At 74.4% G+C, this 54,178-nt stretch carries 58 protein-coding genes and 2 pseudogenes (1 of these 60 cut by a window edge); 28 read left to right on the top strand and 32 right to left on the bottom strand.

Features of this window, described 5'->3' with window-relative positions; genetic code table 11:
* Positions 1-358: the end of a 4-aminobutyrate--2-oxoglutarate transaminase gene (gene gabT, locus ACYVM4_RS15535; protein WP_368820904.1), read on the top strand. 998 nt of this gene lie to the left of the window's left edge; only the last 358 of its 1,356 coding nucleotides appear in the window; its start codon lies beyond the left edge, outside the window; it ends in the stop codon at positions 356-358.
* A gap of 112 nt (positions 359-470) precedes the next feature.
* On the opposite strand, the gene ACYVM4_RS15530 is transcribed toward gabT, so the two are convergent.
* Positions 471-893: a hypothetical protein gene (locus ACYVM4_RS15530; RefSeq protein WP_460669111.1), complete on the bottom strand. Its 423-nt coding sequence runs from the start codon at positions 891-893 to the stop codon at positions 471-473.
* Between the two features lie 131 nt (positions 894-1,024).
* On the opposite strand from ACYVM4_RS15530, the gene ACYVM4_RS15525 reads away from it, so the two are divergent.
* Positions 1,025-2,533: an amidase gene (locus ACYVM4_RS15525; RefSeq protein WP_460669110.1), complete on the top strand. Its 1,509-nt coding sequence runs from the start codon at positions 1,025-1,027 to the stop codon at positions 2,531-2,533.
* Here the strand turns inward: ACYVM4_RS15525 and ACYVM4_RS15520 are convergent.
* Complete coding sequence (locus ACYVM4_RS15520) at positions 2,530-2,718, bottom strand: hypothetical protein (protein ID WP_368820907.1); 189 nt, start codon at positions 2,716-2,718, stop codon at positions 2,530-2,532. The two genes, ACYVM4_RS15525 and ACYVM4_RS15520, sit on opposite strands and share 4 nt — an antisense overlap.
* A 192-nt stretch (positions 2,719-2,910) precedes the next feature.
* On the opposite strand from ACYVM4_RS15520, the gene pgm reads away from it, so the two are divergent.
* On the top strand, positions 2,911-4,545 hold the full coding sequence (gene pgm / locus ACYVM4_RS15515) for a phosphoglucomutase (alpha-D-glucose-1,6-bisphosphate-dependent) (protein WP_368820908.1): 1,635 nt from the start codon (positions 2,911-2,913) through the stop codon (positions 4,543-4,545).
* Here pgm and ACYVM4_RS15510 read toward each other — a convergent pair.
* Entirely contained in the window at positions 4,535-5,233 is a 699-nt protein-coding gene (locus tag ACYVM4_RS15510; protein ID WP_368820909.1) for a metal-dependent transcriptional regulator, read from the bottom strand. The two genes, pgm and ACYVM4_RS15510, sit on opposite strands and share 11 nt — an antisense overlap.
* A gap of 219 nt (positions 5,234-5,452) precedes the next feature.
* Here ACYVM4_RS15510 and ACYVM4_RS15505 point away from each other — a divergent pair, with 219 nt between their 5' ends.
* From ACYVM4_RS15505 to ACYVM4_RS15485, 5 genes are all read left to right on the top strand, one after another.
* Positions 5,453-5,986 (top strand): nickel-binding protein, encoded by a 534-nt coding sequence (locus ACYVM4_RS15505; RefSeq protein WP_368820910.1) that lies wholly within the window; start codon positions 5,453-5,455, stop codon positions 5,984-5,986.
* A gap of 127 nt (positions 5,987-6,113) precedes the next feature.
* Positions 6,114-7,205: an acyl-CoA dehydrogenase family protein gene (locus ACYVM4_RS15500; RefSeq protein WP_460669109.1), complete on the top strand. Its 1,092-nt coding sequence runs from the start codon at positions 6,114-6,116 to the stop codon at positions 7,203-7,205.
* Positions 7,181-7,933 (top strand): ABC transporter ATP-binding protein, encoded by a 753-nt coding sequence (locus tag ACYVM4_RS15495; RefSeq protein WP_460669108.1) that lies wholly within the window; start codon positions 7,181-7,183, stop codon positions 7,931-7,933. The genes ACYVM4_RS15500 and ACYVM4_RS15495 overlap by 25 nt, the downstream gene beginning before the upstream one ends.
* Positions 7,930-9,111: an ABC transporter substrate-binding protein gene (locus ACYVM4_RS15490; protein WP_368820913.1), complete on the top strand. Its 1,182-nt coding sequence runs from the start codon at positions 7,930-7,932 to the stop codon at positions 9,109-9,111. Before ACYVM4_RS15495 ends, ACYVM4_RS15490 begins: the two co-directional genes overlap by 4 nt.
* Entirely contained in the window at positions 9,108-9,992 is an 885-nt protein-coding gene (locus ACYVM4_RS15485; protein ID WP_460669107.1) for an ABC transporter permease, read from the top strand. Before ACYVM4_RS15490 ends, ACYVM4_RS15485 begins: the two co-directional genes overlap by 4 nt.
* 3 nt (positions 9,993-9,995) lie before the next feature.
* On the opposite strand, the gene ACYVM4_RS15480 is transcribed toward ACYVM4_RS15485, so the two are convergent.
* On the bottom strand, positions 9,996-10,313 hold the full coding sequence (locus ACYVM4_RS15480) for a CDGSH iron-sulfur domain-containing protein (protein WP_368820915.1): 318 nt from the start codon (positions 10,311-10,313) through the stop codon (positions 9,996-9,998).
* A complete protein-coding gene (locus ACYVM4_RS15475) occupies positions 10,310-11,371 on the bottom strand; it encodes an iron-containing redox enzyme family protein (protein ID WP_368820916.1) in 1,062 nt (353 codons plus the stop codon). The genes ACYVM4_RS15480 and ACYVM4_RS15475 overlap by 4 nt, the downstream gene beginning before the upstream one ends.
* Positions 11,372-11,562: 191 nt before the next feature.
* Between ACYVM4_RS15475 and ACYVM4_RS15470 the strand changes: the two genes are divergently transcribed.
* The 5 genes and pseudogenes from ACYVM4_RS15470 to ACYVM4_RS15450 all read left to right on the top strand — a co-directional run bounded on the left by ACYVM4_RS15470 (position 11,563) and on the right by ACYVM4_RS15450 (position 18,238).
* Entirely contained in the window at positions 11,563-12,921 is a 1,359-nt protein-coding gene (locus ACYVM4_RS15470; RefSeq protein ID WP_368820917.1) for a uracil-xanthine permease family protein, read from the top strand.
* A 148-nt stretch (positions 12,922-13,069) separates the two neighbouring features.
* On the top strand, positions 13,070-13,471 hold the full coding sequence (locus tag ACYVM4_RS15465) for a hypothetical protein (protein WP_460669106.1): 402 nt from the start codon (positions 13,070-13,072) through the stop codon (positions 13,469-13,471).
* Positions 13,472-13,509: 38 nt separating this feature from the next.
* The gene (locus ACYVM4_RS15460; protein ID WP_368820919.1) at positions 13,510-13,935 is read left to right on the top strand and encodes a four-helix bundle copper-binding protein; all 426 of its coding nucleotides are present in this window, start codon (positions 13,510-13,512) and stop codon (positions 13,933-13,935) included.
* A 1-nt stretch (position 13,936) separates the two neighbouring features.
* Positions 13,937-16,354, top strand: coding sequence for a phosphoenolpyruvate synthase (ppsA, locus tag ACYVM4_RS15455; RefSeq protein WP_460669105.1), 2,418 nt, complete (start codon positions 13,937-13,939; stop codon positions 16,352-16,354).
* Positions 16,351-18,238, top strand: a pseudogene (locus ACYVM4_RS15450) (heavy metal translocating P-type ATPase). The gene ppsA and the pseudogene ACYVM4_RS15450 overlap by 4 nt, the downstream one beginning before the upstream one ends.
* Before the next feature lie 58 nt (positions 18,239-18,296).
* Here the strand turns inward: ACYVM4_RS15450 and ACYVM4_RS15445 are convergent.
* The 4 genes from ACYVM4_RS15445 to ACYVM4_RS15430 all read right to left on the bottom strand — a co-directional run bounded on the left by ACYVM4_RS15445 (position 18,297) and on the right by ACYVM4_RS15430 (position 20,325).
* Positions 18,297-18,725: a universal stress protein gene (locus ACYVM4_RS15445; RefSeq protein WP_368820922.1), complete on the bottom strand. Its 429-nt coding sequence runs from the start codon at positions 18,723-18,725 to the stop codon at positions 18,297-18,299.
* 85 nt (positions 18,726-18,810) lie between these two features.
* A complete protein-coding gene (locus ACYVM4_RS15440) occupies positions 18,811-19,239 on the bottom strand; it encodes a universal stress protein (RefSeq protein WP_460669104.1) in 429 nt (142 codons plus the stop codon).
* Positions 19,240-19,315: 76 nt separating this feature from the next.
* Positions 19,316-19,747, bottom strand: coding sequence for a universal stress protein (locus ACYVM4_RS15435; RefSeq protein WP_460669103.1), 432 nt, complete (start codon positions 19,745-19,747; stop codon positions 19,316-19,318).
* A gap of 161 nt (positions 19,748-19,908) precedes the next feature.
* The gene (locus ACYVM4_RS15430; protein ID WP_460669102.1) at positions 19,909-20,325 is read right to left on the bottom strand and encodes an Hsp20/alpha crystallin family protein; all 417 of its coding nucleotides are present in this window, start codon (positions 20,323-20,325) and stop codon (positions 19,909-19,911) included.
* Between the two features lie 288 nt (positions 20,326-20,613).
* On the opposite strand from ACYVM4_RS15430, the gene ACYVM4_RS15425 reads away from it, so the two are divergent.
* A complete protein-coding gene (locus tag ACYVM4_RS15425) occupies positions 20,614-21,132 on the top strand; it encodes a hypothetical protein (RefSeq protein WP_460669101.1) in 519 nt (172 codons plus the stop codon).
* Positions 21,133-21,151: 19 nt separating this feature from the next.
* Here ACYVM4_RS15425 and ACYVM4_RS15420 read toward each other — a convergent pair whose 3' ends face one another.
* Complete coding sequence (locus ACYVM4_RS15420; protein ID WP_460669100.1) at positions 21,152-22,477, bottom strand: erythromycin esterase family protein; 1,326 nt, start codon at positions 22,475-22,477, stop codon at positions 21,152-21,154.
* A complete protein-coding gene (locus tag ACYVM4_RS15415) occupies positions 22,474-23,829 on the bottom strand; it encodes a phosphoribosyltransferase family protein (protein WP_368820928.1) in 1,356 nt (451 codons plus the stop codon). The genes ACYVM4_RS15420 and ACYVM4_RS15415 overlap by 4 nt, the downstream gene beginning before the upstream one ends.
* 267 nt (positions 23,830-24,096) lie before the next feature.
* Here ACYVM4_RS15415 and ACYVM4_RS15410 point away from each other — a divergent pair, with 267 nt between their 5' ends.
* A complete protein-coding gene (locus ACYVM4_RS15410; RefSeq protein WP_460669099.1) occupies positions 24,097-24,675 on the top strand; it encodes a hypothetical protein in 579 nt (192 codons plus the stop codon).
* A gap of 24 nt (positions 24,676-24,699) precedes the next feature.
* On the opposite strand, the gene ACYVM4_RS15405 is transcribed toward ACYVM4_RS15410, so the two are convergent.
* From ACYVM4_RS15405 to ACYVM4_RS15385, 5 genes are read right to left on the bottom strand one after another with little or no spacing between them, the layout of a single operon-like run.
* The gene (locus ACYVM4_RS15405) at positions 24,700-25,746 is read right to left on the bottom strand and encodes an enoyl-CoA hydratase/isomerase family protein (RefSeq protein WP_368820930.1); all 1,047 of its coding nucleotides are present in this window, start codon (positions 25,744-25,746) and stop codon (positions 24,700-24,702) included.
* Positions 25,747-25,786: 40 nt separating this feature from the next.
* Positions 25,787-26,611, bottom strand: coding sequence for a glycerophosphodiester phosphodiesterase family protein (locus ACYVM4_RS15400; RefSeq protein ID WP_368820931.1), 825 nt, complete (start codon positions 26,609-26,611; stop codon positions 25,787-25,789).
* 10 nt (positions 26,612-26,621) lie between these two features.
* Positions 26,622-27,500, bottom strand: coding sequence for an HAD family hydrolase (locus ACYVM4_RS15395; protein ID WP_460669098.1), 879 nt, complete (start codon positions 27,498-27,500; stop codon positions 26,622-26,624).
* 14 nt (positions 27,501-27,514) lie between these two features.
* The gene (locus tag ACYVM4_RS15390) at positions 27,515-28,033 is read right to left on the bottom strand and encodes a YbhB/YbcL family Raf kinase inhibitor-like protein (RefSeq protein WP_460669097.1); all 519 of its coding nucleotides are present in this window, start codon (positions 28,031-28,033) and stop codon (positions 27,515-27,517) included.
* A gap of 48 nt (positions 28,034-28,081) precedes the next feature.
* The gene (locus ACYVM4_RS15385) at positions 28,082-29,011 is read right to left on the bottom strand and encodes a carbohydrate kinase family protein (RefSeq protein WP_368820934.1); all 930 of its coding nucleotides are present in this window, start codon (positions 29,009-29,011) and stop codon (positions 28,082-28,084) included.
* A gap of 246 nt (positions 29,012-29,257) precedes the next feature.
* Between ACYVM4_RS15385 and ACYVM4_RS15380 the strand changes: the two genes are divergently transcribed.
* On the top strand, positions 29,258-30,709 hold the full coding sequence (locus tag ACYVM4_RS15380; RefSeq protein ID WP_368820935.1) for a glyceraldehyde-3-phosphate dehydrogenase: 1,452 nt from the start codon (positions 29,258-29,260) through the stop codon (positions 30,707-30,709).
* Positions 30,710-30,838: 129 nt separating this feature from the next.
* Here ACYVM4_RS15380 and ACYVM4_RS15375 read toward each other — a convergent pair whose 3' ends face one another.
* The 4 genes from ACYVM4_RS15375 to fdhD all read right to left on the bottom strand — a co-directional run bounded on the left by ACYVM4_RS15375 (position 30,839) and on the right by fdhD (position 34,974).
* The gene (locus tag ACYVM4_RS15375; protein WP_460669096.1) at positions 30,839-32,158 is read right to left on the bottom strand and encodes a M18 family aminopeptidase; all 1,320 of its coding nucleotides are present in this window, start codon (positions 32,156-32,158) and stop codon (positions 30,839-30,841) included.
* A gap of 9 nt (positions 32,159-32,167) precedes the next feature.
* Positions 32,168-33,265 carry a lysostaphin resistance A-like protein gene (locus ACYVM4_RS15370; RefSeq protein WP_460669095.1) on the bottom strand — a complete coding sequence of 366 codons (1,098 nt, stop codon included), beginning with the start codon at positions 33,263-33,265 and terminating at the stop codon, positions 32,168-32,170.
* 76 nt (positions 33,266-33,341) lie between these two features.
* Positions 33,342-34,076, bottom strand: coding sequence for a glutamine amidotransferase (locus ACYVM4_RS15365; RefSeq protein ID WP_368820938.1), 735 nt, complete (start codon positions 34,074-34,076; stop codon positions 33,342-33,344).
* Between the two features lie 40 nt (positions 34,077-34,116).
* Positions 34,117-34,974, bottom strand: coding sequence for a formate dehydrogenase accessory sulfurtransferase FdhD (gene fdhD / locus ACYVM4_RS15360; protein WP_460669094.1), 858 nt, complete (start codon positions 34,972-34,974; stop codon positions 34,117-34,119).
* A gap of 396 nt (positions 34,975-35,370) precedes the next feature.
* Here fdhD and ACYVM4_RS15355 point away from each other — a divergent pair, with 396 nt between their 5' ends.
* The 5 genes from ACYVM4_RS15355 (at position 35,371) to ACYVM4_RS15335 (ending at position 39,170) form a co-directional block, all read left to right on the top strand.
* A complete protein-coding gene (locus ACYVM4_RS15355; protein WP_460669093.1) occupies positions 35,371-35,961 on the top strand; it encodes an alternate-type signal peptide domain-containing protein in 591 nt (196 codons plus the stop codon).
* A gap of 100 nt (positions 35,962-36,061) precedes the next feature.
* Positions 36,062-36,646, top strand: coding sequence for a hypothetical protein (locus ACYVM4_RS15350; protein WP_368820941.1), 585 nt, complete (start codon positions 36,062-36,064; stop codon positions 36,644-36,646).
* A gap of 17 nt (positions 36,647-36,663) precedes the next feature.
* Positions 36,664-37,644, top strand: a complete 981-nt coding sequence (locus ACYVM4_RS15345; protein WP_368820942.1) for a hypothetical protein — start codon at positions 36,664-36,666, stop codon at positions 37,642-37,644.
* A complete protein-coding gene (locus ACYVM4_RS15340; protein WP_460669092.1) occupies positions 37,641-38,294 on the top strand; it encodes a signal peptidase I in 654 nt (217 codons plus the stop codon). Before ACYVM4_RS15345 ends, ACYVM4_RS15340 begins: the two co-directional genes overlap by 4 nt.
* 123 nt (positions 38,295-38,417) lie before the next feature.
* Positions 38,418-39,170: a PIG-L deacetylase family protein gene (locus tag ACYVM4_RS15335; RefSeq protein WP_460669091.1), complete on the top strand. Its 753-nt coding sequence runs from the start codon at positions 38,418-38,420 to the stop codon at positions 39,168-39,170.
* Positions 39,171-39,195: 25 nt separating this feature from the next.
* On the opposite strand, the gene ACYVM4_RS15330 is transcribed toward ACYVM4_RS15335, so the two are convergent.
* The 4 genes from ACYVM4_RS15330 to ACYVM4_RS15315 all read right to left on the bottom strand — a co-directional run bounded on the left by ACYVM4_RS15330 (position 39,196) and on the right by ACYVM4_RS15315 (position 43,157).
* A complete protein-coding gene (locus ACYVM4_RS15330; protein WP_460669090.1) occupies positions 39,196-40,410 on the bottom strand; it encodes an MFS transporter in 1,215 nt (404 codons plus the stop codon).
* Positions 40,403-41,686 (bottom strand): glycosyltransferase 87 family protein, encoded by a 1,284-nt coding sequence (locus tag ACYVM4_RS15325; protein ID WP_460669089.1) that lies wholly within the window; start codon positions 41,684-41,686, stop codon positions 40,403-40,405. Before ACYVM4_RS15325 ends, ACYVM4_RS15330 begins: the two co-directional genes overlap by 8 nt.
* A 143-nt stretch (positions 41,687-41,829) precedes the next feature.
* A complete protein-coding gene (locus ACYVM4_RS15320; RefSeq protein WP_460669088.1) occupies positions 41,830-42,171 on the bottom strand; it encodes a hypothetical protein in 342 nt (113 codons plus the stop codon).
* A gap of 176 nt (positions 42,172-42,347) precedes the next feature.
* Complete coding sequence (locus ACYVM4_RS15315; protein ID WP_460669087.1) at positions 42,348-43,157, bottom strand: SDR family oxidoreductase; 810 nt, start codon at positions 43,155-43,157, stop codon at positions 42,348-42,350.
* A gap of 181 nt (positions 43,158-43,338) precedes the next feature.
* Here ACYVM4_RS15315 and ACYVM4_RS15310 point away from each other — a divergent pair, with 181 nt between their 5' ends.
* The gene (locus ACYVM4_RS15310; RefSeq protein WP_460669086.1) at positions 43,339-44,010 is read left to right on the top strand and encodes a hypothetical protein; all 672 of its coding nucleotides are present in this window, start codon (positions 43,339-43,341) and stop codon (positions 44,008-44,010) included.
* A gap of 12 nt (positions 44,011-44,022) precedes the next feature.
* On the opposite strand, the gene ACYVM4_RS15305 is transcribed toward ACYVM4_RS15310, so the two are convergent.
* Positions 44,023-44,952 carry an NADP-dependent oxidoreductase gene (locus ACYVM4_RS15305; protein ID WP_368820950.1) on the bottom strand — a complete coding sequence of 310 codons (930 nt, stop codon included), beginning with the start codon at positions 44,950-44,952 and terminating at the stop codon, positions 44,023-44,025.
* A gap of 173 nt (positions 44,953-45,125) precedes the next feature.
* On the opposite strand from ACYVM4_RS15305, the gene ACYVM4_RS15300 reads away from it, so the two are divergent.
* Positions 45,126-45,548: a VOC family protein gene (locus ACYVM4_RS15300; protein WP_368820951.1), complete on the top strand. Its 423-nt coding sequence runs from the start codon at positions 45,126-45,128 to the stop codon at positions 45,546-45,548.
* Between the two features lie 68 nt (positions 45,549-45,616).
* On the opposite strand, the gene ACYVM4_RS15295 is transcribed toward ACYVM4_RS15300, so the two are convergent.
* The 5 genes from ACYVM4_RS15295 to moaC form a co-directional block, all read right to left on the bottom strand.
* Positions 45,617-46,075: an SRPBCC family protein gene (locus ACYVM4_RS15295; RefSeq protein ID WP_460669085.1), complete on the bottom strand. Its 459-nt coding sequence runs from the start codon at positions 46,073-46,075 to the stop codon at positions 45,617-45,619.
* Between the two features lie 121 nt (positions 46,076-46,196).
* The gene (gene moeB, locus ACYVM4_RS15290) at positions 46,197-47,375 is read right to left on the bottom strand and encodes a molybdopterin-synthase adenylyltransferase MoeB (protein ID WP_460669084.1); all 1,179 of its coding nucleotides are present in this window, start codon (positions 47,373-47,375) and stop codon (positions 46,197-46,199) included.
* A 5-nt stretch (positions 47,376-47,380) separates the two neighbouring features.
* Entirely contained in the window at positions 47,381-47,833 is a 453-nt protein-coding gene (locus tag ACYVM4_RS15285) for a molybdenum cofactor biosynthesis protein MoaE (RefSeq protein WP_368820954.1), read from the bottom strand.
* Complete coding sequence (locus ACYVM4_RS15280; RefSeq protein WP_368820955.1) at positions 47,830-48,369, bottom strand: MogA/MoaB family molybdenum cofactor biosynthesis protein; 540 nt, start codon at positions 48,367-48,369, stop codon at positions 47,830-47,832. Before ACYVM4_RS15280 ends, ACYVM4_RS15285 begins: the two co-directional genes overlap by 4 nt.
* Positions 48,366-48,863, bottom strand: a complete 498-nt coding sequence (gene moaC, locus ACYVM4_RS15275) for a cyclic pyranopterin monophosphate synthase MoaC (protein ID WP_368820956.1) — start codon at positions 48,861-48,863, stop codon at positions 48,366-48,368. The genes ACYVM4_RS15280 and moaC overlap by 4 nt, the downstream gene beginning before the upstream one ends.
* Before the next feature lie 168 nt (positions 48,864-49,031).
* On the opposite strand from moaC, the gene ACYVM4_RS15270 reads away from it, so the two are divergent.
* The 3 genes from ACYVM4_RS15270 to ACYVM4_RS15260 all read left to right on the top strand — a co-directional run bounded on the left by ACYVM4_RS15270 (position 49,032) and on the right by ACYVM4_RS15260 (position 51,717).
* A complete protein-coding gene (locus ACYVM4_RS15270; RefSeq protein ID WP_460669083.1) occupies positions 49,032-50,240 on the top strand; it encodes a globin domain-containing protein in 1,209 nt (402 codons plus the stop codon).
* A 62-nt stretch (positions 50,241-50,302) separates the two neighbouring features.
* Positions 50,303-50,785, top strand: coding sequence for a pyridoxamine 5'-phosphate oxidase family protein (locus ACYVM4_RS15265; RefSeq protein WP_460669082.1), 483 nt, complete (start codon positions 50,303-50,305; stop codon positions 50,783-50,785).
* Positions 50,786-50,859: 74 nt separating this feature from the next.
* Positions 50,860-51,717, top strand: coding sequence for an alpha/beta fold hydrolase (locus ACYVM4_RS15260; RefSeq protein WP_460669081.1), 858 nt, complete (start codon positions 50,860-50,862; stop codon positions 51,715-51,717).
* Positions 51,718-51,721: 4 nt separating this feature from the next.
* On the opposite strand, the gene ACYVM4_RS15255 is transcribed toward ACYVM4_RS15260, so the two are convergent.
* Together ACYVM4_RS15255 and ACYVM4_RS15250 are read right to left on the bottom strand one after the other, a co-directional pair.
* Positions 51,722-52,108: a hypothetical protein gene (locus ACYVM4_RS15255; RefSeq protein ID WP_460669080.1), complete on the bottom strand. Its 387-nt coding sequence runs from the start codon at positions 52,106-52,108 to the stop codon at positions 51,722-51,724.
* 194 nt (positions 52,109-52,302) lie between these two features.
* Positions 52,303-53,535, bottom strand: a complete 1,233-nt coding sequence (locus tag ACYVM4_RS15250; protein WP_460669079.1) for a molybdopterin molybdotransferase MoeA — start codon at positions 53,533-53,535, stop codon at positions 52,303-52,305.
* Positions 53,536-53,584: 49 nt separating this feature from the next.
* Here ACYVM4_RS15250 and ACYVM4_RS15245 point away from each other — a divergent pair, with 49 nt between their 5' ends.
* Positions 53,585-53,914, top strand: a complete 330-nt coding sequence (locus tag ACYVM4_RS15245; protein WP_368820962.1) for a biopolymer transporter Tol — start codon at positions 53,585-53,587, stop codon at positions 53,912-53,914.
* 112 nt (positions 53,915-54,026) lie between these two features.
* A pseudogene (locus tag ACYVM4_RS15240) lies at positions 54,027-54,178 on the top strand (GTP 3',8-cyclase MoaA); the annotation flags it as partial.

Genomic DNA, 54,178 nt, shown 5'->3' with positions numbered 1-54,178 from the left:
CGCCCTCGGCGCGCTGCAGACCATCGAGGAGTGGGACCTCGTCGCCCGTGCCCGCCGGGTCGAGGAGATCATCCGCGAGGAACTGGCCCCGGTGGCCGAGGAGACCGGCATCGTGGGCGAGATCCGTGGCCGCGGCGCCATGATGGCGCTCGAGTTCGTCCGGCCCGGCGGCACGGAGCCCGACGCCGACGCCGCCAAGGCGATCGCCGCGGAGTGCCTCGCGCAGGGCGTCATCATCCTCACCTGCGGAACCTTCGGCAACATCGTGCGCCTGCTGCCCCCGCTCGTCATCGGCGAGGAACTGCTGCGCGACGGCCTGCGGGTGCTCGCACAGGCCGTCCGCAACGCGGCGCGGTAGCACCGCCCGGCACACCTCCCCGAGGGGCTCCTCCGCACGGCAGACGCACCTCCCGCCGTGCGGAGGAGCCCCTCGGTCGTGCCCGGCGCCGGAGGCCCCGGCACGGTGGACGTCAGCCGGAGCAGCGCTCCTGCAGGCCTCTGACCTCCTGGACCACGCTGATGAAGGAGCGTTCGCCCTGCCGGAAGCCGGCGACGGCCTCCCGGACGGAGGTGAGCTGCCCGGACAGCTCGTCCGGGGCGGTGGCGGCGAGCTCGTCGACCTCGGTGAACAGTCCGGCGGGGTCCTCCCGCAGCTGCTGCGGGGCGGTGCGCACGGTCTCGAGCACGCGGGCGCACGCCTCCTGGACGGTGGCGGCCGAGGCGCCGCCGGAGGCCGCGGCGCCGCTCGGGGCGGTGGACGCCGGCGCGTCCTGCCCGGCACCGGTCGCGGAGTCCCGGTCGGCGGAGGAGCAGCCGGTGAACGCCAGGAGCAGGACGACGGCCGCCGTCGCCGCGCGGATCACCGCGGGACGGGGCGCATGGGCTGTGGGCACGGGGATCTCCTGCGGGGTCGAGGTACCTGGGGGCGCCCGGAGGCGCCCGGACAGCCGTCAGCCTACTAGCCTGGGCTCCGAGCCCTGCGGCCCCCGGACGGGAGCCGCCACGACCCCGGACAGGAGCCGCCGTGACCCCGATCGGAGACCTCAGCGCCGTGCAGCTGCGGGACGCGCTGGCACACGGCGACCTGGGCGCGGTCGAGACCGCCGAGCACTTCCTGGCCCGGATCGAGGAGCGCAACCCGGCGCTGGGGGCGTTCGTCCACGTGGCGGCGGACCTCGCCCTCGACCGGGCACGCGCGCTCGACGCCCTGCCCGCCGGGGCCGCGCGCGGACCGCTGCACGGCGTGCCGCTCGCGGTGAAGGACCTGCACGACGTCGCCGGGATGCCCACCACCTACGGCTCCGCCGCCGTGACCGGGAGGCGCGGCGGCGCGCCCGTGGCGGAGGCCGACGACGACCTCGCGGCCGTGCTGAGCGCGTCCGGCGCGGTGTGCCTGGGCAAGACCCAGGTGCCCGAGTTCGGTCTCAACTGCTACTCCGAGAACCTCGTGGCCCCGCCCGCCCGGAACCCGCACGACCTGTCGACGGGGGCCGGCGGCTCCTCGGGCGGCCAGGCGGCGGCCGTGGCGGCCGGCCTGCTCCCGGTGGCGCCGGGCTCCGACGGCGGAGGATCGGTGCGCATCCCGGCGGCGGTGTGCGGGCTCGTCGGGCTCAAGCCCAACCGCGGCCGGGTGCCCACCGCGGACGCGCAGTCGGACGCCGCCCAGCTCGTGGTGAACGGGCCCCTCGCCCGCACGGCCGAGGACGCGGCGCTGCTGCTCGACGTCCTGTGCTCCCCCGCGCCCGGCCCGGCGCACGGCAACGTGGTGCAGCGGGCGGTCCGCGCCGCCCCGCAGGGGTCCTTCCTCGACGCCGTGCGCGCGGCCCGGCGGGGCGACCTCCCGTGGGGGGATCGGCCGCTGCGGATCGGGGTGAGCACCGCCTCCCCGTTCGACGCGGTCCAGGACATCGAGGTCTCCCGGGAGGCGCGCGCCGCCCTCGACGCGGGCGTCGCCCGGTTGCGGGCCGCCGGTCACGAGGTCGGGGAGGCCGGGCTGTCCTACGACCCCGAGTACCCCGGGGCCTTCTTCGACGTGTGGACCACCTCGATGGGCACGGCCCCGCTGGACGACGACCAGGCGGAGAGGCTGACCGGCCTCGCGGGAGCCTTCCGGGCCCGCGCCCTGCGCCGGTCGGCGGTCGAGCTGGCGCGGGCCGCGAGCGTCCTGCGCCGCGTCGAGCAGGACGTGGTGCGCGCGTACGGCGTCTGGGACCTGGTCCTGACGCCCGCGCTGGCCATGACACCGCGCCCGCTGGGCTGGTACTGGGAGGGCTACGACCTCGCGGACCCGGCGGGCGCGGATCAGGACTACCGGCGCCAGTGCGGCTACACGCCGTGGACCTCGGTGGTGAACGTCGTGGGCCTGCCCGCGGTGACCGTCCCGACGCTGTGGACCCGCGCGGCGGGCGACGACGGGCCGGTCGTGCCGATGGGCGTCCAGCTCGTCGGCCGCCCGAGCGCGGAGGCGCAGCTGCTCGCCGTCGTCGCCCAGCTCGAGGACCAGGGCCTCCCCGGCCCCCGCCCCGCGGCCTAGGAGTGGCCCAGGGCCTCTTCCTCGGGGTCGGCGTCCGGGTCGGTGGCCGCCTCGGGGTCCTCCTCCGGCTCGAAGCCGGTCGCGTTCTCGTCGGTGGTCAGCCCGATGCCCTTCTCGTTGTCCGGGACGGTGCCCTCCGGGCCCTTGCCCGGGCCGTCGGTCGTCTCGTCGGGTGCGTCGCTCATGGTGCCGGCCTCCTCGTTCGGTCCTGCCCTGTCTGGTGCCCTCAATCCTGTCCCACCGGCCACGATTCCTCCAGCCCCTCGCGCGGGCCTCCCGCGCGGAGCGTTCCACGAACGGGCGCGAAGCACGAAACCTGGCGACCCGATCGCGTGCCAGACCCCGCGTACCCACCGCCCGGCGGTAGGTTGGGCGCCATGACCAACCGTGCGGGCACCGTCGCCCAACCCAGTGACCTCGTCGACCTCGGCAAGCTCCTCGACGCCTACACCGACGTCGTGCCCGATCCGTCGGACCCGGACCAGCGCGTGGCGTTCGGCACGTCCGGGCACCGGGGCTCGTCCCTCAAGGCCTCGTTCAACGAGCAGCACATCGCGGCGATCACGCAGGCCATCGTGGAGTACCGCGCCGGCCAGCGGATCACGGGCCCGCTGTTCATGGGCAAGGACACCCACGCCCTGTCGGGGCCCGCGCAGGACACCGCGCTCGAGGTGCTGGCCGCCAACGACGTCACCGTCCTGCTGGACTCCCGGGACGGCTACGTGCCCACCCCGGCGCTGTCCCACGCGATCCTGACCCACAACACGGGCCGTGCGGAGGGGATGGCCGACGGCATCGTCATCACTCCCTCGCACAACCCGCCCGGCGACGGCGGCTTCAAATACAACCCGCCCAACGGCGGTCCCGCGGACTCCGACGCCACCGAGTGGATCGCCCAGCGCGCCAACGAGTTCCTCGAGAACGGCATGTCCGGGGTCCGCCGGGTCTCCCTGGCCCAGGCGCGGGCGGCGGAGACCACCGGCGGCTACGACTTCCTCGAGGAGTACGTGCGGACGCTGCCGGAGGTCGTCGACCTCGACGTGATCCGCGACTCCGGCCTGCACATCGGCGCGGACCCCATGGGCTCGGCCTCCGTGGCGTACTGGGGCGAGATCGCCCAGCGCTTCGGGCTGAACATGACCGTGGTGAACCCGGCCGTGGACCCCCAGTGGGCGTTCATGACGCTCGACTGGGACGAGAAGATCCGGATGGACTGCTCCTCCCCGTCCGCCATGGCCTCGCTCATCGGCAACCGGGACAAGTACGACATCGCCACGGGCAACGACGCCGACACCGACCGCCACGGCATCGTGACCCCGGACGCGGGCCTGATGAACCCCAACCACTACCTGGCGGTGGCGATCGACTACCTCTTCCGCGAGCGCACGGGCTGGTCCCCGGACGCCGGGGTCGGCAAGACGCTGGTGTCCTCCTCGATCATCGACCGGGTGGCGGCCTCCCTGGGCCGTGAGCTCGTGGAGGTGCCGGTGGGCTTCAAGTGGTTCGTGCCCGGGCTGATGGACGGCTCGATCGGCTTCGGCGGCGAGGAGTCCGCGGGCGCGTCGTTCCTGCGCCGGGACGGCTCCGTGTGGTCCACCGACAAGGACGGGATCATCCTGGCCCTGCTGGCCTCGGAGATCACGGCCCGCACCGGGAAGACCCCGTCCCAGCGCTACGCGGAGCTCACCCAGGAGTTCGGCGCCCCGGTCTACCAGCGCATCGACGCCCCGGCGAGCCGGGAGCAGAAGGCGGCCCTGAAGAAGCTCTCCCCGGCCCAGGTGGAGGCGGACACCCTGGCCGGCGAGCAGATCACGGCGAAGCTGACCAACGCCCCCGGCAACGGCGCGGCGATCGGCGGGCTGAAGGTCACCACGAAGAACGCGTGGTTCGCGGCCCGGCCGTCCGGCACGGAGGACGTCTACAAGATCTACGCGGAGTCGTTCCTCGGCGAGGAGCACCTGCAGCAGGTCCAGCGGGAGGCCAAGGCGCTGGTGGACGGCGTCATCTCCTGACGGGCCCCGGAGGCGGTCCGGGACGGCCCCGGGGCCGGACCCAGACCGCCTCCGCGGCGAGGACGTCGACCTCGACGACGCCCCCGTCCACCACCACGGGCACCGCGCGGGACCGGTGCTCGCCGAGCACCAGCTCCGTCCCGGGCCGGATGCCGGCGGTCCCGAGCCGTCGCAGCACGCCCGGGTCCGCGTCCGAGACCCGGGCCACCACCACGGGGCTGCCCGGCGGGACGTCGGCCAGGAGCACGGCCGGGGCGGACGGCACGGTGCCGTCCCGCCGCGGGATCGGGTCGCCGTGCGGGTCCTGCTCCGGGTGGCCCAGGAGGGCGTCCAGCCGGGCGACGAACTTCTCGCTCACGGCGTGCTCGAGGACCTCGGCCTCCTCGTGCACCTCGTCCCAGGCGTAGCCGAGGTGACCGGTGAGGAACGCCTCGAGGATCCGGTGGCGCCGCACCATCTGGACGGCGACGTCCCGGCCGCGGTCGGTGAGGGCGATGCCGCCGTGGGCGGGCCGGCTCAGGAGCCCCTGGGCGGTGAGCTTCTTGACGGCCTCCGACACGGTGGACGGGGACAGGCCCAGCCGCTGGGCGAGCCCCGTGGTGGTCACGGCGTCCGAGGACCACTCCTGGGCCAGCCAGACGGTCTTCAGGCAGTCCTGGACGGACCGGTTCAGTTCTTCCGCGCGCACTCCCCCAGGCTAGCGACCGGAGGGCGGTGGTGCGTGCCGGCGGGCGGACGGGGGCACATTGTCCACCGGACGGACCCGTGGAGCGAGGAGGACCCGCACAGGACCCCCGTGTTGCGAAGTGTGACGGATTCCGGGACCTTCCGGGAGCGGGAGCCTAGCCTGGCAGGAGTGCCCGAGCGGCTCCGACGTCGCAGCCCCGCCCCTTCCGGAAGGAACCACATGTCTCTCCACCTGCTCGAGATCGTTCCCGCCTCCGCGTCCAAGGACGCCGTGACCCAGCTCATCGCCACGGTCTCCGAGGCCGTTTCCGCGGCGGGCGCCGAGTTCATCGAGTCCCAGGTCACGGCCGACCACGGACGGGTGTTCGTGATCGTCGAGGCCGACAGCGCCGAGGACCTCGCCCAGACGGTGCGCGCCGCCGCCGGGGACGCCGCCGCGGAGGTCACGGGCCCCGACGCCGTCCGCCTCGTGGGCGCCGAGCTCGACGACATCAAGAAGCTCAAGGGCGACGCCCAGTTCCTGGTGGAGTGGGACATTCCCGCCGAGATCACCATGGAGCAGTACCTGGCGCGCAAGAAGGCCAACTCCCCGAAGTACGCCGAGGTCCCCGAGGTCTCCTTCCTGCGCACCTACGTGCGCGAGGACACCGCCAAGTGCCTGTGCTTCTACAACGCCCCCGACGAGGCGTCCGTGGAGCGCGCCCGCCAGGCCGTGGGCACCCCGTTCGACCGGCTGTTCAAGCTCAACGTCTGAGGGGCCGCAGCACCCGACGGCACGGCGCGGTCCCCACGAGCCGGGGACCGCCGTGTCGTGCCTCCCGCCCGGGCCCGCCCGCCGTGCGGACCGGCCGCGCCCCGCACCCCCGGCAGAACGGACCACCATGACCCAGTCCACGCGATCCCCGTCCGCGGCCGGTGTGCCGGTCCCCGAGGGCAGGCCGCTGCTCGCGCCGCTCGTCGACTACCCGGACCACGACCTCGTCCGCCGCACCGCCGCGGCCCGGGCCCGCGACGTCGACACGGCCGCCGCCTCCCCGCTGGAGACCCTGCGCGAGCTGGGCGCCCGGGGACTGCTGGACCTCGGCCTGACCGGGTCGCTGGCCCCGCAGGCCGCCGTCGTGTTCGACCTCGCCACCGAGTGCACCGCCACGGCGTTCTCCCTGTGGGCCCACCGGGCGACCGTCGAGTACCTCGCCGTCACCGGGACGGAGATCCCCGCGGACGTGCGGTCCGGGGCCGTGCCCGGCTGCTCGGCGATGGCGCCGGCCTTCAAGGACGCGGCCGGCATCGGGGAGATCCCCGTGACGCTGACCGCCGGCGCGTCGGGACCGGTCCTCGACGGCACCGTCCCGTGGGCCTCCAACCTGTACCCCGAGGGCGTCGTGGTGCTGCCCGCCGTCCGGGAGGACGGCACGCGCGTGGTGGTCCGGACCCGGGTCTCGGCGCCCGGCGTGACGGTGCGGCTGCTCGAGAACCTGATGGCGCTCAACGCGACGGCCTCGGGCGTGCTCGTGCTCGAGGCCGTGGCCGTGGACCCCGCCGAGGACCTGCTGAGCGAGGACGTCCCGTCCTTCCTCGCCGCCGTCCGCGGCCCGTTCCTGCTGCTGCAGACCGCGTTCTGCCTCGGCCTCTCGGCCGCCGCGCTGACCGCCGCGCACGAGTCCCTGCAGGGCGTCGCCGAGGTGTTCTGGGAGGAGCTGGAGGAGGCCACCGCCGAGTACCGGCGCCTGCGCGCCGACCTGCTGCGCCTGGCGGAGACGCCCCGGGAGACGGACCCCCGGGAGCTGTTCTCCCTCCGGCTGGACGCCGGGCTGCTCACGGGCCGGGCCACCCGGATCGAGGCGAAGGTCGTGGGAGGGCGCGGCTACGCCATGTCCTCCCCCACGGCGCGCCGGGCCCGCGAGGCCGCGTTCCTGCCCGTCCAGTCCCCCACGGAAGGACACCTGCGGTGGGTGTTGCAGAACCTGGCCTGAGCCGCGACGCGCCCGCGCTCACCGTCCGCGGGCTGCGCAAGAGCTACCCGGGATCCTCCGCCCCCGCCCTCGACGGGGTGGACCTGACCCTGCGCAACGGCGAGACCTTCGCGGTGCTGGGCCCCAGCGGGTCCGGGAAGTCCACGCTGCTGCGGGCGATCGCCGGGCTCGAGCCCCTGGACGGGGGCAGCATCGAGTTCGGCAGTGTCGACGAGCGCTTCGCCGTGGTCTTCCAGGACCCCGGGCTGTTCCCCTGGCTGTCGGTGCGCGAGAACATCGCCCTCGGCGGCCGGTACCGGCGCAACCGCGACCGCTTCGAGGACTCCCGCGTGGACGACCTGCTCGGGATCCTCGGCCTGGCACCGCTGGCGCACACCCCCGTTCAGGAGCTCTCCGGCGGGCAGGCCCAGCGCGTCTCGGTGGGCCGTGCGCTCGCGGTGCGCCCCGACGTGCTCCTGCTCGACGAGCCGTTCAGCGCCCTGGACCCGGCGACCCGCAAGGACCTCCAGCTGTGGCTGCGCGGGCTAGCGACCGAGCTCGACCTGACGGTCTTCCTCGTCACCCACGACGTCGACGAGGCCATCACCCTCGGTGACCGGATCGGCTTCTTCGCCGGTCCGCGCGGGTTCCGGCAGCAGTGGGTGCCGGCGCAGGACGGCACGACGGCCGAGCAGATCCTCGCCCACTACCGCGGGGCCGACGACGGTCTCGGGAACTGGGTCATATGAGCGCCGTGGGGCCCAGTCGGCGGGTCCTGCTGCGGGCCGGGGCCGGGGCCGCGGCCCTCACCGGGCTCGGCTGGGGCGCAGGGGCCCTCTACGCGGACGGCCAGCGGGACGCCCGGGGCGCGGCCGGCCCGGAGCGCCCCGTGCGGATCGGCTACCTCCCCATCACGGACTCCTCCCCGCTGCTGGTCGCCCACGCCAACGGGTACTACGACGACGCCGCCGTCCCGGTCGCGGAGCCGGTGCTCTTCCGCAGCTGGGCGTCCCTGTCCGAGGCGTTCGTGGCCGGCAAGGTGGACGCGATCCACATGCTCATGCCCATGGCGCTGTACATGCGCTACGGGCTGCGGGCCGACGTCCGGATCACGGCCTGGAACCACATCAACGGTTCCGCGCTCACGGTCCGCCCGGACGTGGCCCGGCTCGAGGACCTGTCCGGGGAGTCGGTGGCGATCCCGGCGTGGTGGTCCGTCCACAACGTGATCGTGCAGAAGATGCTGCGCGAGGCCGGGCTCACGCCGGTGATGAGGGAGGCCCCGTCCCGGCAGCGCCGCACCGTCGCCCTGCTGCCCATGGCCCCCTCCGACATGCTCCCGGCGCTGAACAACGGGGTGATCGGCGGCTACGTGGTCGCCGACCCGTTCAACGCGGCGGCCGAGGCGAAGGAGGTGGGGAACATCCACCGGTTCCTCGGCGACGTGTGGCACGACCACGCGTGCTGCGTGACGATGATGCGCGGCGAGCTCCTCCGCAACCGCCCGGCGCAGGCCCAGGGGTTCATGGACGCCCTCGTCCGGGCGCAGGCCTGGGCCCGGCAGAACCGCCCCGAGACCGCGGCGCTGCTCTCCGCCGACTACCTCCCCCAGCCCCGGCCCGTGATCCAGAAGGCCCTGACCTACTCCGCCGCCGAGCACCAGGACGCCCTGCACCACCCCGGGTGGAACGGTGAGCGCCTGGACTTCCGCCCGTACCCGTACGCCAGCTTCACCGAGGAGCTGGTGCGCGCCATGCAGGACACGGTCGTCGACGCGCCGGCCGGTTTCCTCGACGGCCTGGATCCGGCCGCCGCCCATCGCGAGCTCGTCGACGACACGCTCGTGACCCGCAGCATCGAGAAGGCCGGCGGGCTGGGCGTCTTCGGCCTGACCGGCACGACCCGCACCGAGGAGATCGCCCCATGAGCGCCCCGCACCGGACCCCGCAGGACGCCTCGGGGACCCCCACCGACCTCGACGACGTCGCCCGCGCCGACCCGTCCCGCTCCGGCCCGTCCGGTTCCGCCCCGGCACGGACGACCCGGCGCACCGGGTCCCGCTGGGCCGGCCCGGCCTGGGGGGTCTTCGGGGTGCTGGTCACGATCGCCGTGTGGTGGGCGTTCACCCACGCCGCGGCGGGCGCCAGCACGATGATCGCCGCGTTCCAGCCCGAGCGCATGCCCGGTGCCGTGGCCTCGCTGGTCGAGCGGGGGGTGGTGGTCCAGGACGGTCTGACGAGCCTGTGGCGCCTGCTGTGCGGGTTGGCCGTCGCCACGGGCCTGGGCGTGCCGCTGGGCCTGCTCATCGGCTCCTACCGCCGCTTCCGGTGGACCAGCGCCCCGGTGGTGCAGTTCCTGCGCATGGTCTCCCCGCTGTCCTGGGCGCCGGTGGCCGTGGCGCTGCTGGGGGTGGGCAACGCCCCCGTGATCTTCCTCGTGGCCGCCGCCGCGATCTGGCCGATCACCATGAACACGGCAGCGGGCGTCAAGGCCCTGGACCCGTTGCACCTGCGGGTCGCCGAGACGCTGGGGGCCACCCCGGCCGAGCGGCTGCGCAGCGTGGTGCTGCCCAGCATCCGGCCGTACGTCATGACCGGGGTGCGGCTCGCCCTGGGGATCGCGTGGGTGGTGATCGTCCCGGCCGAGATGCTCGGGGTCAGCAGCGGTCTGGGCTACGAGATCCTCAACGCCCGCGACCGGCTGGCCTACGACGAGATGCTCGTGGTGATCCTCGTCATCGGCCTGCTGGGCATGGCGCTGGACCAGCTCGCGCAGTGGCTGCTGCGGGAACCGGGCCCGCGCCGCTGAGCCTCAGCGGGCCCGGAAGCGGGCCCGCTTGTGCGAGCCGTCGCAGAACGGCTTGATGGACGACGCCCCGCAGCGGCACAGCGCCACGGTGGCGCGCCCGGGGTCGATGGGCCGGTCCTCGCCGTCCAGCAGCTCGTAGCCTCCCCGCACCAGCAACGGGCCGTCGGGGCACACGGTGATCGTCACCGGCTCACCGGCCCCGGCAGCCGCGGCCGGCCCGGGATCGGGGACCGGGGCGGGGCCGGGGAGCGGCGCGGGACCGGGGGCCGAGCCGGGGTCCGGGGCCGCCCCGGGGTCCTCGGGGCGGTGCTCCGCGCTCACCGGACGAGCTCCGCGGCGCCGCGCCGGGACGGCTCCGCCGCGGCCGGGCGCAGCGCGGACTCCCCCGCCTCCCACCGCGCGAGCGCCTGGCGGGCGGCGAGCGCGTCCAGGTGCAGGACGCACCGCGCGCCGAAGAAGACGTCCGCCGCGACGGCGGGGTCCTCGACCACGAGGCCCCCGGCCATGTCCCGGGCCGCGATCTGCTCGTGGGCGGCGTCGGCCTCGACGTGCTCGTCGTAGAAGGCGGCCGCGGCGGGCAGCCCCAGGCGGTGGAAGCCGCGCGCCAGGAACTTGGAGGGCACGGAGGACGTCATCTCGTACATCGCCAGGTGCCCCACCACCGCGCCGCGCAGCCGGCGGTGCAGACCGAACATCGTGACGGTGTTGAACCCGGCGAGCCACTCGGCGGGCACGCGGTCGACGGCGCTGCCGTAGGAGTCGTCGAGGCCGGCCTCGCGCATCCCGGCCGCGAACAGGGCCGAGTGCATGCGCAGGGCGTTGCCGCCGCCGTACTCGTCGACCTGGATCTCGATGAGGCCGGCCTTCGCCCGGCCGCTCAGCCGCGGGATGCCCCAGGTGTGCGGATCGCCCTCCATGAGCTGGTAGACGGACTTCAGTTGCAGGAACTCCCGTGCCTGCCCGGCGTCCGCCCGGCCGGAGAGGTAGCGCGCGAGGCTCGGGCCGTCGTCGTCGGCGGCCATGGCGAACAGGGCGTCGGCGACCGACTGCGGCGTGCCGGGAACGGTGTCGGCGGGTAGCTCGGCGCGCAGCTGCGCCTCGAGCGCGCCGGAGAGGACCTCCCGCGCGCGCAGCAGCTCGGGGTCGCTCTCCCAGCGGTCGTCGACCCCGTCGACGCCCTGGTAGTGCAGGGCGTGCAGGACGAACAGGCTGAGCTGGACGTCGTCGTCGGCGAGCACGCCGTCCGCACGGGACACGGCGGCACGGGCGGCCGCCGGCAGCGCCCCGGCCCGGGCCTCGGCCCCCGGGGTGCCGGGCTCCTCCCGGAGCACCGCGAGGAGGTCCTCGCCGAGCGGCCCTCGTGGCTGTGGCTGACGCATGTGTCGACTCCTGTCCGGACGGTGCGGCTGATCGCCCTCCATCATAGTGACCATCACCGTGCTGATGATATGGGCGGCGTCCGACACCGCCCGGACACCGGCCCCCGGACCCCTCTCCGCCCGGCGGGGGCACCGAGTACAGTGGTGCAGGCCCGGATCCGGGCTCCCACCCCGCCGTCGAGGAGACCCGCATGAGTTCCCCCGTGCCCGGACGCACCACCGCCACCCGCCTCGGCCTGGGCTGGCGCCTCCACGGCGACGGCCGCACCGTCACCGCCGGGGAGGTCGTGAGGCCGCGGGAGCGGCTCACCTGGCCCCGCACGGTCGCCATCGGCGCGCAGCACGTGGTCGCCATGTTCGGCGCCACGTTCCTGGTGCCGCTGATCACGGGCTTCCCGCCCTCCACCACACTGTTCTTCTCCGGCGTGGGCACGATCCTCTTCCTGGTGATCACCGCCGGCCGGGTGCCGTCCTACCTCGGCTCGTCCTTCGCGTTCATCGCCCCCATCACCGCCTCGATGAACCAGTACGGCCCCGGCGGCGCACTGGGCGGCGTCCTCATGGCGGGCGCGGCGCTGTTCCTCATCGGCCTGGTGGTGCAGTTCGCGGGCACGGCCTGGCTCCAGAAGCTCATGCCGCCGCTGGTCACGGGCACCATCGTGGCGCTCATCGGGTTCAACCTGGCGCCGTCCGCGAAGGAGAACTTCATGAAGGCCCCCGTCACCGCACTGGTGACGCTGTCCTCCATCATCCTCATCTCGGTGGTCCTGCGCGGCCTGCCCGGCCGGCTGTCGATCCTGCTCGGCGTGCTGATCGGCTACCTGACGGCGGTGGTCCGGGGCGAGGTGAACTTCTCCGCGGTCGGCGCCGCGTGGCAGGAGCAGGGGCTCTTCGGGCTGCCCCCGTTCCAGGCCCCCGAGTTCCACCTGCCCCTGATGGGCCTGTTCGTCCCCGTCATCCTCGTGCTGGTCGCCGAGAACATCGGGCACGTGAAGTCCGTCGCCCTCATGACCGGCGACGACCTCGACCCGTACATGGGGCGCGCGATCATGTCCGACGGGCTCGCCACCGTGATCGCCGGCTCGGGCGGCGGCTCGGGCACCACGACCTACGCCGAGAACATCGGCGTCATGGCGGCCACGCGCGTCTACTCGACGGCGGCCTACTGGGTCGCCGCCGGCGTGGCGATCCTGCTGAGCGTCTTCCCGGTCTTCGGCGCCGCCGTGGCCACCGTCCCCGCGGGAGTGCTGGGCGGAGCCGCCACGGTGCTGTACGGGATGATCGGCATGCTCGGGGTGCGGATCTGGGTGCAGAACCGCGTGGACTTCTCGAACCCGGTCAACCTCACCACCGCCGCGGTGGCCATGATCATCGGGGTCGCCGACTACACGTGGGAGGCCTCCGGGCTGCAGTTCGCGGGCATCGCCCTCGGCACCGCGGCCACGCTCGTGGTCTACCACCTCATGGCGGCCCTGGCCCGCGTGCGGGGGACGGTGAGCAGCGATCCGCTCGCCCCCGACACCACACGGCTGCCCTCCCCCCTGGGCTGAGGACCGCGGGGCGCCCCTTACTCGTCGGTAGACGAAATGTGCCGGTGAGAGGCCACCTTTCTTGGTGACCCACGTCTCCTTTCCCCTAGCGTGGAGTGCGGGAGGGCCGAGCAGCCGGCCGCGCACCACGAGCTGCAGGGGAGAAACCATGCACCACAAACCGTCCGTTCTCGTCCAGGTCGACCTCGACGGCAGGCACGTCCGGCTCCTGGTCAGCGGGTGCGTCACCGAGCTCAACCACCGGGCCCTGTGCCCCCTGGTCCGCCGCGCCCGCACCCTGGTGCCGGGCATCGCCGTGGTCGTGGACCTCACCACCGCCCACCACGTCGAACCGGCCGCCGTGGACCTGCTGCGCTGGGCCGCGGAGCACGAGGACGCCGTGCGCGGCACGCCCGCCGTCGACTTCGTGCTCCCCGCCGAGCTCCCCGGCCACGGCACCGTGACCCGGCTCGCCGGGTGGACGGGCACCCGCCGCCGCCCGCGGGCCCCCGAGCACGCGCGCCCGGGGGCGCGGGCCGGGACCGCTACGAGGCCCCGCCTCGCGGGCTGAACCGCCCCGCACCCGTCCCACCTGATGGAGGACACCCGGTGAGCACGATCAGCCGCGCCCTGATGGCGCACCCCGCCGCCCCCGAGCTCTCGCGCGAGGAGCGGGCGGCCGAGGCGCGGTGCATCGAGGCGTGCCTCGAGGCCGCCCAGATCTGCCGGGTCGGCGCCGACGCCTGCGTGGAGGAGGACGCCGTCGCGGACCTGCGCGACTGCCTGCGCGCCGCGCAGGACTGCGCGGCGATCTGCTCGGCCACCGCCCAGGTGCTGGCCCGCCTCGGCTTCCCGGAGCCCGGGAACGGCCGGGCCGTGCTGGTGCCGCTGCTCGAGGCGTGCCGGGCCGCGGCCCGGGCGTGCCGGGACGCGTGCCGCAAGCACGCCGAGGTCTACGAGCACTGCGCCCTCGTGGCCGAGGCGTGCGAGCGGTGCGACGAGGCCTGCGAGGCCCTGCGGGAGCGGAGGAGCTGACGTGGCCGCCCCCGAGGTCCACTGGTTCGAGGAGCTCGGGATCGCGGACGTCCCCCGGGTGGGCGGCAAGAACGCCTCCCTCGGGGAGATGGTCCGGGAGCTGGCGTCCTGGGGGGTGCGCGTGCCGGGCGGCTTCGCGACCACCGCGGACGCCTACCGGTCCTACGTGGAGGCCAACGGGATCGGGCCCGCCCTGCGGGACCGGCTCGAGGACCACCGCGCGGGCCGCGCGACGCTGCGGGAGACCGGCGCCGCCGTGCGCGCCCTGTTCCTGCGCGGCGAGTTCCCCGAGGAGACGGCGCGGCAGATCCGGCAGTACTACCGGGAGCTCGCCGAGCGCACCGGCCGCGCCGGCCTGTCCGTGGCCGTGCGCAGCAGCGCGACCGCGGAGGACCTCCCGGACGCGAGCTTCGCCGGCCAGCAGGAGACCTTCCTCAACGTGGTGGGCGAGGACGAGCTGCTGGAGGCGTGCCGGAAGTGCTACGCGTCCCTGTTCACGGACCGGGCGATCACCTACCGGGAGCTCAAGCGGTTCGACCACCTCGCGGTCGCGCTGTCCGTCGGCGTGCAGGAGATGGTCCGGGCGGATCTCGGCTGCTCCGGGGTGATGTTCTCGATCGACACCGAGAGCGGCTTCCCCCGCGTGGCCGTGATCAGCGCGACGTGGGGCCTGGGCGAGACGGTGGTGCAGGGCACCGTGGACCCGGACAAGTACCTCGTCTTCAAGCCCCTCCTCGACGTGGCGGAGACCCCGATCGTGGAGCGGACCCGGGGGGCCAAGCTGCACAAGCTCGTCCACGACGACGACGCCCCTGCCGGCGCCGCCGCCACCCGGCTCGTGCAGACCTCGCCCGCGGAGCGGCAGGCGTGGGTGCTCGACGACGCCGACGTCCTGCAGCTCGGCCGCTGGGCCGTGCTCGTCGAGGACCACTACGGCCGCCCCATGGACCTGGAGTGGGCGAAGGACGGCCTGACGGGCGAGCTGTTCCTGCTGCAGGCCCGACCGGAGACCGTCCAGGCCGGTCGCAGCGGGACCCGCTTCACGGTCCACCACCTCCGGGGCAGGGGACGCGTGCTCGCGGTGGGCGCCGCGGTCGGGGACGCCGTGGCGACCGGCCCGGCGTGCGTGGTGCGCACCGCGGCGGACATCGAGTCGTTCCGGGACGGGTCGGTGCTCGTCACCGAGATGACGGACCCGGACTGGGTCCCGGTGATGAAGCGTGCCGCCGCGATCGTCACCGACCACGGCGGACCCACCAGCCACGCGGCGATCGTCAGCCGGGAGCTGGGCCTGCCCGCCGTCGTCGGGACCGGTGACGCCTCCCGGACGATCCCGGAGGACCAGGAGCTGACGGTCTCCTGCGCGGAGGGCGACCGGGGCACGGTCTACGAGGGCGCCCTCGCGTTCGACGTGGAGGAGGTCGACCTCGGAGAGCTGCCGGACGCGCGCACCGCGATCATGGTCAACGTGGCGAGTCCCGCCGCGGCCCTCCGCTGGTGGCGGCTGCCGGCCGACGGGGTGGGGCTGGCCCGGATGGAGTTCGTCGTCAACAACATCGTCGAGGTCCACCCCATGGCCCTCGTGCACCCGGAGCGGGTCCGGGACGAGGCGGACCGGCGACGGATCGCGCAGCTCACGCAGGGCTTCCCGGACGGGCCGGAGTACTTCGTGCAGACGCTGGCGCTGGGCCTCGCCAAGCTCGCCGCCCCGTACCACCCCCGGCCGGTGATCGTGCGGCTCAGCGACTTCAAGACCAACGAGTACGCGCACCTCGTGGGCGGGGCGGCCTTCGAGGAGCCCGAGGAGAACCCCATGCTCGGGTTCCGGGGGGCCTCCCGCTACTACGACCCCCGGTACCGCGAGGGCTTCGCCCTCGAGTGCCGGGCGCTGCGGCGGGTCCGCGAGCGCATCGGCTTCGACAACGTGGTGGTCATGGTCCCGTTCTGCCGCACCGTGCCGGAGGCGGACCGGGTCCTGGCCACGATGGCCGAGCACGGGCTCGAGCGCGGGCGGCACGGCCTGAAGGTGTACATGATGTGCGAGATCCCCTCCAACGTGGTCCTGGCCGAGCAGTTCGCCACCCGGTTCGACGGCTTCTCCATCGGCTCCAACGACCTCACGCAGCTCGTCCTGGGCGTGGACCGGGACGCGGAGGCCCTCTGCGCGCTGTTCGACGAGCGGGACGAGGCCGTGACCCGGATGATCAGCGAGGCGATCCGCAAGGCCCACGCCGCGGGCATCCCCATCGGCATCTGCGGCCAGGGTCCCAGCAACCACCCCGACTTCGCCGAGTTCCTGGTGCGGGAGGGGATCGACTCGATCTCCCTGAACCCGGACAGCTTCCTGCGCACCGCGCGGCGGATCGCCGAGACCGAGCGGCGCCTCGCGGCCGGGCCCGGGAGCACGATGGACGCATGAGCCTCTCCGTGGGCGCACGCCCGGACCTGGACGTCGACCCCGGCCGCGCGGGACGGCTGCTCGAGTTCCCGCGGCGCTACCCGCTCGTGGCCGTGACCCTGGCCGTGGGCGCCGCGGTCGTGGGCCTGCTGGTCGCCGGGCTGCCGGGGCCGGCGCAGTGGCTGGGCTCCGGCTGGGCCCTGGTCGTGGCCGCCCGGGTCGCGTGGGGCATGGTCGAGGACATCATCGCCGGGCACTGGGGCGTGGACCTGCTGGCCGTCACCGCGATCAGCTCCACCGTGGCGGTCGGCGAGTACCTGGCGTCCCTCGTGGTGGTCCTCATGCTCACCGGGGCCAGGCACTCGAGGACTACGCCGCGAACCGGGCCCGCAAGGAGCTCAACGCGCTGCTCGAGCGGGCCCCCGTGCTCGCCCACCGGCTGGGCCCGGACGGGTCCGTCCAGGACGTCCCGGTCGAGGAGGTCCTGCCCGGGGACGAGCTGATGGTCCGCCCCGCCGAGGTCGTCCCCGTGGACGGCCTGCTGGTCGGCGCGGAGGCCGACTTCGACGAGTCCTCCATCACCGGGGAGAGCCTGCCCGTGACCCGCCGCGCCGGCGAGCAGGTGCTCTCCGGCGCCCTGAACGAGCAGCAGGCCGTGGTGCTGCGGGCCACCGCGACCGCGGCGGACAGCCAGTACTCCCAGATCGTGGCGATGGTGCGCGAGGCCGCCGAGTCCCGGGCGCCGGTGGTGCGCCTGGCCGACCGCTACGCCGTGCCCTTCACCGCGTTCGCGTTCCTCGTGGCCGGGCTGGCGTGGTGGTACCACGGGGACCCGGTGCTCTTCGCCGAGGTGCTCGTGGTGGCCACCCCTGCCCGCTGCTGATCGCCGCTCCCGTGGCGTTCCTGGGCGGGATGAGCCGCGCGGCGCGCAACGGCGTCATCGTCAAGAACGCCGGGACCCTCGAGCGGCTCGCGGCGGTGCGCACCGTGGCCTTCGACAAGACCGGGACGATCACCTACGGCCGTCCCGAGCTGCTCGCCGTCCACGCCCGTCCCCCCTTCCCGGAGGACGAGCTGCTGCGCCTGACGGCGTCCGCCGAGCAGTACTCCTCCCACGTGCTCTCCGCCTCGGTGCGGGACGCCGCGCTCGCCCGGGGGCTGGAGCCGGCCCCGGCCGCGGAGGCCCACGAGGAGGCCACCCACGGGGTCACCGCCACCGTGGAGGGGCGCCGGGTGGTGGTCGGCAAGCGCGCCCATGTGGCCCGCTCCGCCCCGGGTGTGGTCGAGCAGGCGCTCGGCCCGGGCGAGCTGGCCGTCTACGTGTCCGTGGACGGCCGCTTCGCCGGCACCCTGGTGATGAGCGACCAGGTGCGCGAGGACGCCGCGGCCACGATGGCCGAGCTGACCGGGCTCGGGGTGCGGGAGATCCTCGTGCTCAGCGGTGACGCCCGCGCCACCGTGGAGCACGTCGCCGCGGCGCTGGGCATCACCCGGGTGCTGCCCGAGTGCCTGCCCGAGGACAAGGTCCGCACCGTCCGGAACGCCCCGCACCGGCCGGTGCTCATGGTCGGCGACGGCGTCAACGACGCCCCCGTGCTCGCCGCCGCCGACGTCGGAGTCGCGATGGGCGCCCGCGGCGCGACCGCCGCCAGCGAGTCCGCCGACGTCGTGATCCTCACCGAGGACCTCGCCAGGACCGCGACCGCGGTGCGGATCGGCCGGCGCACCGTGCAGGTGGCCCTGCAGAGCATCTGGCTGGGCATCGCCCTGTCCGTGGTGCTCGTGCTCGTGGCCGCCACCGGGACGATCCCGGCGATCTTCGGCGCCCTCAGCCAGGAGGTCGTGGACCTCCTGGCCATCCTCAACGCCCTGCGCGCCCTGCGGGGGCCACGCGGCGAGCGGTGACGGTCCGTTGCACCGCCGGACCGCCCCGGGCGCCGTGCCCTTCCGGTCCCGGGCCGTCTCAGTGCCGGACCACGAGCACCGGGCAGTGGGCGTAGGAGACGCACGCGTGGGACACCGAGCCCAGGGTCGAGCCGAGCAGCCCGCCGCGGCCGCGCCGGCCGAGCACGAGCAGCTGCGCGGTCTCGCTCTCCGCGATGAGCCGGCCCGCCGGGCGCCCGTGCGTGACCGTGGTGGTCAGGCGGTCGGGGACGTCCTCCCCGAAGACGGCCGCGACCGTGCGCGCGAGGATCCGCTCGTGGTTGGCGCGCAGGGCCTCCTCGTCGACGAGGAGCTCGGCGTCCAGCACGGTGGGGTCCCCCGCGCACGCGATCGCCTCGAGCGGGGCGTCGAGGGCCTCCGCGAGTCTCGCGGCGAGCCGCAGGGCCTCCATCGAGGACTCCGAGCCGTCGATCCCCACGAGGATCCGCTGGTCCGTCGGTGCACTCATGACCGAACCTCCTTGTCCGGGCCGGCTGCCGGGAGCCGGCCTGTCGGTGCCGCGTGGCCCGCGCCGGGTGGCCGGCGCGGGCCGGTCAGTGCCGGACGACCAGCACCGGGCAGTGGGCGTGGGCGATGCACGCGTTGGAGACGGAGCCCAGGGCCGAGTCCCGCAGGCCGCCGTGGCCGCGGCGGCCGAGCACGAGCATCAGGGCGTTCTCGCTCTCCTCGACCAGGCCGGCCGCGGCCCGTCCGTGGAGCAGCTCGGCGTGCACGTGCTCCGGGACGCCGCCGCCGAACACGTCGGCGAGCGTCGACCGGAGCTGCTCCTCGCTGCCGGCCGGTGGCCGGTCCGGGTCGACGGCCTGCCGACCCTCGGAGAGGGGCGGTCCCTGCCAGAACATGAGGGCGACCAGCGGGACGTCGAGGGCCCGCGCGATCCTGTCGCCCGCGCGGAGGGCCTCCTTCGAGGAGTCCGATCCGTCGATCCCGACGAGGATCCGCTGCTGCGACGGTGCGTCCATGGTCCAGCTCCTTCGTTCCGGCGCCCGCGGGCCGGGCCCGGGGCGCGCCCCGTCCGCCAGGCACCCGGCCGACCGCTCAGTGCCGCACCACGAGGACGGGGCACTTGGCGTGGGAGACCAGGGCCGAGGAGACGGAGCCGAGGATCATCCCGAGCACCCCGCCCGTGCCCCGTCGGCCCACCACCAGCATCCGGGCGTCCTCGCTCTCCTCGATGAGCCGGGCGGCGGCCTGGCCGCGCAGGAGCCGGGTGGTGAGGTTCTCCGGGTGCTGCTCCCCGAACACCTCGGCGAGGGTGCTCTCGAAGAGCTGCTCGCTGCCGCGGCGGAACTCCTCGGGGTCCACCACGCGGTAGCTCTCGTAGAGCAGCGGGTCCTCCCAGCACATGACGGCCTCGAGCGGCGCGCCCAGGGCCTCGGCGAGCCGCACTCCCTCCCGGAGCGCGGCCTTGGACGAACCGGACCCGTCGACTCCCACGACGATCCGGCCTCCGGACGACGGCTCGGCCATGGTCTTCCCCCTTGTTCCCGGCGGGCCGGCCGGTCCGCCTGTCTCCACGATAGGACTCGGTGGTGCCCGTCACAACGGACCCTCTGTCCCGGGGCCCGTGTGACGGCCGGCGGTCGGCACCGTCCCGGGCCGACCGCCGCTGCGCAGGCGGCGCGGCCTCCTCAGCCGCGGGTCACCTGGATCTTCTTGGTCGCGGGAGGCTCGACGTGCCCGGCGACGGGGACGCGGACCTCGAGCACGCCGTCGCGGTAGGCGGCGCTGATGTCCTCGTCCCGGCACCCGGCGGGCAGCGGCAGGGTGCGGGAGAACGAGCCGTAGCGGAACTCGGAGCGGTAGCTGCCCTTGTCCTTGTGCTCGATCCGCTCCCGGCGCTCGGCCCGCAGGTGGAGCACGTCGTCGGCCACGGTGAGCTCCACGTCCTGCTCGGGGTCGATGCCGGGCAGCTCCGCCCGGATCACCACCGTGTCACCGTCCCGGTACTCCTCCACGCGGGGCCAGGACGCCTCGACGTCCCCCTCCAGGAGACGTCGGAGGGGCTCGAGCATCTCCATGCCCTCCCTGCGCATCAATCCGGCCATGACCTGACTCCTTCCCGTGGCACCCGTTCCGCGGCGGCGACCCGGGGCGTCGGCCCGGGTCGCCCGGGGAGACGGGTGCGGTCCGCCTCGACCCTTCCAGGGTAGACACCGCCGACCGGGCGCGTAAGGGCCGCGGGGTCCGGGACGCATGATGACGAGGGCCCGCTCCGCCGGCCCCCGGGGGCACTGGATTCGCAGGTGCGACAGGGCGATAATCGGGGCATCCCCACGGGTCCTGCCGCCGTCCGGCGACCACCCCGGGGACCGGGAGAGATCGAGGTGTCCGCGGTGGACAACAACGTGATGAAGATCGTCTACACGTTCTTCCTGGGGGCCCTGCTGGCCCTGTTCGTGGGCCTGGGGATCCAGACGTTCTACCCGGGGCCGGAGATGCCGGAACCGACCGCGGGGATGGAGTTCGTGCCCGAGGGTGGCGCTCCGACCGAGGAGCAGCGCGCGGAGATGGAGGAGAACGACCGGCAGTGGCGGCAGTGGCAGGAGGAGCAGCAGGGCTACAGCCGCGACGTGGCGGTCGTGGCCCTGGGCGCGTCCGTGGTGCTGCTCGGTCTCAGCCTCGTGCTGGAGAAGCGCAACAGGGTGCTGACCAACGGGGTGATGCTGGGCGGGCTGTTCACCCTGATCTACGCCATCGGCCGCAGCTTCGCCTCCAGCGAGACCACCATGACGTTCGTCGCCGTGAGCGTGGGCCTGGCCGTGGTGCTGGTCCTCGGCCACCGGCGCTTCTTCCAGGACCGTCCCGCGGAGAAGGCTCCCGAGGAGGCGCACCGGGAGCAGACCGGCGTCTGAGCCGCTCCGCCGGGACGCCTCAGAAGCCCGTCGGCTCGGTCTCCAGCTCGGGCTCCTCGGGCGGGGTCTCGTGGTGCAGGGGCCGCAGCGCGGCGGTCGTCCCGAACCACAGCAGCGCGTCGTAGCGCTCCCCCATGCGGGTGGGGACGTAGTTGCCGGCCTCGCGCCACGGGTGGTACACCACCCCGACGGCCCGGTGGCCGAACCTCCCGGAGAGCCAGGGCCCGGAGCGGTCGCGGCCGAAGACGAGCACCGCGTCCTCCTCCAGGGTCCGGTGCAGGAGGTCCTCGTGGCTGCCGGGGCGCGCCTGCGGGAGGGCGAGGACCTCCTCGGCCGCGCCCCACGCCTCCGCCGCGACCACCGTGCCGGTCCAGGAGGCGAGGCCCACCAGGACCACCTCGTGCGCGGGGTGGCGCTCGCGCAGCAGCTGGCCCACGTTGACCAGCCCGGCGTCGAACATGTCGGTGGCCCGGGCGTCCCCCACGTGGGAGTTGTGCTCCCACACCAGGCCCTTGGCGCCGGGCCCGTGGTGGCGGGAGAGCAGGCCCGCGGTGTCCGCCATGTGCTCGTCGCGCACGTTCCAGGACTGCCGGTCGCCCCGCACCATGGTCCGGTAGTAGCGCTCGGCGTCGACCGCGACCATGGCGTTGAGGGCGGCGTCGAACGCGGCGGGGTCCCCGGCCGTCCGGTCCATGGTGCGCCGGCGGACCTCGGCCAGGAGCGCGACGACGTCGGCCTCGCAGCTCTCGGGCACGATCCGCGTCCGCCACGCGTACCGGTGCGGGTCCTCGTGGAAGGGGACGAAGCACTGCCACGCCTGCAGCGCGGCGGGCAGGGCCTCGGGCGCACTGGCCTCGAGCCAGCCGATGATCTCCCGCAGCGAGTCCCACAGCGAGTAGACGTCCAGGCCGTAGAAGCCCACCTGCTCGTGGCCTGCCCGGCGGGCGTTCTCCTCCCGGAGCCAGTCGAGGAACTCGGCGACCTCCTCGTTCGCCCACATCCACGTGGGCCAGCGCTCGAAGCCCGCGAGGACACCGTGGGCGTCGAGGTCCTGGTCCGCCTCGCCGCGCACCCACCGGTTGAGCCGCCAGCAGTCCGGCCAGTCCCCCTCGACCCCGATCCAGGTGAAGCCGTGCTCCTCGATCAGCCGGCGGCTGAGCAGGGCCCGCCACCGGTAGTACTCGTGCGTGCCGTGGGACGCCTCCCCCACGCACACGAACCGGGCGCCGGCGCAGCGCTCGACGAGCGGGCCGAGGTCCTGCGCCCCCTCCAGCGGCTGCGCGAGGGAGCGGATCTCCGCGAGGACCCCGGCCTCCCCGGAGGGACCGCGCCCGAGCGGACTCACCGGGACGTCCCGTCGCCGTGCTCCCCGGCCGGGGGGAGGTGGCGCAGGAACCAGTCCCGGGCCAGACCGGCGACCTCGGCGAGGGTTCCGGGCTCCTCGAAGAGGTGCGTGGCGCCCTCCACGACGGCCAGCCGGGTGGGGCAGCGCATCGACTCCTGCGCCCACCGGTTCAGGCCGAGCACCTCGGCGTCCTCGCTGCCGACGATCAGCAGGGTGGGCGCCTGCACCGAGCGCAGCCGCTCGTCCGCGAGGTCGGGGCGGCCTCCGCGGGAGACCACGGCCGCGATCGAGGCTCCGGGCTCGGCCGCGGCCCACAGGGCGGCGCCGGCGCCCGTGCTCGCCCCGAAGTACCCGACCGGGGACGTCGCGGAGCCGGGCTGCTCGCGCAGCCACGCCGTGGCCAGGAGCAGCCGCTCGGCGAGCAGGCCGATGTCGAAGACGTTGCCGCGGTCCGTCTCCTCCCCGGCGGTGAGCAGGTCGAGCAGCAGGGTGCCGAGCCCCGCGTGCTGCAGCACGGAGGCCACGTACTGGTTCCGCGGGCTGTGCCGGCTGCTGCCGCTGCCGTGGGCGAAGACCACCACCCCGGCGCCGGGCCCCGGCAGGTGCAGGTGGGCCGCGAGCTGCTCGCCCCCGGCCGGGATGCGCACGTCGGCGTCGACCGGATAGCCGTGGGCGGCCTGCCCCGCCCGGGACGGCGGGGGCAGCTCCGGCTGGTGGCGGCGCCGGGCGGCGTCGAGCAGGGCCACCACCTCGTCGTCCTCCGTGGCGGAGAAGTCCCGGTAGTGGTAGCCGACGGCCGTGAAGTACGGGGGCGTCGCGAGACAGATCACCTCGTCCGCCTCGACCACCCGGCCCAGGGCCTCCTGCGGGGCCACCGGGACGGCCAGCACCACGCGCGCGGCGCCCAGCTGGCGGGCGATCCGGCAGGCCACGCGGGCCGTGGAGCCGGTGGCGATGCCGTCGTCGACGACCAGGGCGGTCCGCCCGGTGAGGTCGACCCGCTCCCGGCCCTCCCGGAAGCGCGTCGTCCGGGCCTCGAGCACGGCCCGCTCCCGCGCCTCGATCTGCTCGAGCTGCGCGTCCGTCACCCCGAAGTACTGCAGGGTCCGCTCGTCGAGCACGCGGGCCCCCTCCTCCCCGATGGCGCCCATGGCCAGCTCGGGCTGGGAGGGGACCCCCAGCTTGCGCACCACGATGACGTCCAGCGGCGCGTCGAGGATGCGGGCCACCTCGTGGGCCACGGGCACCCCGCCGCGGGGCAGCCCCAGCACCACCACGTCCTGCCCGCGCAGGGACCTCAGCCGCTTCCCCAGCTGCCGCCCGGCCTCGACCCTGTTCTCGAAGACCACCATGGTCCCCACCGCCTCTCCGGCGGGCGCGCGGCCCGCCGACCTCCGGTGCTCCCCCGGCTCCGCCCGCGCCCCCGGGTCCCGTGGGCCGCCGCGGAGGACTCCAGCGTAGGCAGGCGGGGAACGCGGTGGAAGGCCCGCGGGCCAGGTGACGGACGTGGACAACGGAGCAGGCCCGCCCCACAATGTGAGCACGCCCCGGCGGCCGGCCGCGGACCCGGGCGCCCCGGACGGACGTCCCGCACCGGCGGGGGAGACGGAGCACGCCGCATGAAGGACCGCACGCAGGACAGCGCCGAGAACCGCGCGGACGGCAGGATCGTGCGGACGGTCTACACGTTCTTCCTGGGGCTGCTGCTGGCCCTGTTCGTCGGTCTCGGCGTCGCCACGGTCCACCCCGGCCCGGAGGAGCCCGCGCCGCCCCCGGCGGTCGCGATGGCGCGGGAGACCCGCGAGCTCGCCCCGGAGGAGCAGCAGCAGTGGGCGGCCTACGAGCGCGGGTGGGAGGCGTGGGAGGTCGAGCACATGCGGTACAGCCGCGACGTCGGCGTGATCGCCCTGGTCGCGTCCGTCGTGCTGCTGGGGGTGAGCCTGGCCGTGGAGCGGCGCCGACCGGTGCTCGCCCACGGCGTGCTGCTCGGCGGCCTGTTCACGCTGCTGCACAGCGTGGTCCGCAGCCTGGTCTCGCAGGACACCGTCGCCACGTTCGCCGTGGTCACCGTGGCGCTGGTCGTCGTGCTGTACCTCGGCTACCGCCGGTTCGTGGACCGGCCCACCGAGTCCGGTGACCCCTGGGGCCCGCCCCGCGTGGTGGTCAGCGACAACGGCAAGCACCCGTCCCGCCGCTGAACGCGCCGGGTGCCGGCCGGCCGGTCAGAGGGGCAGCGGCAGCTTCTCGTCGAGCACGGCCCGGACGGCCGCGACGTCGACGTCCGTGACGGAGGCGTGCTCCCAGGCCGGCCGGTTGTCCTTGTCCACGAGGACCGCTCGCACGCCCTCGGCGAAGTCGGGGCGCGCGATCGTGTCCGCGGCGAGGCGCAGCTCCCGCTCGAGGCAGGAGCGGACGCTGTCGTCGGCCGCCCCGCGCTCGAGCAGCTCGAAGGTGCGCACCAGCGAGGAGGGGCTCATCCCCGCGAGGTCCTCCGGCGCGGCGGCGACGATCTCCTCGAGGGTCGGGGCGCCGTAGCGCTCCTCGATCTGCTCCCACCGCGCCACCACGGAGGACGGCTCGGGCTCGCGCGCGAAGCGGGACAGGGCGTCCTCCGGGCCCTCCTCCACCACGGCGCCGGCGAGGGCCTCGAAGTCCTCGTCCGCCACGAGGACGTCGGCCAGCCCGAGGGCGACGGCGTCCGCGCCGCTGACCCGCTGCCCGCCGAGGGCGAGCCAGCGGCCCACGGCCAGGCCCTGCTCGCCGCGGCGGTCCGGCCGGGAGACGCGCGGCAGGAACCAGGAGGCGCCGATGTCGGTGAAGAAGCCGATCTTCGTCTCGGGCATCGCCATGACCGTCGAGGGGCCCACCACGCGGTGGGACCCGTGCACGGAGATGCCCATGCCGCCGCCCATGCAGATCCCGTTCATGAGCGCCACGTAGGGCTTCGGGTAGTCCGCGATCAGGCAGTCGAGGGCGTACTCGACGGCGAACACCCCGGTGGCCTCCTCCGTCAGCCCGCCGAGCACGGCGTCGCGGACCTCGCGGATGTCGCCGCCGGCGCACCACGCCCGCGGTGAGGCGGAGGTGACCAGCACGTGGCGCACGGAGTCGTCCTCGCGCCACGCGTCGAGCGCGGACTTGAGGTCGCGGTACATCTGCGCGGTCAGCGCGTTGAGCTGACGGGGCCGGTTGAGCACGATGCGCCCGGTGCCGTTGCGGACCTCGGTCAGGACGTGCTGCGCGGTGCCGGTCGTGGCGGTGTCGGTCATGGCTCCCACCCTGCCACGGGCGGGGCCGCCGTGTCATGGCTCACACGCCCGAGGGCGGCCACTGTCCCCGCTGGGTCAGGAGCGCGGCGAGCAGGTCCGCCCGGTCCGTGACGATCCCGTCGACCCCGAGCTCGAGCAGCTCGGCCATCTCCGCCGTCTCGTTGACGGTCCACACGTGCACGTCGATGCCGTGCCGGTGGGCGAAGCCCAGGAAGCGAGGCGTCACGAGCTGGACCTCCGTCCCGCCCCGCATCCGGTAGCGGCGGGGGATCTGCACGGTGTCGAACGGCTCGATCCACCGGGCGGCCGCCCGCCGGGCGAGACGCCAGCTGGGCCCGCCCAGCCACGAGCACACGAGCAGCAGGCGCATCCCCTCCTTGCCGGAGGACGTGGGCACGGTCCGGCCGTCGAGCTCGCGGATCCGCCGCAGCGTGCGGCGCCGGCGGCTCTCGGAGAAGGAGGTCACCCGCACCCGGTCCACGGCGCCGAGCTCGTGGAGCAGCACCGGCAGGGCCGCCACGGACGCCTCGTCCTTGACGTCCACGTTGAACTTCAGCTCGGGGAACTCCGTCAACAGGTCCGAGAAGCGCGGGATGCGCCCGGCACCGGCGACGCGCTCGGCGCTGATCTGCGCCCAGGTCAGCGAGGAGACCTTCCCGCTGCCGCCGGTGACGCGGTCGAGGGTCTCGTCGTGGAAGGACAGGACCACGCCGTCGGCCGTGGTGTTGACGTCCGTCTCGATCCACTCGTAGCCGAGGTCCCGGGCCGCGCGGAAGGCGTCGAGGGTGTTCTCGGCCCCGTCCCGGCAGAAACCGCGGTGGGCCAGGGCTGCGGGGGTGTGGCGCCGGCGCGCTGGAGGGGTCACCCCCCTATTGTTACCCCGTGGTAGCAGATTGTCCCGCCCATGACGCGCCAGGTCGGCGGCGGCGCAGCAGCGCCTCGATCACCTGGGCCACCCCGTCCTCCTCGAAGGGCGGGGCCACGCGGCCCACGGCGCGCGCGACCGCGGGGTGCCCGCTCGCCATCGCGTACCCGTGGGCGGCCCAGGTGAGCATCTCGAGGTCGTTGGGCATGTCGCCGAAGGCCATCACCTCGTGCGGGCGGATGCCGCGCTCGGCCGCGTACTGCTCGAGGGTGCGAGCCTTGGTGAGCCCCTTCTGGCCCATCTCCACGAGCGGGGCCTCCGCCACGGAGTGCGTCACGGACAGCCTGCCCGCTACGAGCTCGGCGAGCGCCCGGAAGTACTCCTGCGGGTCGGCGGTGTCCAGCTTGGCCAGGAACTTCACGAGCCCCTGGCCCTCCGGCACCCGCTCCCGCAGGGCCCCGACCAGGGGGTCGCCGATCTCCATCCTGTCGGTGCGGGCCCATCCGTGGTCCGTGAAGACGCCCTCGAGCGTCTCCGCCGCGAACAGCGTGCCGGGGTGCCGGGCCGCGACCTCGTCCATGACCGCGAAGGCGTCCCGGGCCGGGAACAGGCTGGACTCCACGACCAGGTCCGCCCTGAGGTCGTAGACCACCGCACCGTTCGAGCAGATGACCACGCCCTCGTGGCCCAGCTGCTCGCGCAGGGGGTCGAGCCAGCGCATGGGCCGGCCCGTCACGAACACCACGTGGATGCCGCTGTCCTGGGCGGCCCGGATCGCGTCGACGGTGCGCGGGCGGAAGCGGAAGTCGGGCCCCAGGACGGTGCCGTCGAGGTCGCTGGCGATCATCCTGATCGGCGCCGCCCCGGGGACCTCCGGATCGGGGCTCACGGGTGTTCTGCCACCTACGCCTCGTGGATCCCGGTGAGGCAGGCGCGCGCGATCCCGGAGCTGAACAGCTGGAAGTTCACGACGGCGGGGCTGGCGGTCTCGTCGACCTCGATCTGCTCCTCGGCCACCGCGGTCACGCACACGATGTAGCGGTGCGGCCCGTGGCCGGGGGGCGGCGCGGCCCCCACGTACTCGTCGGTGCCGCCGTCGTTGCGGTGCTTGACCGCCCCGGCGGGCGGGTCGGCCGCCGCGCCGCGCTCGAGGGAGGTGACCTCGGCGGGGATGTTGGACAGGCACCAGTGCCAGAAGCCGCTGGGGGTGGGGGCGTCCGGGTCGAAGACCGTGACCACGTAGCTCTTCGTGCCCTCCGGGGCGCCGGACCAGCTCAGCTGCGGGGACACGTCCTGGCCGCCGGCGCCCATGATGCCCGAGAGCTGGGCCGGGGCGAGCGGCCCGCCGTCGGCGATGTCCTCGGAGGTGAGGGTGAAGCTCGGCAGGTCGGGCAGGTCTGCGTACGGGTCGCGGTCGGGCACGGGCTCTCCTCCGGGTCGGGATCAGGGTCGGGTCGGGTGAGGAACCGCTCAGGTCGTGGGCAGCTCGTCCGTGCGGGGCAGGTCGGCGCCGGCGCGGGAGACCGTGACGCCGGCCGCCGCGGCGGCGTAGCGCAGCAGCTCGCCGACCTGCTCCTCGTCGAGGTTGTCGATCCGCTCGCGGGCCGGCGCGCCCGTGTAGCCGTGGTCGGTGAGCCAGGCGAGCAGCGCGGCCATGAAGGAGTCCCCCGCCCCTACGGTGTCCACGACCGTGGTGCGGGCGGCGGGCACCTCCACCCCGCGCGGACCGGTGGCGCGGGTGCGGGCCCAGGGCCCCAGGGGGCCCCGGGTGACGACGACGAGCTCCGCGCCGGCCTTGAGCCAGGCGCCGGCGCTCTCCTCGATGCTGCGGTGGGGGTACAGCCACAGGAGGTCCTCGTCCGAGGCCTTCACGACGTCGGCGAGGGCCACGAGCTGCTCGGCCCGGGCCCGCGCGTCCGAGGAGTCGGGGATGATGGACGGCCGGCAGTTGGGGTCGTAGGAGATCAGGGCCGTGCGGTGGGCCTGCTCCACGGCGTGCAGGACCCTCGAGGCGCCGGGCTCGAGCATCGCCCCGATCGAGCCGACGTGCAGCAGGGCGGTGTCCCGGAGCAGCTCGCCCAGCTGCTCGTCCGAGAGGTCCAGGGACCAGTCCAGCTGGAAGTCGTAGGTCGCGGCGCCGTCGTCCCCGATGACGGCCTCCGCCACGGACGTGGGCCGCGCGTCGGCCTCGAAGGGCAGGAGGACGCCGTTGTCCCGCAGGTGCGCCTCGACCTGCGTGCCGTACTCGTCCTCGCCGTAGCGGCCGAGGAACTGCACCTCGTGGCCGAGCCGGGCCAGGCCCACGGCCACGTTCATGGGGCTTCCCCCGGCGTGCGCGCGAGGCTCCTGGCCGCGCTTCGAGACCACGTCGACGAGCGCTTCACCGATGACCGTCAGCATGCCCTCACGGTAGCACCCGCCGGTCCCCCGCCCCGGCGCCGGACCGGGCGCCGGACCGGGCGCCGGACCGGGCGCCGGACCGGTCCGCCGGGCCCGTAACGGGGCCCTCCCCGCGCGCCCGTGCCCTTAGAATGGGAGGCGGCGTCCTGCGCAAACCGCAGCGGCGCGCGCACCCGACCGCGCAACGAGGCGCGGCACGTCACGGCCGGACACGATGACGTCCCCGGCCGAGGAAGAGAGTCATTCTTGAGCACTCCTGAAAGCTGGGCCGACCGCGAGGCACTCGCCGAGGGCATCGTCCCCCTGGTCGGACGCCTGCACCGTGAGAACAAGGTCGTGCCGACGGTCTACGGCCGCTCCCTCGTGCACAAGTCCGTCACCCAGATCATCAAGGCGCACCGCTTCGCCCGCCGCATCGACGGCGAGGAGCTGCCCCTCGAGGACACGACCCGACTGCTCGAGGCCATGTCCGGGCTGAACCTCGGCACCTGCGCGGTGGATCTCGGCAAGCTCAACCGGCTCGCCCAGGAGTCGGACCAGGACCTCGAGGCGTTCCTGCGCGAGGAGCTCGCCCCCGTCGTGGACCGCAGGTCCCAGAACTCCCCGGAGTCCCAGGACGTGGTGCTCTACGGGTTCGGCCGCATCGGCCGCCTGCTCGCCCGCATCCTCATCAACCGCAACGACGGCACCGGCCTGAACCTGCGCGCCGTCGTGGTGCGCAAGAAGCCGGGCAACGACCTCGTCAAGCGCGCCTCCCTGCTGCGCCGCGACTCGGTGCACGGCAAGTTCGACGGGACCATCCACGTCGACGAGGAGAACAACGTCATCACGGCCAACGGGGTGGCCATCAAGTTCATCTACGCGAACGACCCCACCGAGATCGACTACACCGCCTACGGGATCGACAACGCGATCGTCGTGGACAACACGGGCGTGTGGCGCGACGAGGCCGGCCTCTCGAAGCACCTGCAGGCCAAGGGCGTGGCCAAGGTGCTGCTCACGGCGCCGGGCAAGGGCGACCTGAAGAACATCGTGTGCGGGGTCAACGACGACGTCATCACCGCGGAGGACACCATCCTGTCCGCCGCGTCCTGCACCACCAACGCGATCACCCCGGTCGTGAAGGTGCTCCACGACAAGTACGGCATCGCGCAGGGCCACGTGGAGACGGTCCACTCCTACACCAACGACCAGAACCTCATCGACAACTGGCACAAGGGCGACCGCCGGGGCCGCTCCGCCGCCCTGAACATGGTCATCACCGAGACCGGTGCCGCGAAGGCCGTGGCGAAGGCCCTGCCGGAGATGGCCGGGAAGCTGACGGGCAACGCGATCCGCGTCCCCACCCCGGACGTGTCCATGGCCATCCTCAACCTGCAGCTCGAGCAGGCCCCGGAGTCCGAGGACGCGGTCAACCAGTACCTGAAGGACATCTCGCTGAACTCGTCCCTGCGCAAGCAGATCGACTACACCGACTCCCCCGAGATCGTGTCCACCGACTTCGTGGGCTCCCGCCGCGCGGGCGTCGTCGACGGTCTCGCGACGATCGTCAACGGCAGTTCGCTGGTGCTCTACGTCTGGTACGACAACGAGTTCGGCTACTCCTGCCAGGTCGTGCGGGTGCTCGCCCGGATGGCCGACATCGCCATGCCGCAGTTCCCGGCCGAGCGGGTCGCGGTCGGCGCCGTCGCCGGCTGATCCCGTCCCGACCGCGAGGGGCCGTGGCCCGTCGGTGCGCCGCGCGCCGACGGACCACGGCCCCTCGCCGTGCCAGGGCACCGCGGCCCCGCTGGGGCGCCCCAGCCCCGGGGCCCGTCGTGCCGCACGTCAGGCGGTGAAGAAGGCCCCCGCGACGGCCCCGAGGGCCGCGACGTCGTCCACGTGGCACAGCTCCCGGGCGGAGTGCATCGACAGCAGGCCGATGCCGACGTCGATGGTGCGCACGCCCAGCCGGGCGGCCGTGATGGGACCGATCGTGGACCCGCACGGCACGCGGTTGTTGGAGACGAACTCCTGGTAGCCCACTCCGGCGCGCGCGCAGGCCTCGGCCCAGATCCCGGCGCCCACGGCGTCCGTGGCGTAGTGCTGGTCCGCGTTGATCTTCAGCAGCGGCCCCGCCCCGGGCACCGGCCGGTTCACGGGGTCGTGGTGGCCCTGGTAGTTGGGGTGCACCAGGTGCCCGGCGTCGGCGGACAGGCACACGGACCCGGCCAGGGAGCGCCGGTGCTCGGCGGGGGAACGACCCAGGCCCTCGCTGATGCGCACCAGCACGTCCTCGAGGAACGGCCCCGCGGCGCCGGAGCGGGTGCGGGAGCCGATCTCCTCGTGGTCGAACGCGGCGAGCACCGCGATGTGCCGGCCCTGCTCGACCGTCTCCGCCTCGCGGGCGAGGGCGCTCAGCCCGGCGTGCACGGAGGACAGGTTGTCCAGCCGCCCGGAGGCGAACAGCGTCCCGCCCTGCCCGAACACGGCGGGGGGCTGGGAGTCCGCCAGCACCACGTCGTAGCCGACGATCCGGGCCGGGTCCACGGGCCCGCCGTCCACGTGCTCGGCCAGCAGCGCGAGGACGTCCGCGTCCTCCGGCTGCCCCACGCCCCAGACCGGCTGCACGTGCTGCTGCCGGTCGAGCTGCAGGCCCTTGTTGGCGTCGCGGTCCAGGTGGATGGCGAGCTGAGGGATGCGGGCCACGGGGCCGGTCGCGGTCAGGTGCTCGACCGGGGCGCCGTCCGTCCCGCGGAGCACGAGCCGGCCCGCCAGGCGCAGCTCACGGTCCAGCCACGAGTTCAGCAGCGCCCCGCCGTAGGTCTCGACCCCGGCCTGGTGCCAGGTGTGTGCCGTGGTGGTGGGCCGGGGCTTGAGCTTGAAGCCCGGCGAGTCGGTGTGCGCGCCGATGATCCGGAACCCCGCCGCCGGCGGGACCTCCGCGGGGGTGGCCCACGCGATGACCGCCCCGTCGCGGAGCACGTAGCGCCTCCCGCGGACGCCGGTCCGGGCCCAGTCCTCCGTCTCGTCGAGGCGGACGAAGCCCGCCTCCTCCAGCCGGGAGGCGGCGGCGTGGGCCGCGTGGAAGGAGCTCGGCGACTCCATCACGTAGCGGCCGAGGTCCTCGACGGCGGACCGGGGGTCGACTGCTGTGCTCGGTTCCATGACGTCAGTCTACGAAAGGGGCTGGGGCGCGGGTCCCGGCGCCGGCCCCGCCCAGTGACCGGGACAGGCCGGCGGGCCGGGGCACACCCAGGCACCGGGTCCGTGGCCCGTCCGTCCGGGGCCGGCCGCGAGGAGGGCGGGCGGCCCCGGCGGGTGCACGGTCCGGGTCACCTCGACGCCGCGCCGGCGCGCGCCGCGGACCACGAGCCACGCGAAGAGCAGCTGCATGCCTGCCGAGATGGCGAGGGCCACCCAGGTCGACTCCTCCGCGTCGGGATCGGACAGGCCGAGGGCCCCGAAGAGCGTGGCGATCACGTTGTTGACCACGTGCAGGGCGATCGCCGCCTCGAGCCCGCCGGTGCGCCAGGTCAGCCAGCCGGCGACGACCGCCATGACCGCCACCGCCAGCAGCCCCCACGTGTCGTAGAGGTGCCCGAACGTGAACAGGGGCACCGGCAGCAGGATCGCGAACACGGGCCGGCGCAGCCACCGACCCACGGTCTGCAGCAGGTAGCCCCGGAAGACGAGCTCCTCCGCCGCGCACTGCAGCGGGACCACCAGCACGATCATCGCGATCAGCCACCAGAAGCCCTCCACCGGCTGCGGGGCGGTCAGCGAGCCCAGCAGCGCGTACTCCACGAGGGCGGCGGCCGCGTGGCCGACCGCGTAGACCGCCAGGGCCACGAGGAGGCACCGGCCGAGGAGGCCCCAGCGCAGCCGCCCCGTCACGGACAGCAGCAGCCCGAGGGGCCGGGGACCCGTGATGGCCCGGGCCGCCAGCAGCGCCGGGATCATGAGGACCAGGGAGAAGAACAGCATGAAGAAGATCGCCGGGTCCATGATGTCCAGGGCCGTGGCGTCGAGGAAGACGTCGTCCAGGGCCTCCTCGCCGCGCACCGCCAGGAGGCCCACGGCCCAGACGACGGCGAAGACGATCGTCAGCACCAGGTAGAAGGACCCGAAGAGCAGCAGCTCCACGAGCGGCTTCCACCACCGGTGGTCGGGGTCGGCGTGGCCGAGCCGGTGGTACGGCAGGAGCCGGGGGCCGGGGCTCGCGGGGTGCTCGTCGAGGGACCCCTGGCTCCAGGGGGCGGCGCGCGTGGTCATGCCTCCCACGGTATCCGCAGCCGGGCCCTTCCGGACACGCGACAGTTCGGGGTGCGTGTCCTCGGCCGCCGGGGGCTCACCGGGCGTAGCGGTCCACGAACGCGGCGAGGATCTTCTCGGGCTCCGTCACGGGCGGCCCGGTGCGGATGCGGTCCTTGACGTCCTCGGCCTCGGCGAGCGGGAAGTACCCGTGCTCCTTGTACGCCTCGATCCGGTTGAGCAGCGCGGGGGCGTCCAGCTCGGGGTGGAACTGGGTCGCGTAGAGGTTCTGCTTGATCCGGAACATCTGGACGGGGCACCCCGTGCCGGTGGCCAGCAGGACGGCGGCGGGCGCGAGGGTGCGCGTGCCCTCCTTGTGGCCCACGAACCCGTGGAACGCGGACGGGAACTCCCGGAGCAGCGGGTCCCGCAGCCCCTCCTCGGTGAGGGTGATCTCGATGACGCCGATCTCCTCGCCGCGGGTGCGGTCCACGATCCCGCCCTGGTGCGTGCCGAGGGTGCCGACGCCGTAGCAGGCGCCGAGGAAGGGGAAGTCCCGGGCGACGACCTCGTCGAGCAGGTCCCGCATCTCGGCCTCGGCCCGGCGCTGCACCTCGGACTTCAGCTGCGGCGGGTCGGAGGAGTTGAACGGGGACCCGCCGATGATGACCCCGGAGTAGTGCCCGAGGTCGATGGCCGGCATGGGCCCGGCCTCCAGCCGGACCCGGTGGAGGCTGCTCTCCTGCAGCCCGCTGAAGCGGCACACGGTCTCGTACTCCTCGTCCGCGACGTCGTCCTCGGCGCGGGTGGCGAGCAGCAGGAAGGGCTTCATGACTCCATCGTAGCCAGCGCCGGGGCGGCCTCCCGCCCGGTCAGGGGACGAGGCGCTCCCGGTGGGCGTAGGCGTTGAACGAGGTCCCGCGGCTGAAGCCCAGCAGGGTGACGCCCGTCCGGTCCGCGAGGTCCACGGCGAGGGCCGAGGGCGCCGAGACGGCCGCGAGCGCCGGGACGCCGGCCATGTACGCCTTCTGCACCAGTTCGAACGAGGCGCGGCCCGAGACCTGCAGGACGCAGGAGCGCAGGGGTAGCAGGTTCTCGCGCAGCGCCCAGCCCACGACCTTGTCCACGGCGTTGTGCCGCCCCACGTCCTCGCGGACGCACAGCAGCTCGGGCCCGTCGTCGCCGGTCCCGGCGGGGCCGTCCGGGAAGCGGAAGAGACCCGCGGCGTGGACGCCACCGGTCGTGGAGAACAGCTTCTGCCCGCTGCGCAGCCGGTCCGGCAGGGCGAGGAGCGCGGGCACGGACAGCCGGGTCCGGTCCTCGGCCGGGTCGAAGGAGGAGACCTTCGTGACGGCCTCGATGGACGCCGTGCCGCAGACCCCGCACGACGACGACGTGTAGACGTGCCGCTCCATGGAGGTGTCCGGCAGGGCGACCCCGGGCGCGAGCCGCACCTCCACCACGTTGTAGGTCCGCTGCCCGTCCGGGCCGATGCCGCTGCGGTAGTCCATCTGCACGATCTCCGACGGCGCGCGCACCACCCCCTCGGAGACGAGGAAACCGGCCACGAGGTCGAAGTCGTGGCCGGGCGTGCGCATGGTGACGGTGAACGGGCTGCCGTTGAGCCGGATCTCCAGGGGCTCCTCGCCGGCCAGGGTGTCCGCGCGCCCGGTCCCGTCGCCGTCGGCGGTGTACCGGTGCACGCGGCGTCGCTGGGAAGCGCGGGTCATGGTGGTCCTCCGGTCCCGGCCCCTCCGGGTGGGAGGCCTCCCCCGGAATCCTAGGCCCGCCCCTGCCTGAGGCCGAAGCGGGGACATTACTGAACAGTAACGTCAGGTGAAGTGGGGACAGGGCAGATCTGTTCTTATGCATAGACTTTTGTCTAGGGTTGACGTGTCAAGGGAATTCGGCGGCAGGGCTGCCGGCGGATTCCCCGGGCGATCCACTGCGGTACCACGGGCCGGCGCGCCGAGGCGCGGCCGTCGCAGCGGGTCCTCCGTCCCCCGTGATCCGGGGGGACGGGCGGCCCGCCGCCTCCGCGGACACCCACCGGATGCCCGGCACGACACGCGCACCGATCCCGCGCGTCCTCTCCTCTCACCCCTCTCTCGCTCGAAGGCGGAACCATGAACACTGCATCGCAGACCCCCCTGTCCGAGTCCCCCGTGCAGGGCGGCAAGAACCGGCGCGCCGGCAAGGCCGTCCTGGCCGGCGCCGTGGCCGTGGGCCTCCTCGCCGCCGGCGGCGGCACCTTCTCGAAGTGGTCCGAGGAGAAGGCCATCGCCTCGCAGGACATCATCACGGCCGGCGAGCTCTCCATGGCGAACACCACCGCCTCGTGGAAGGACGGCGCCGGGAACACGATCCGGCCGGCCAACTACCAGATCGTCCCCGGCGACACCATCGAACTCCACGCCTCCACCACGGTGATCGCGAAGGGCGACAACCTGGAGGGGACCCTGGAGCTGCAGCTTCCGGCACAGCTGCAGCAGGAGATCGACGCTCTCGAACGGGCCGGCTACGTGTCCTACGACGTCACCCTGACCAGTGGCGACAAGTCGGCCGAGGACTCTTACCCGATCACCGCGGAGGACAACGGGGACGTCGTGACGGCCGTCGCCACGTTCACCTGGCACGCGGACAGGACCACCGGCAGCGACGGCGAGAACGTGTCCAAGTCGCTGAGCGGCACCAAGCTCGTCCTCGCCCAGCAGTGACCGCCCGGGGCCGACCGGCCCCGGAGGACCCCGGTGCGGCGGCGACGCCGCACCGGGGCGCTCCGCCCCTCTCACCCCGTCTCATCCCCCAGAGGCTCCCATGACGCGCACTCCCCGCCCCTCGACCGCCGGCCGCGCCCTCGCCGCCGCCGCGGCCTCGCTCCTGGCCCTGACGCTGCTCGGCAACGGTCTCGGGACGGCCGCCCGCTGGTCCGACACGGCACCGCTCGAGACGCGGGCCGTCAGCACCGGCGCCCTCGACGTGGCGCTGGAGCCCGCGCGGGCGACCCTCCACCACACCGACCTCGATCCCGCGACCGGCGCCGTCCGGCGCGAGAGCACCGACCTCGCCGGAGCGGCGGACGCCCTGTCCGCGCTGGCCCCCGGCGACACCCTCGTCGTCACGACCCGCGCGGTCCTCGACGTCGAGGGCACGAACCTCACCGCGGCCCTCACGGTCGACCCCGGCGTGCCGGCCGGCAGCGCGGTCGTCCCCCGCATGGAGCTGGTGCCGGTCTCCGGCGCGCTGCCGCTGTCCCCCGGCCCGTCCTCCTGGGCCGTGACCGCGGCCCACGACGGCGGCGCCTACGACGTCACCGTCTCCTACGAGGTCTCCCCGGACCCCTCCGCCCAGGGCAGGACCGTCGAGCCGGGCCCCCTCACGGTCGCCCTCACCCAGAACTGATCCCCCCAGGAGTTCCCTTGAGCCAGTTCCGCACCCCCATGGCCTACGTGCTCGGCGTCCTCGTCCTGCTGGCCGTCATCGTCCTCACGACCCCGAACGGCGGGACCCACGCACGCTGGTCCGCCACCGGTCAGGCGCACGTGCCCGCCATGACCACGGGCCGGGTCGGATTCGAGGTCGGCGGCGTCGAGAGCTCGGCGACCCTGACCAACACCTCTGGGTTCGGTGTCCGGTACCGGCCGCTCCACGTCTCCCTGGTCGACTCCGCCGGGGGGTCCGTGGCGCCGCCGGAGGGCATGCGCTTCGCCTACCGCACCGGCGCGGACTGCGGCGCCGCACCGTCCCCGGCGCGGTGGACCGCCGTCGCGCCGGGCGGGACCGCCCCGGTGGCCGTCCTCGGGGAGACCCGGGCGCCCCTGGAACGGGACCGGCCCGCGAGGATGTGCCTGGCCGTCTCGACCGACGCCGTGGCCCAGGACGCGCTGCGCCCGCTGGACGGGCAGGTGCTGCAGGTCGTCACGGAGGTGGAGGCCGTCTCCCTCGGGGACGGCACCTGGTCGGCGACCCGCTCCTGGACGGTGCCGTTCAGGGTGGAGCTGCCGCCCGTGGAGCAACCGCCCGTGACCGCTCCTGTCCTCCCGGTGGTGCAGGACGCCGCGCAGTGCGGTGCGGACAACGGCGCCGCACTGCTCCGGTGGTCCTGGGACGGCGGCCCCGGCGTCCCGGCCGTCACGGAGTGGCAGGTCCGCGTGCGGCCCGTGGGCACCACGGGGGCATCCACGCTGGTGAAGGCCGTGCCAACGTCCACCGCACGGGAGGCCCGGATCACTGCCGCCGAGCTCCTGGGCGCGAACCATTCGTCCAGCCGGGACTACCAGGTCCTCATCCGTGCCGTGTTCGCCGACGAAGGCACCACCCCCGTGGACAGCATCTATGCGTGGACGATCAAGGCCCCCGGCAAGAGCGGCCACATCAACTGTGAAGGACTCCCGTCATGACCACCGTGCTCCGCAGGACCCTCCACCCGATGCTCGTGCTCGCACTGGCCGCGGTGGCCGCGCTGCTGCTCGCCGTCGTCGTCGTCCCGCTCGCGCTGGGCTGGGTGCCTCTGACGGTGCTCTCCGGTTCGATGGAGCCGACCGTCCCGACCGGCAGCCAGGTCGTCGTCGCGCCCCTCGAGGGCGAGGACGACGCCGCGGGGTTGAGCACCGGGGACGTCGTGACGTTCATGCCCCGTCCGGACGACCCGACCCTCGTGACCCACCGGATCGTGGGCGTCGCGGTCGACGGCGAGGGGCGGCGCAGCTTCACGACGCAGGGCGACGCCAACGCCGCCGCGGACGCGGACGCGGTCACCGCCGTCCAGCTGCGCGGCCTGGTCAAGTACCACGTGCCCTGGGCCGGCTACGCCGCCACGCTCCTGGACGCTGAGCAGAAGCGCGGCGGTGTCGTGCTGGTCGCCGCGGCCCTGTTCGGCTACGCGCTGTGGCAGCTCGTGGGCGCGGTCCGGGACCGCGGCCGGCCCACGGACGAGGTCACGGACGGGATCACGGACGGGACCACCGACGAGGACGCGGAGCCGGTGTTCCCGGGCGAGGCGCGGACGGAGACGCTCCCGGTCGTGGCCTCCGCCGCCCCCGGCCGCTGAGCCGCTCCACCACCGCTGCGGAGCCTGCTCGTCCTCCCGGCCCGGCGACATCGGCCCGACGGCCCCGCGACATCGGCGTGGCCGTCGTTGCCGGGACCCGGGGTCGGGTCCATGATGGGGTCCATGACTGAGACTCCGCTCACGCACGTCGACGAGAACTGGCAGCGCGCCCTCGTGGTGGTCGCGCACCCGGACGACATGGAGTTCGGCGCCGCCGCGGCCGTGGCCCGCTGGACCGGACAGGGCAAGGACGTGGTCTACTGCCTCGTCACCAGCGGGGAGGCCGGCATCGACGGACTCGAGCCGCAGCAGTGTGGCCCGCTGCGGGAGGCGGAGCAGCGGGAGTCGTGCCGGATCGTGGGCGTGGCGCAGGTGGAGTTCCTGCACCTGCCGGACGGGGTGCTCGAGTACGGGGTGGCGCTGCGACGGCGGCTCGCGGAGGTGGTCCGCCGGCACCGCCCGGACGTGGTGATCACCAACAACTTCCGCGACACCTGGGACAACGCCACCAACCTCAACCAGGCGGACCACATCGCCACGGGCCGGGCCACCCTGGACGCCGTGCGGGACGCCGGCAACCGGTGGATCTTCCCGGAGCAGCTCGAGGCGGGCCTGCAGCCGTGGCCCGACGTGCTGGCGGTCTGGGCGGCGGCCTCGCCCGACGCCCGGCACGCGGCGGACGTCACGGAGACCTTCGACGCCGGCGTGGAGTCCCTGCGCGCCCACCGCGCCTACCTCGAGGGCCTCGGCTGGACCGACTTCGACCCGGACGCCTTCCTGCGGGGCAACGCCGCCGCCGTCGGCGAGCGGCTCGGGGTGCCGCTCGCGAGCTCCTTCGAGGTGCTCCCCCTGCAGTGGGGCGGCACCGAGGACTGAGCCTCCTCCCCCGGGCGGGGAGCGCTCAGGCGGGCTCGGGCGCCCGCAGGACCAGGAGCACTAGGAGCACGGCGAGGACCACGAGGGCCGCCACGAAACCCACCGCCCCCGCCCATCCGGTGGCCGTGTAGAAGACACCGCCGGCCGTGCCCAGCACGGACGAACCGGCGTAGTAGAAGAGCGTGTAGAGGGACGAGGCCTGCGCCTTGCCGGTGCGGGAGCGCACCGGCACCCACCCGGAGGCCACCGCGTGCGCGGCGAAGAAGCCGGCGGTGAAGAGCAGCAGGCCCACCACGATCACGGGGATCGACGGGATGAGCGTGGCCAGCAGCCCGGCGAGCATGACGATCCCGCTGCTCGCCAGCACCACCCGGCGCCCGTGGGCCGCCGCGATCCGCCCGGCGGTCCCGGAGGACCAGGTGCCCGAGAGGTAGGCGAGGAACAGGAGGCTCACCACGGTCTGGGACACCCCGAACGGCTCCTCGCCGAGGTGGAAACCCAGGTAGTTGTAGATCGCCACGAACCCGCCCATGAGCAGGAAGCCCTGCAGGTAGAGCACCCACAGACCGGGGTCCGCGAGATTGGCGCGCAGCCGCCCCAGCAGGCCGGCCGGCCCGGCGAGCCGGACGGTCTGGCGCACGAACCCGCGCTGGCGCGGGGCGATCAGCACGAAGACCACGGCCGCGAGCGCGGCGAGCACGCTCACGGTGATCGTGCCGGTCCGCCAGCCGAACGCGTCGCCCACGGGAGCGGCGATGATGCGCCCGGCGAGACCGCCCAGACTGGTGCCCGCCACGTAGGTGCCGGCGGCCACGGCGGCGTGCCGGCGGTCGAGCTCCTCCGCGAGGTAGGCCATGGCCACGGCGGGGATCCCGCCCAGGGCGACGCCCTCCGCGAAGCGCAGCGCCACCACGGCCTCGAAGCTCGGCGCCAGGGGCATGACGAGCCCCAGGGCCGTGGCGGACCCGACGGCCATCACCATGGTCCGCAGCCGGCCCCACCGGTCGGAGACCACGGACCACGGCAAAACGCCCACGGCGAGGCCGAAGGTCGCCGCGGAGACGCCCAGGGACGCCTCCGCGGCGTCGATCCCGAGGTCCGTGGCCATGAGCGGCAGCACGCCCTGCACGGAGTAGAGCTGCGCGAACGTCGCCACGCCGGCGCACAGCAGGGCCAGCAGCACCCGGCGATAGCCCCGGCTGCCGCGGTCGTAGCCGGTCCAGGCGCCGGGCTCAGGCAAGACCCGCGCCGCCTGCGTCCCGGGTCCCGGCCCGCAGCCCGGTGCCCGTCCACAGGGCCAGGAGCAGGAACAGCGCGAGATAGGACAGCGCGGCCACGAGGTCGATGGCCGGCCCGGGGACCCCCAGGGGCCGCAGCCACGCGTCCCAGCGGATCGGCCCCACGTACAGGCCCACGAGGGCGACCCCGCCCAGCACCAGGGCGAGCCGGCGCGGGCCGTCCCGGAGGAACGCCGGCCACGCCTCGACCCACAGCGCCGTGAGCACGAGGCCCCACCACAGGTGGTGGTGGGACCAGGTGACCGGGGACATGTAGAGCATGACGAGGGCGCTGACCGCCACCACGGAGAGGGTCATCCCGCGGGCGGCCAGGACCCGGATCAGCAGCGCGACGCCGACGACCATGGCGAGGACCAGGGCCCAGCGCAGCAGGGGTTCCACCTCCCCGGGGACGCCGAGATGGAGCAGCACCCCCTGCAGCGAGGTGTTGTCGACGTACGCGGTGCTGCCGACGCGTTCGTCGCTGACCACGTCCTCGGTCCAGAACACGACCGCGTCCCGCGGCAGCGCCAGGAAGCCGATCAGCACGGTCGCGGCGAACGTGAGGCCCATCGTGAGGATCGGCTGCAGCTGCCCGCGCACGAGGAACCCCAGCCCGAACGCCAGGGGCGTCAGCTTGATGCCGGCGGCCAGCCCGATCCAGAACCCGCGGGGGACCCTGCCCAGGAGGGTGTCGTCGCGGGTGCGCAGCAGGTCGTAGAGCACGAGGGCGAGGAGCAGCGCGTTGATCTGCCCGAGACCCACGTTGCGCATCCAGGGTCCCGACCACAGCAGCACGGCGGTGCCCGCGGCCACGGCGGTGGCCGGGCCCAGCAGGGCCTGCAGGGGCAGCGGCCGGCCGCGGGCGGCGGCGTAGCGCAGGAGCACGGCCGAGAGGACCGCGGCGAGGCCGATCGTGGTGAGCCCCAGGGCGAGCTCGGTGAGCCACTCGGGCAGGTAGGCGAGCGGCACGAACAGCAGCGCCGCGAACAGCGGGTAGGTGAACGGCAGTCCGCCGTCGTCGTGCGGGCTGAGCCCGGGCCCGTAGAGCTCGTCGTCGAACCCGTGCCGGTCCACCACGGCCATGCCGCCGAGCCGGTAGACGTCCAGGTCGGTGCTGCCGTCGAGGACCAGCCAGACCGACCGCAGCAGCACGCCCACCAGCAGCAGCCACGCCAGTCCGGTCAGCGCCGTCGAGCGTCCGGTGCGGGACGCGGCTGCGGTGGACGCAACGCTCACCAGGGCCTCAGTTCTCGGGTCGGTGCGGGCAGGAGCAGACGCAGGCTGCGGCCCCCACTCTAAGCCCGCCCGGCACCGTCCCGGTCCGTGGGCCCCTCAGGCGCGGGGTCGACCGGCGGCCCCGGTCATCCGCCCCAGCCCGGTCATCCGCCCCACCCCGAGGCCTCCAGGTGGCGCACGACGGATGGCTCGGCGGGCCGGTGGGCGGGCAGGGCGTCGGGGACCAGCAGTTCCACCGGGCTGCATCCCTCCAGGGACTCGTCGTGGTCCATCGCCCAGCGCAGCAGGTCCACCGCGATCGCCTCGACATGACCCGCGGCGGTGAGATCGACGCTGACGGTCACCGGGGGGATCAGCGTCCGGGCCCGGCGCACCAGCGGATACAGGACGTGCTGATTGGCCTCGGTCAGGCACCCGGTGACGACCAGGCGCAGGTAGGCGCCGTCCAGGTCGACCTGGACGAGCACGGAGAGCTTGTGGTCCACGAGAGCATCCTTCGTCGCATGCCATCAGTTGCACGGCCGTCTGCTCGACCTCCGTCCAGAGTAGATATCTCCTTCCGGCTCAGCCACTGACGAGTGCGTTTTCCGGCCTGCCGCGGGGTGAACCGGCCCAGCCGATCGTGCCCCTGCACCGAGGAGCGGGGCGGCGCGGGAACGGGCTAGCCCTTCCGCCACTCGTCGCTCGTCAGGTGGGAGCCCGCCTGCGGCCCCATCTGCACCATGCCGCCGTCCACGACCCAGGACGCTCCGGTGACGTAGGCGGAGGCCGGGGACGCGAGGAACGCGATGACCGAGGCGACCTCGCGGGCGTCCCCGGGCCGGCCCAGCGGCACGCCGGGACGGTGGGTGGCCCGCGGGTTCTCGTCCTCCTGCCCCGTCATGGGGGTGGCGATCTCCCCCGGCGCCACCGAGTTCGCGGTGATCCCGTGCTCCCCCAGCTCGAGCGCGATGGTCTTCACGAGCCCGCCGAGGCCGTGCTTCGCGGCGTCGTAGGCGCTCGAGCCGACCCGTGGCACGTGCTCGTGGACGCTCGTGACGGCGATCAGCCGGCCGCCCCGGCCTGCGGCCACCATCTGCCGCGCCGCCGCCTGGAGGCACAGGAACGCGCCGTCGAGATCGGTGGCCAGCACCTTGCGCCACGTGCCCAGGGACGTCTCCAGGAACGGGACGTTCGCCCCCGTGCCCGAGTTGTTCACGAACACGTCCAGCCCGCCGAGCTCTTCCACGAGGCCGTCGACGACGGCGCCGCAGCTCTCCAGTTCCGTGGTGTCCAGCCGCGCCACCACCGCCCGGCGGCCGTAGGACCGGACCTCCTCCGCCGTCCGTTCGGCGCCCTCCTCGTCCCGGTGCCAGGTGATGCCCACGTCCATGCCCGCGGCCGCGAGCGCCACGGCGGTCGCGCGCCCGATGCCGGAGTCGGAGCCGGTCACCACGGCTGTGCGGGGACTGAAGTCGGAAGTGCTTCCCATGATCATGGCCTTTCCTCCGTGCCGTGCGCTGACCGCTGTGCGGAGCGGCCCGGAGGCATCAGCCTATTCCCGGCGGTGACGTGGCGCACACCCCGAGCTCGGCGACCGGAGCCATTGCGGACGGCGGCCGGGGAGAGGAAGATATTCAGCAAGCTGATGGTCCGCGACGGAGGAGAGCACCATGGCACACCAGGACCCGTCAGGATCGACCGTCCCGGAGGAGTCCCGGGAGCCCGGGGCGGGCCGCCCGGCCCCCTCCACCCCGCGGGGGCGGCGGCAGGAGGTGGTCGCCGCGGAGAAGCGGGAGTTCGGGGGCGTCAAGTTCGGCTCCGCGTTCTTCGGCTGGATGACCGCCACGGGCATCGCCGTGCTGCTCACCGCCCTGCTCGCCGCGATCGGCGCGGGCGTGGGTGTGGCGACCAGCACGGATCCGGGCGAGATCGCGGAACAGGTGGCGCAGGACGCCGGCACCGTGGGCCTCGTCAGCGGCATCGCCCTCGCCCTGGTCCTCTTCGTCGCCTACTTCGCCGGGGGCTACGTGGCCGGGCGCATGGCACGGTTCGACGGCGCCAAGCAGGGAGTGGCCGTGTGGATCTGGGCGATCCTCATCGCGATCGTCCTGGCGGTCCTGGGCGCGGTCGCGGGCGAGCAGTTCAACGTGCTGCGCGAGCTCAACAGCTTCCCCCGGATCCCGATCGGCGAGGGCACCCTGACCACGGGCGGCATCATCGCCCTGGTGATCGCCGTCCTGATCCCGCTGCTCGCGGCCATCCTCGGCGGCCTGGCCGGGATGCGCTTCCACCGGAAGGTGGACCAGGTCGGCATCGACCACCAGTACCGCTCGCACTTCTAGGACCCGTGCGGGTCAGAACTCGAGGACGAGCCGCCCCCGTACGCCCCCGGCCTCGAGCCGGCGGTGCGCCTCGGCGGCGTCCGCGGCGGGCAGGACGGCGGCCACGCGCAGGGAGAGCACCCCGTCCTCCACGTACCGGCGCAGCCGGTCCAGCTTCTCGCCCGAGTGGTACTCCTGGGGCACGCTGATCCGGTGCACGGTGATCCCCCGGCCCGGGTCCCCCGTCCAGCGCCGCACGGTCGCGAACCCGCCGCCGTCCCGGACGGCGGCGGCCGCCTTCTCGTTCAGCACGGCGGCGTCCACGAGGGCGTCGACGCCGTCGGGGAAGAACTCCCGGATCCGCTCGGCGACGTCGTCCCCGCGGGCCACCACGTGGTCGGCGCCGAGGCTGTCCACGAGTTCCAGATCCTGCTCCGCGGCGTCCGCGATCACGGTGAGGCCCTCGTGCTTGGCGAGCTCCACCACGTAGTTGCCCAGCGTCCCGGCGGCCCCGGTGACGGCCAGGGTCTGCTCGGGCTGCAGGTCCAGCACCTCGAGGACCTGCAGGGCCGTGAGCCCGTTCATGGGCAGCGTGGCGGCCGTGGCGAAGTCCGTGTCCGCCGGGAGGCGGGCGATCGAGTCGTCGGGGGCGACCAGGAGCTCCGCGTAGGCGCCTCCGTGCTCCCCGCGCGGCAGGGCGATGGCCATGACCGCCTCCCCCACGCGCCAGGCGCTGCCCTCCCCGACCTCGTCGACGACCCCGGCCGCGTCCATCCCCGGCACGTACGGCGGCCGCAGGTGCTCCACCGGCTGACCGCCGGCGCGCAGCAGGGTGTCCGTGGGGCTGACGGCGGCCGCCCTGACCCGGATCCGCACCTCTCCGGGGCCGGGGTGGGGGTCCGGCACCTCGTGGACGGCGAGGACCTCGGGCCCTCCGAACGACTCGACTCCGATGACTCGCATGCCCGTTCCAACCCCGGGGCGCCCGAACCCATTCCGACCCCGCACCGATGCCGTTCCGATGCCGTTCCGAGTCCGTCCTGACATGCGGGCGGGGATCCCGTCACACCGTTGCGGCCCCGCCCGTCCGGGGCCATGCTGAGGGCGGGTCCCGCCGCACCACGAAGGGGAGCACCATGGCACCGACAGACTTCATCACCCTTCCCGTCTCGGACCTGGAGAGGTCGAAACGGTTCTACTCCCGCCTCGGCTGGCCTCTGCACCCCGCGTTCGAGGGCACCGGCGCCGGGACCGTCGAGATCCGCGAGGACGAGCACGTCATGGTCCTGAGCGAGGACCGCCACCTGCGCCTGGTGGGTCCCGGCAGGCCCGGCACCCCGTCCGACGCCTCCGTCGTCAACGCGCTGTGCGTCGACTCCCCCGACGAGATCGACCCCATCGTGGACCGCGCCGTCCGCGCCGGCGGGACCGAGGGCGACTCCCAGGACTACGGCTTCCTGCGCTCGCGCTGCTTCCGGGACCCCGACGGCCATCAGTGGGAGATCCTGTGGGTCGATCCCGCGGCGGCCTCCGTCCGCGCCGCCCGCCGTCAGCAGTGACCACGGGCACGACGGAGCCCGGTCACCCCGGGTGACCGGGCTCCGTGCCGCCTCGGCGGCTCAGGCGCTCACTTCTCGGAGACGGCCGCCGCGAGCCGCTCGAGGGAGTGCTCCAGGGCGCCCTCCTCGAAGAGCGGGAAGGACACGGCCTTCCTGGCCTCCGGGCTCGCGTGCTCCCACGAGTAGGTCTCGGTGACCAGCGTGGCGCCGGGGCCCTGGGGCTCGAGCTCCCAGATCCACTCCCAGCCCTCGAGCTCCGCGCCCTGTGGCTTGGGCTTCCAGGCGAGGAGCTTGTTCTCGTCGTAGCCGGAGACGGTGTTCTCCATGACGTAGTCGCCGCCCATGTGCTCGCCGTTCATGTTCATCACGAACACCTGGCCGACCTTCTGGATGCGCTGGTCGTCGCCGGAGACGACCGTGCCGGAGCCGTCGATCTGCTGGTGGCGCGAGGGGAGGCTGAGGACGTCGAAGATGGCGTCTGCGGGGGCGTCGATGACCCGGCTGGCGGAAATGCTGTTCTCGGACATGGGCGGTTCCTTTCGTCGAAACGGTACGACCCCACCGTAGGCAGACGGGACCGGCCCGTGGCCAGGACTGTCCGCTCCGCGCGTAGTCTCGGAGGCGCACGGCAGCGGCCGCGCCGGTCGATCAGTAGGGCTGCTGGGACGGGTCCACCTGCTCGATCCACGCCAGCACCCCGCCCTCGAGGTGCGCGACGTCGGGGTGACCGGCGGCCCGCAGCAGGTGCAGGGCCCGCTCGGAGCGCGCCCCGGCCTTGCAGTGCAGCAGCACCCGGCGGCCCGGGGCGATCAGGGCGAGGGCCTCCCCGGACTCGAACTGGCCCAGCGGGACCAGCCGTGCGCCGGGGATCGCCGCGAGCCGGGCCTCGTAGGGCTCCCGGACGTCGACGAGCTCGAAGTCCGCGGCGCCGCGCTCCCGCGCCGCCAGCAGCTCCGCGAGCTCCGGAGCCGTCACCGTCGGCACGCTCCCCGGCACCGGGACGCTTCCCGGCGCCGAGCAGGCGGGAGCACCGTCGTCGGCCGCCGTCAGAGCCGTCACGGGCGGGCGGCCCGGCGCGGGCGACAGCGGGATCTCCCACCAGCGCGCCGAGAGGGCGTCGTAGGTGGCGACCCGGCCGAGCATCGTGGTGCCGATCCCGATGACCAGCTTGACGGCCTCGACCGCCATGGCGGTGCCCAGCAGGCCCGGCAGCACGCCGAGCACGCCGGCCTCGGCGCAGTTGGGCACCGTGCCCGGGGCCGGGGGCACGGGGTAGAGGTCGCGGTAGGTGGGTCCGTGCGCGCCCCAGAACACCGAGTACTGGCCGTCGAAGCGCAGGATCGAGCCCCACACGTGCGGAAGGCCCGCCAGCTCGCACGCGTCGGAGACGAGGTAGCGGGTCTCGAAGTTGTCCGTGCCGTCCAGCACGAGGTCGTAGCCGGCCAGCATCTCCTCCGCGCTGCCCGCGGTGAGCCGCTCGCGGTGCTCCACGACGCGCACCAGCGGGTTGAGGTCGGCGATCCGCGCGGCGGCCGAGGCGGTCTTGGGCGCGCCCAGCGTCGTCCCGCCGTGGATCACCTGGCGCTGCAGGTTGGAGGCGTCCACGACGTCGTCGTCGACGATCCCGAGGGTCCCGATGCCCGCGGCGGCGAGGTAGAGCAGAGCCGGGGAGCCGAGACCGCCCGCGCCCACGCACAGCACCCGGGCGTTCTTGAGCCGCCGCTGGCCCTCCTCGCCGATCTCGGGGACGGTCAGGTGGCGGGCGTAGCGGCGCAGCTCGGCGTCGGTGAGCTCCGCGGCGGGCTCGACGAGCGGGGGCAGGTCCACGGCGCTCAGGCGTCCAGTCCGACCCACTCGGTGGAGCCGTCCGCGAACCGCTGCTCCTTCCAGACGGGCACCTCGGTCTTGATCCTGTCCACGAGCGCGTCGCAGGCGGCGAACGCGAGCTTGCGGTGGGCGGCGGCCACGGCCGCCTCCAGGGCGGAGTCCCCGATCTCCAGGTGGCCGATCCGGTGGGCGGCCCAGATCCGCACCCCGGGGAACTCCTCGGCGACCCGGCGGGCCACGTCCTGGATGGCCCGGTCCGCGCCGGGGTGGCAGGTGTAGTCGAGGCTGGTGACGGGGCGGCCGCCGTCGTGGTCGCGGATGACCCCGCTGAACGACACCACGGCGCCGGTGCGCTCGTCCTGCACCGCCGCGACGGCCCGGGCGTGGTCAAGGGGCTCCTCGGTGACGAAGGCGCCGAGCACGGCGGTCTCCGCCCGGATGGGTCCGGGAGTGCTCATCGGTCGGTCTCCTCGTGGGGTCGGGGGTCGTGGTGGGGGCCGTCGTGCCCGCGGTCGCGGTGGCCCTCGAGCTGGTCGCAGACGTGGTCGAGGAGCGGCTCGAGCACCTTCAACCCGTCCCAGACCCCGCCGGTGGAGCCGGGGAGGTTGACCACGAACGTGGCGCCGCTGACCCCGGCGTGCCCGCGGCTGAGCACCGCCAGGGGCGTGGTCCTCCGGCCCTCCGCCCACAGTGCCTCCATGATGCCGGGCAGCTCGCGGTCCAGGAAGGGCCGGGTGACCTCGGGCGTGAGGTCGTCGGGAGCGAGTCCGGTCCCCCCGCTGGTCACGATCACCCGGGGACGGTCCTCGGGTGCCCGGACCACGAGCAGGCGCTCGAGCTCGGCGCGCACGTCCTCGCCGTCGGCCACCACGAACGGGCCCTCGACCTCGAAGCCGTGGGAGCCGAACCAGTCGGCGGCGATCCGCCCGCTGCGATCCTGGTAGACCCCGGCGGCGGCGCGGGTGGAGGCGACGATGACGGCGGCGCTCCTCACGCGGTGTCCCCGTCGGTCCGCGCCCAGTCCCCGGACTTGCCGCCGGACTTCGCGAGCACCCTGACCCGGTCGATCTCGGCGAGCTTGTCCACGGCCTTGATCATGTCGTAGAGCGTCAGGGCGGCCACCGACGCCGCGGTCAGCGCCTCCATCTCCACGCCGGTCACCCCCCGGGTCCGCACCGTCGCGGTGACCCGCACGCCGTCCGCCAGCCTCTCGAAGTCCACGGTCACCTTGCTGATCGGCAGGGGGTGGCACAGCGGGACGAGCTCCGGGGTCTTCTTGGCCGCCATGATCCCCGCCACCCGGGCCACCGGCAGGGCGTCCCCCTTGGGGAGGTCCGCGGCGAAGACCTGCTCGACGACGTCGGGGCGGGTGCGCAGCGTGGCCGTCGCGGTGGCCTCCCGGGTGGTCACGGCCTTGTCCGAGACGTCCACCATGTGCGCGGACCCGTCCGCCCGGACGTGCGTGAGGCTCTGCTGCTGCTCGGTCATGTCGGTTCGGTCCCCTTCGGATCTCCCGGTCGGTGCGTCCCTCCCATTCTGGCCCACCCGGGCCGTGCACCGCCGCGTCACGTCTGGTCCCGCGCCGGGGGCGGTGCTAGCTTGACGGAACGCGACCAGAGCGCCGCCGACGCAGCCGGCACTCGCGAAGGAGCCACCGTGCTGTCAGACACCTCGTACCCCGTCGTCAAGGCCACGCTGCCCGCGGTCGGGGAGAACATCCAGGAGATCGCCCGGCGCTTCTACGCGCACATGTTCGGCGAGCACCCTGAGCTGCTGGACGGGCTGTTCAACCGCGGCAACCAGGCGGACGGCCGTCAGCAGCAGGCACTGGCCGGCTCCGTGGCCGCCTTCGCCGGCTACCTGGTGAACAGGCCCACCGAGCTCCCGGACCACCTGCTCTCCCGCATCGCGCACAAGCACGTGTCCCTGGGGCTGCACCCGGACCAGTACCAGATCGTGCACGACAACCTCATGTGGGCCATCGTGGACGTCCTGGGCGACGCCGTGACCTCGGAGGTCGCCGCGGCCTGGGACGAGGTCTACTGGCTGATGGCCAACGTGCTCATCAACCAGGAGCGCGGCCTCTACGAGGCGGTCCGGCTGTCCCCCGAGACCGTGTGGCGGACCTGGCGGGTGGTGGAGAAGATCCCGGAGACGGAGGACGTCACGACCTTCGTGGTGGAGCGCGTCGACGAGCGGGAGGTGAAGCGGTCCCTGCCCGGCCAGTACGTGACCCTCCGGATGGAGATGCCCGACGGGGTGCAGCAGCCCCGGCAGTACAGCCTGACCCGCGCCGACGACGGCCAGCACCGGCGCTTCGCGGTGAAGCGGGTGCGCGGCAACGGCACCCCGCCCGGCGAGATGTCGACCCTCCTGCACGACACGGTGCAGGTGGGTGACGAGGTGTTGCTGTCGGTGCCCTCCGGCGACGTGGTCCTGGAGTACTCGGACCGGCCGCTGGTGCTGGCCAGCGCGGGCATCGGCGTCACGCCGATGGCGGGCATGCTCTCGCACCTGGTGAAGGACGGCTCCCAGCGCACGGTGAAGTTCCTGCACGCGGACGCCTCTCCGGAGACGTTCGCGCTGCGCGGGCAGATCGAGGAGGACCTCGCGGCCCTGGAGGACGGCTCCCTGAAGGCCTGGTTCGAGCAGCCCCGGGCGTCCGGCGAGCGCGCCGCGAACGAGTACGAGGGGTTCATGGACCTGCGCGCCGTCGAGCTGCCGCACGAAGCGCAGTACTACCTGTGCGGCCCCCTCCCCTTCATGCAGGCCGTGCGCAGCGCGCTCATCGCCCGCGGCCTCCCGCCCCGGGACATCCAGTACGAGGTGTTCGGCCCGGACCTGTGGCTCGCCGACTTCGAGTAGTCGGCCGAGCAGGCCCCACCAGCAGGACGCGGCCGCAGGCCGGGACCCCGACGGAGGACACGATGACGGAGGACACGATGACGGACACGCACGGCCGCGACGTGGAGGAGCTGGCGGTCAACAGGTGCTGGGAGCTGCTCCGGGACGCGGGCGTCGGCCGCCTCGCCGTGTGGGTGGAGGACCACCCGGACATCTTCCCGATCAACTTCGTGGTGGACCACGGGACCCTCGTCTTCCGCTCCGCCGAGGGGACGAAGCTCGCCGGGGCCCTGACCGACGTCCCGGTGGCGGTGGAGATCGACGGGTACGACGAGGCCGGCGCGAAGGCGTGGAGCGTGGTGCTCAAGGGCCGCGCCGAGCGCATCCAGCAGGTCCAGGAGCTGACGGAGACCCTCGACCTGCCGCTGTTCCCGTGGCAGGCGGGACGGAAGGGCGTCTTCGTCCGGGTCGTGCCGGCCCTCGTGACCGGCCGCCGGTTCCCCGTCACGGACCCGGGGGTGTGGCGCACCCCGTTGTCGGAGGCGCGGCGCGCCCCGGACGAGTGAACGCCGGGTCGACGCCGCTCCCCGGAGGGGCCTTCCGCCCGGACAGCGCCGGGAACCGGGACCAGCCTGGCCGGATGGACCGACCGACCCACCGCCCCGCCGGCGATCTGCGACTCGACCTCCGCGGCGACCTCCGCCTCGACGTGCGCGACGACGGGCCCCCGGACGGGGAGCCCGTGCTGCTGCTGCACGGCTTCCCGCAGGACGGCACGAGCTGGTCCCGGGTCGCGCCCGTGCTGCAGCGCGCCGGGCTGCGCACGCTCGTGCCCGACCAGCGGGGCTACGCCCCCGGGGCCAGGCCCCGGGGGCGCCGCGCCTACCGGCTCGAGCTGCTCGTCCAGGACGCCGTGGCGCTGCTGGACGCCGCCGGGCTGGAGCGGGCGCACGTCGTCGGCCACGACTGGGGCGGGATCGTGGCGTGGGCTCTCGCGGCCCACCGGCCGGAGCGGACGGCGTCCCTCACCGTGGCCTCGGTCCCGCACCCCCGGGCGCTCGCACGCTCCCTGACCCGCTCGCCGCAGGCACTGCGCTCGGCCTATGTCGGGGCCTTCCAGCTGCCCCGGCTCCCGGAGGCGCTGCTCGGCCCGCGCCTCGAGGACCTCCTGCGCCGCTCCGGCCTGCCCGCCGCGGAGGCCGCCCGCTACGCGGCCCGGATGCGGGAGCCCGGCGCGCTCACCGGGGCCCTGAACTGGTACCGCGCCCTGCCGCTGTCCCGGCTGCGCACCGGACCGGTCGACGTCCCGACCACGTACGCCTGGGGCACCCGGGACCTCGCCCTGGGCCGGCAGGCCGCGGAGCTCACGGCCGAGCACGTGCGGGGGCCCTACCGGTTCGTGGAGCTGGACGCCGGCCACTGGCTGCCGGAGACCCGGGCCGAGGAGCTGGCGGGACTGGTGCTCGAGCGCGTCGGCGGAGCCGCGACCGCCCCGTAGCGGCTCAGCCCCGCGGGGAGGGGTCCTCGGACGGCGCGCCTCCGCGCCGGCGCCGGGGGGTCCCCGCGATGCGCAGCGCCGCCTGCACCGCCAGCAGCGCGAACGCCGCGTAGTAGATCCACACGGAGGGGTAGAGCTGGGGGACGGTGCCGTTCCGGCCGACCAGGGTGAGCACGAACAGGACGGCCCCGGCCACGAGCAGCCCCAGGTGCGCCGTGCCGAAGGAGCCCCGCTCGCCGCGTCGGGCGAGGAAGAGCGCCAGGACGGCGAAGAAGATCGGGAACAGCATCTGGCCCACCACGGTGATGCCGTTCTGGTGGTACTCGTAGCGGCCGAGCGCCTGGATCACGGCGGTGGCGGCGAGGAGCAGCGGGGCGAGCAGGGACGTCATGGGGACCTGTTCTGTGCGATCGTCCGGGTGGGGCCGCAGACCAGTCTAACGAGGGGCGGCGACACCGCCGCCGCACGCCCGGGTCCGGCCGGAGGCGCCCCGCCCGGCAGCGGGGCAGGGCCGCAGCGGTCCGGTCGGGCTCCAGGTCGGTGGGGCACCAGGTCGGTGGGGCGGCGGATCAGCCGGGCAGCGGATCAGTCGAGCAGCAGCAGCTCCACCGGGGTCCCCGCCGGCAGCTCCGCCCCGCCCGCCGGCACGAGCGCGAGGGCGTTGGCCCGGGCCGCCGCGGCCAGCAGGTGGGAGCCCGCCCCGCCCGCCATCCGCACCGTGGCGCCGTCCCAGACGACCCGGCGCACCTGCGTCCTGCCGGGCAGCGGCCGGACGGCCTCCGCCAGAGGCCCCGTGCGGCGGGCCCGCGGCGCCGGGGCTCCCACGGTCTCGGTCAGGGCGGGACGGAGGAACATCTCGAAGGACACCAGGGTGCTGACGGGGTTGCCGGGCAGGCAGACGAAGGGCACGCCGCCGGACGTGGCGAGACCCTGCGGCCCGCCGGGCTGCATCGCGACGTGCACGAACTCGCCCTGGGGCTCCAGCACCTGCCGGACGACCTCGTAGGCGCCCTCGCTGACCCCGCCCGAGGAGACGAAGAAGTCGGGCCGCTGCCGCGCGTCCTCGGCCAGCCGTGCCGCGAAGGCGCCGGCGTCGTCGGAGACCAGGTGGGCGCCGAGCACCTCCACGCCCGCCTCCGCGAGCTGGGCGCACAGGATCGCCGCGTTCGCGTCGAAGATCTGGGCGGGGCCGCGCGGGGCGCCGGGCGCCACGACCTCGTCGCCCGTCGTGTAGAGCACGGCCCGGGGCCGGGCGCGCACGGTCAGCTCCGCGCAGCCCAGAGCGGCCGCGAGTCCGATCCGGGCGGGGGTGAGCCGCTGCCCCGCGACCAGCGCGGTCTCCCCCGCGACGACGTCCTCCCCCGCGCGGCGGACGAACCGCCCGGCCGGCTGGCCCGCCGGGAGCCGCAGGCGCGTCCCCGGCCTCGGGAAGCCCCCCGGCAGCGACTCCTCGACGGGCACCACCGCGTCCGCGCCGGGCGGCAGCGGCGCGCCGGTCATGACGGGGGCCGCCTCCCCGGGAGCCAGCGGGCCGGGGACGTGGCCGGCGGGCACGGGGGCGACGACGACGAACGGTGCGCGCCCGTCCTCCCCCGCCGCAACCCGGCTGTCGGCGGCACGGATCGCGAAGCCGTCCATCTGGGAGTTGTCGAAGGGCTGCAGGCTCAGGGGCGCCACCAGGTCCGCGGCCAGGACCCGGCCCGGCGCGGCCGCCAGGGGCACGGTCTCCGTCCGGGCGCGGCGGCCCCGCAGGGCGTCCGTGACCGCGCGGCGGTGCTCGTCGACGCTGCGGACCGGGTGCTGCGCGTGCCTGCTCATCCCTCCAGCGTAGGTGCCGGGACGGGCTCGTCCTGGCAGGATCGGAGCCATGACGCGACGGGATGTGGAGCACACGCCGGACGGCCGGTGGATCGTGGTGGACGGCCGGCGGTGGCGCCGCCAGGACCCCGGGCTGCCCACGGACGTGGCGGCCCGGCTGACGTCCCACCTGGGCCGGGCCCGCGCGGCCGTCCGCACGGTGCGGCGGGACGGCACGGACGAGGAGCTGCGGGCCGTGCGGGACCGGGTGGGGCTCGCGAAGCTGGGCCTGGGCGAGCGCGGCACGCCGTGGTGGGAGCAGTCGCCCGCCGAGCGCGAGGCCCGGTGGACGGGGGCCCTCGAGCGGCTGGACGCGCAGGCCCCGCCGGAGCCGGCATGACGCCGGGCGGCGCGCGTGGCATTTTCGGCATGCCGGTGACTGATTACACTGGGCGGACCATCCCGGCGCGCGGAACACCGTGCGAGCCGGACGCGACCACCGAGGCGGTGACATGAGCGTTTCCCTGGGTCTTCCGCGGATCCGTGGTGCGGGGCCGGGCCCCAGCGGTGCGCCCCGGGAGGCGGGACTGGCCGACCGGCACGGCCGCCGGGCCACCGATCTGCGCCTGTCGGTGATCGACAAGTGCAATCTGCGCTGCACCTA

It is taken from the genome of Kocuria himachalensis (genome assembly GCF_054784195.1).
The sequence above is the reverse complement of the archived record's forward strand: the minus strand, read 5'-3'. Positions and strand labels throughout refer to the sequence as shown.

Bases quoted from the DNA above. Each gene is read 5' to 3' on its own strand.
- fdhD (WP_460669094.1), bottom strand. From the start codon at position 34,974: ATGACCCGCGCTTCCCAGCGACGCCGCGTGCACCGGTACACCGCCGAC.
- ACYVM4_RS15355 (WP_460669093.1), top strand. From the start codon at position 35,371: ATGAACACTGCATCGCAGACCCCCCTGTCCGAGTCCCCCGTGCAGGGC.
- ACYVM4_RS15350 (WP_368820941.1), top strand. From the start codon at position 36,062: ATGACGCGCACTCCCCGCCCCTCGACCGCCGGCCGCGCCCTCGCCGCC.
- ACYVM4_RS15300 (WP_368820951.1), top strand. From the start codon at position 45,126: ATGGCACCGACAGACTTCATCACCCTTCCCGTCTCGGACCTGGAGAGG.
- ACYVM4_RS15285 (WP_368820954.1), bottom strand. From the start codon at position 47,833: ATGAGCACTCCCGGACCCATCCGGGCGGAGACCGCCGTGCTCGGCGCC.
- ACYVM4_RS15475 (WP_368820916.1), bottom strand. From the start codon at position 11,371: ATGCGTCAGCCACAGCCACGAGGGCCGCTCGGCGAGGACCTCCTCGCG.
- ACYVM4_RS15315 (WP_460669087.1), bottom strand. From the start codon at position 43,157: ATGGGAAGCACTTCCGACTTCAGTCCCCGCACAGCCGTGGTGACCGGC.
- ACYVM4_RS15365 (WP_368820938.1), bottom strand. From the start codon at position 34,076: ATGAAGCCCTTCCTGCTGCTCGCCACCCGCGCCGAGGACGACGTCGCG.
- ACYVM4_RS15490 (WP_368820913.1), top strand. From the start codon at position 7,930: ATGAGCGCCGTGGGGCCCAGTCGGCGGGTCCTGCTGCGGGCCGGGGCC.
- ACYVM4_RS15265 (WP_460669082.1), top strand. From the start codon at position 50,303: ATGACGGAGGACACGATGACGGACACGCACGGCCGCGACGTGGAGGAG.
- ACYVM4_RS15255 (WP_460669080.1), bottom strand. From the start codon at position 52,108: ATGACGTCCCTGCTCGCCCCGCTGCTCCTCGCCGCCACCGCCGTGATC.
- ACYVM4_RS15250 (WP_460669079.1), bottom strand. From the start codon at position 53,535: ATGAGCAGGCACGCGCAGCACCCGGTCCGCAGCGTCGACGAGCACCGC.
- ACYVM4_RS15485 (WP_460669107.1), top strand. From the start codon at position 9,108: ATGAGCGCCCCGCACCGGACCCCGCAGGACGCCTCGGGGACCCCCACC.
- ACYVM4_RS15465 (WP_460669106.1), top strand. From the start codon at position 13,070: ATGCACCACAAACCGTCCGTTCTCGTCCAGGTCGACCTCGACGGCAGG.
- ACYVM4_RS15385 (WP_368820934.1), bottom strand. From the start codon at position 29,011: ATGCTGACGGTCATCGGTGAAGCGCTCGTCGACGTGGTCTCGAAGCGC.
- moaC (WP_368820956.1), bottom strand. From the start codon at position 48,863: ATGACCGAGCAGCAGCAGAGCCTCACGCACGTCCGGGCGGACGGGTCC.
- ACYVM4_RS15245 (WP_368820962.1), top strand. From the start codon at position 53,585: ATGACGCGACGGGATGTGGAGCACACGCCGGACGGCCGGTGGATCGTG.
- ACYVM4_RS15260 (WP_460669081.1), top strand. From the start codon at position 50,860: ATGGACCGACCGACCCACCGCCCCGCCGGCGATCTGCGACTCGACCTC.
- ACYVM4_RS15310 (WP_460669086.1), top strand. From the start codon at position 43,339: ATGGCACACCAGGACCCGTCAGGATCGACCGTCCCGGAGGAGTCCCGG.
- ACYVM4_RS15440 (WP_460669104.1), bottom strand. From the start codon at position 19,239: ATGGACGCACCGTCGCAGCAGCGGATCCTCGTCGGGATCGACGGATCG.
- ACYVM4_RS15340 (WP_460669092.1), top strand. From the start codon at position 37,641: ATGACCACCGTGCTCCGCAGGACCCTCCACCCGATGCTCGTGCTCGCA.
- ACYVM4_RS15410 (WP_460669099.1), top strand. From the start codon at position 24,097: ATGAAGGACCGCACGCAGGACAGCGCCGAGAACCGCGCGGACGGCAGG.
- ACYVM4_RS15405 (WP_368820930.1), bottom strand. From the start codon at position 25,746: ATGACCGACACCGCCACGACCGGCACCGCGCAGCACGTCCTGACCGAG.
- ACYVM4_RS15375 (WP_460669096.1), bottom strand. From the start codon at position 32,158: ATGGAACCGAGCACAGCAGTCGACCCCCGGTCCGCCGTCGAGGACCTC.
- pgm (WP_368820908.1), top strand. From the start codon at position 2,911: ATGACCAACCGTGCGGGCACCGTCGCCCAACCCAGTGACCTCGTCGAC.
- ACYVM4_RS15435 (WP_460669103.1), bottom strand. From the start codon at position 19,747: ATGGCCGAGCCGTCGTCCGGAGGCCGGATCGTCGTGGGAGTCGACGGG.
- ACYVM4_RS15415 (WP_368820928.1), bottom strand. From the start codon at position 23,829: ATGGTGGTCTTCGAGAACAGGGTCGAGGCCGGGCGGCAGCTGGGGAAG.
- ACYVM4_RS15445 (WP_368820922.1), bottom strand. From the start codon at position 18,725: ATGAGTGCACCGACGGACCAGCGGATCCTCGTGGGGATCGACGGCTCG.
- ACYVM4_RS15505 (WP_368820910.1), top strand. From the start codon at position 5,453: ATGTCTCTCCACCTGCTCGAGATCGTTCCCGCCTCCGCGTCCAAGGAC.
- ACYVM4_RS15295 (WP_460669085.1), bottom strand. From the start codon at position 46,075: ATGTCCGAGAACAGCATTTCCGCCAGCCGGGTCATCGACGCCCCCGCA.
- ACYVM4_RS15305 (WP_368820950.1), bottom strand. From the start codon at position 44,952: ATGCGAGTCATCGGAGTCGAGTCGTTCGGAGGGCCCGAGGTCCTCGCC.
- ACYVM4_RS15370 (WP_460669095.1), bottom strand. From the start codon at position 33,265: ATGACCACGCGCGCCGCCCCCTGGAGCCAGGGGTCCCTCGACGAGCAC.
- ACYVM4_RS15430 (WP_460669102.1), bottom strand. From the start codon at position 20,325: ATGGCCGGATTGATGCGCAGGGAGGGCATGGAGATGCTCGAGCCCCTC.
- ACYVM4_RS15470 (WP_368820917.1), top strand. From the start codon at position 11,563: ATGAGTTCCCCCGTGCCCGGACGCACCACCGCCACCCGCCTCGGCCTG.
- ACYVM4_RS15335 (WP_460669091.1), top strand. From the start codon at position 38,418: ATGACTGAGACTCCGCTCACGCACGTCGACGAGAACTGGCAGCGCGCC.
- ACYVM4_RS15520 (WP_368820907.1), bottom strand. From the start codon at position 2,718: ATGAGCGACGCACCCGACGAGACGACCGACGGCCCGGGCAAGGGCCCG.
- ACYVM4_RS15500 (WP_460669109.1), top strand. From the start codon at position 6,114: ATGACCCAGTCCACGCGATCCCCGTCCGCGGCCGGTGTGCCGGTCCCC.